The 57671-nt window shown below is 56.1% G+C and carries 55 protein-coding genes, 1 tRNA gene and 1 pseudogene (1 of these 57 only partly in view); 41 read left to right on the forward strand and 16 right to left on the reverse strand.

Annotated elements, in window-relative coordinates; genetic code table 11:
- Window positions 1–444: 444 nt before the first annotated feature.
- Both KBX13_RS01670 and KBX13_RS01675 read left to right on the forward strand, forming a co-directional pair.
- Entirely contained in the window at window positions 445–1992 is a 1548-nt protein-coding gene (locus tag KBX13_RS01670) for an NlpC/P60 family protein (protein WP_070977206.1), read from the forward strand.
- Between the two features lie 19 nt (window positions 1993–2011).
- Window positions 2012–3064, forward strand: a complete 1053-nt coding sequence (locus KBX13_RS01675; protein ID WP_256020406.1) for a ferrochelatase — start codon at window positions 2012–2014, stop codon at window positions 3062–3064.
- Here KBX13_RS01675 and KBX13_RS01680 read toward each other — a convergent pair.
- A complete protein-coding gene (locus tag KBX13_RS01680) occupies window positions 3054–3803 on the reverse strand; it encodes a hypothetical protein (protein WP_070362450.1) in 750 nt (249 codons plus the stop codon). The genes KBX13_RS01675 and KBX13_RS01680 overlap by 11 nt on opposite strands.
- Window positions 3804–3836: 33 nt before the next feature.
- Between KBX13_RS01680 and KBX13_RS01685 the strand changes: the two genes are divergently transcribed.
- From KBX13_RS01685 to KBX13_RS01695, 3 genes are read left to right on the forward strand one after another with little or no spacing between them, the layout of a single operon-like run.
- Complete coding sequence (locus KBX13_RS01685; RefSeq protein WP_256020408.1) at window positions 3837–4682, forward strand: DUF3097 domain-containing protein; 846 nt, start codon at window positions 3837–3839, stop codon at window positions 4680–4682.
- 26 nt (window positions 4683–4708) lie between these two features.
- Window positions 4709–5140, forward strand: coding sequence for an NfeD family protein (locus KBX13_RS01690; protein ID WP_256020409.1), 432 nt, complete (start codon window positions 4709–4711; stop codon window positions 5138–5140).
- Window positions 5140–6345: an SPFH domain-containing protein gene (locus KBX13_RS01695; protein WP_205634850.1), complete on the forward strand. Its 1206-nt coding sequence runs from the start codon at window positions 5140–5142 to the stop codon at window positions 6343–6345. The genes KBX13_RS01690 and KBX13_RS01695 overlap by 1 nt, the downstream gene beginning before the upstream one ends.
- Here the strand turns inward: KBX13_RS01695 and KBX13_RS01700 are convergent.
- The 5 genes from KBX13_RS01700 to KBX13_RS01720 form a co-directional block, all read right to left on the reverse strand.
- A complete protein-coding gene (locus tag KBX13_RS01700; protein WP_252930876.1) occupies window positions 6323–6871 on the reverse strand; it encodes a MarR family transcriptional regulator in 549 nt (182 codons plus the stop codon). The genes KBX13_RS01695 and KBX13_RS01700 overlap by 23 nt on opposite strands.
- A 43-nt stretch (window positions 6872–6914) precedes the next feature.
- Window positions 6915–7571, reverse strand: a complete 657-nt coding sequence (locus KBX13_RS01705; RefSeq protein ID WP_070363517.1) for a TVP38/TMEM64 family protein — start codon at window positions 7569–7571, stop codon at window positions 6915–6917.
- A 68-nt stretch (window positions 7572–7639) separates the two neighbouring features.
- Window positions 7640–7725, reverse strand: a tRNA-Leu gene (locus tag KBX13_RS01710).
- 107 nt (window positions 7726–7832) lie between these two features.
- Window positions 7833–8942: a quinone-dependent dihydroorotate dehydrogenase gene (locus KBX13_RS01715; RefSeq protein ID WP_070362454.1), complete on the reverse strand. Its 1110-nt coding sequence runs from the start codon at window positions 8940–8942 to the stop codon at window positions 7833–7835.
- Between the two features lie 2 nt (window positions 8943–8944).
- Window positions 8945–9931, reverse strand: coding sequence for a WD40 repeat domain-containing protein (locus tag KBX13_RS01720; protein WP_070362455.1), 987 nt, complete (start codon window positions 9929–9931; stop codon window positions 8945–8947).
- A 94-nt stretch (window positions 9932–10025) separates the two neighbouring features.
- On the opposite strand from KBX13_RS01720, the gene KBX13_RS01725 reads away from it, so the two are divergent.
- From KBX13_RS01725 to KBX13_RS01765, 9 genes are all read left to right on the forward strand, one after another.
- On the forward strand, window positions 10026–10883 hold the full coding sequence (locus tag KBX13_RS01725) for an undecaprenyl-diphosphate phosphatase (protein ID WP_071572676.1): 858 nt from the start codon (window positions 10026–10028) through the stop codon (window positions 10881–10883).
- Between the two features lie 64 nt (window positions 10884–10947).
- Window positions 10948–12177, forward strand: a complete 1230-nt coding sequence (gene mshC / locus KBX13_RS01730; protein ID WP_256020411.1) for a cysteine--1-D-myo-inosityl 2-amino-2-deoxy-alpha-D-glucopyranoside ligase — start codon at window positions 10948–10950, stop codon at window positions 12175–12177.
- Window positions 12170–12553, forward strand: a complete 384-nt coding sequence (locus KBX13_RS01735) for a hypothetical protein (RefSeq protein ID WP_070477117.1) — start codon at window positions 12170–12172, stop codon at window positions 12551–12553. Before mshC ends, KBX13_RS01735 begins: the two co-directional genes overlap by 8 nt.
- Complete coding sequence (locus KBX13_RS01740; RefSeq protein ID WP_246814877.1) at window positions 12546–13214, forward strand: HAD family phosphatase; 669 nt, start codon at window positions 12546–12548, stop codon at window positions 13212–13214. The genes KBX13_RS01735 and KBX13_RS01740 overlap by 8 nt, the downstream gene beginning before the upstream one ends.
- A gap of 41 nt (window positions 13215–13255) precedes the next feature.
- Window positions 13256–13519: a phosphoribosyl-ATP diphosphatase gene (locus KBX13_RS01745; RefSeq protein WP_252930882.1), complete on the forward strand. Its 264-nt coding sequence runs from the start codon at window positions 13256–13258 to the stop codon at window positions 13517–13519.
- 12 nt (window positions 13520–13531) lie between these two features.
- Window positions 13532–14380 (forward strand): ATP phosphoribosyltransferase, encoded by an 849-nt coding sequence (gene hisG / locus KBX13_RS01750; protein WP_070362458.1) that lies wholly within the window; start codon window positions 13532–13534, stop codon window positions 14378–14380.
- A gap of 101 nt (window positions 14381–14481) precedes the next feature.
- Complete coding sequence (gene aspA, locus KBX13_RS01755; RefSeq protein ID WP_070362459.1) at window positions 14482–15903, forward strand: aspartate ammonia-lyase; 1422 nt, start codon at window positions 14482–14484, stop codon at window positions 15901–15903.
- A gap of 104 nt (window positions 15904–16007) precedes the next feature.
- On the forward strand, window positions 16008–17321 hold the full coding sequence (locus KBX13_RS01760; protein ID WP_256020413.1) for an anaerobic C4-dicarboxylate transporter: 1314 nt from the start codon (window positions 16008–16010) through the stop codon (window positions 17319–17321).
- Between the two features lie 15 nt (window positions 17322–17336).
- Window positions 17337–19028, forward strand: a complete 1692-nt coding sequence (locus KBX13_RS01765; protein ID WP_070976923.1) for a formate--tetrahydrofolate ligase — start codon at window positions 17337–17339, stop codon at window positions 19026–19028.
- Window positions 19029–19057: 29 nt separating this feature from the next.
- On the opposite strand, the gene KBX13_RS01770 is transcribed toward KBX13_RS01765, so the two are convergent.
- A complete protein-coding gene (locus KBX13_RS01770) occupies window positions 19058–19867 on the reverse strand; it encodes a RecB family exonuclease (RefSeq protein WP_070976926.1) in 810 nt (269 codons plus the stop codon).
- A gap of 44 nt (window positions 19868–19911) precedes the next feature.
- Between KBX13_RS01770 and KBX13_RS01775 the strand changes: the two genes are divergently transcribed.
- The 3 genes from KBX13_RS01775 to arc are packed head-to-tail and all read left to right on the forward strand — an operon-like array spanning window position 19912 to window position 23533.
- Entirely contained in the window at window positions 19912–21156 is a 1245-nt protein-coding gene (locus tag KBX13_RS01775) for a M18 family aminopeptidase (RefSeq protein ID WP_256020415.1), read from the forward strand.
- 15 nt (window positions 21157–21171) lie between these two features.
- Complete coding sequence (locus KBX13_RS01780; protein ID WP_256020416.1) at window positions 21172–22005, forward strand: tRNA (adenine-N1)-methyltransferase; 834 nt, start codon at window positions 21172–21174, stop codon at window positions 22003–22005.
- 10 nt (window positions 22006–22015) lie between these two features.
- A complete protein-coding gene (gene arc, locus KBX13_RS01785; RefSeq protein ID WP_256020417.1) occupies window positions 22016–23533 on the forward strand; it encodes a proteasome ATPase in 1518 nt (505 codons plus the stop codon).
- Here the strand turns inward: arc and KBX13_RS01790 are convergent.
- Window positions 23522–24955, reverse strand: coding sequence for a PLP-dependent aminotransferase family protein (locus KBX13_RS01790; RefSeq protein WP_256020419.1), 1434 nt, complete (start codon window positions 24953–24955; stop codon window positions 23522–23524). The genes arc and KBX13_RS01790 overlap by 12 nt on opposite strands.
- Before the next feature lie 10 nt (window positions 24956–24965).
- Between KBX13_RS01790 and pdxS the strand changes: the two genes are divergently transcribed.
- The 14 genes from pdxS to KBX13_RS01860 all read left to right on the forward strand — a co-directional run bounded on the left by pdxS (window position 24966) and on the right by KBX13_RS01860 (window position 40431).
- A complete protein-coding gene (pdxS, locus tag KBX13_RS01795; protein WP_369822092.1) occupies window positions 24966–25850 on the forward strand; it encodes a pyridoxal 5'-phosphate synthase lyase subunit PdxS in 885 nt (294 codons plus the stop codon).
- Window positions 25851–25891: 41 nt separating this feature from the next.
- On the forward strand, window positions 25892–27403 hold the full coding sequence (gene dop, locus KBX13_RS01800) for a depupylase/deamidase Dop (RefSeq protein WP_256020421.1): 1512 nt from the start codon (window positions 25892–25894) through the stop codon (window positions 27401–27403).
- Window positions 27396–27581: a ubiquitin-like protein Pup gene (locus KBX13_RS01805; protein ID WP_252930888.1), complete on the forward strand. Its 186-nt coding sequence runs from the start codon at window positions 27396–27398 to the stop codon at window positions 27579–27581. The genes dop and KBX13_RS01805 overlap by 8 nt, the downstream gene beginning before the upstream one ends.
- Window positions 27578–28993 carry a Pup--protein ligase gene (pafA, locus tag KBX13_RS01810; RefSeq protein WP_256000185.1) on the forward strand — a complete coding sequence of 472 codons (1416 nt, stop codon included), beginning with the start codon at window positions 27578–27580 and terminating at the stop codon, window positions 28991–28993. The genes KBX13_RS01805 and pafA overlap by 4 nt, the downstream gene beginning before the upstream one ends.
- The gene (locus KBX13_RS01815) at window positions 28983–29939 is read left to right on the forward strand and encodes a YafY family protein (protein ID WP_256000184.1); all 957 of its coding nucleotides are present in this window, start codon (window positions 28983–28985) and stop codon (window positions 29937–29939) included. The genes pafA and KBX13_RS01815 overlap by 11 nt, the downstream gene beginning before the upstream one ends.
- Window positions 29936–30877 carry a YafY family protein gene (locus tag KBX13_RS01820; protein ID WP_256020423.1) on the forward strand — a complete coding sequence of 314 codons (942 nt, stop codon included), beginning with the start codon at window positions 29936–29938 and terminating at the stop codon, window positions 30875–30877. The genes KBX13_RS01815 and KBX13_RS01820 overlap by 4 nt, the downstream gene beginning before the upstream one ends.
- Before the next feature lie 36 nt (window positions 30878–30913).
- Entirely contained in the window at window positions 30914–31204 is a 291-nt protein-coding gene (gene tatA / locus KBX13_RS01825; RefSeq protein WP_070477134.1) for a Sec-independent protein translocase subunit TatA, read from the forward strand.
- Window positions 31205–31319: 115 nt separating this feature from the next.
- Window positions 31320–32237 (forward strand): twin-arginine translocase subunit TatC, encoded by a 918-nt coding sequence (tatC, locus tag KBX13_RS01830; protein WP_070362473.1) that lies wholly within the window; start codon window positions 31320–31322, stop codon window positions 32235–32237.
- 4 nt (window positions 32238–32241) lie between these two features.
- A complete protein-coding gene (locus KBX13_RS01835) occupies window positions 32242–35016 on the forward strand; it encodes an RNA helicase (RefSeq protein WP_256000182.1) in 2775 nt (924 codons plus the stop codon).
- 30 nt (window positions 35017–35046) lie between these two features.
- Entirely contained in the window at window positions 35047–36186 is a 1140-nt protein-coding gene (locus KBX13_RS01840) for a Xaa-Pro peptidase family protein (RefSeq protein ID WP_256000181.1), read from the forward strand.
- A 12-nt stretch (window positions 36187–36198) separates the two neighbouring features.
- Window positions 36199–37413 carry a lipase family protein gene (locus KBX13_RS01845; RefSeq protein WP_256000180.1) on the forward strand — a complete coding sequence of 405 codons (1215 nt, stop codon included), beginning with the start codon at window positions 36199–36201 and terminating at the stop codon, window positions 37411–37413.
- A gap of 27 nt (window positions 37414–37440) precedes the next feature.
- On the forward strand, window positions 37441–37980 hold the full coding sequence (locus KBX13_RS01850) for an FxsA family protein (RefSeq protein ID WP_070363522.1): 540 nt from the start codon (window positions 37441–37443) through the stop codon (window positions 37978–37980).
- Window positions 37977–39605: an apolipoprotein N-acyltransferase gene (lnt, locus tag KBX13_RS01855; RefSeq protein ID WP_256000179.1), complete on the forward strand. Its 1629-nt coding sequence runs from the start codon at window positions 37977–37979 to the stop codon at window positions 39603–39605. Before KBX13_RS01850 ends, lnt begins: the two co-directional genes overlap by 4 nt.
- On the forward strand, window positions 39559–40431 hold the full coding sequence (locus tag KBX13_RS01860) for a polyprenol monophosphomannose synthase (protein WP_256000178.1): 873 nt from the start codon (window positions 39559–39561) through the stop codon (window positions 40429–40431). Before lnt ends, KBX13_RS01860 begins: the two co-directional genes overlap by 47 nt.
- Before the next feature lie 76 nt (window positions 40432–40507).
- Here KBX13_RS01860 and KBX13_RS01865 read toward each other — a convergent pair whose 3' ends face one another.
- Window positions 40508–40885 (reverse strand): RNA polymerase-binding protein RbpA, encoded by a 378-nt coding sequence (locus KBX13_RS01865; protein WP_070477143.1) that lies wholly within the window; start codon window positions 40883–40885, stop codon window positions 40508–40510.
- A 128-nt stretch (window positions 40886–41013) separates the two neighbouring features.
- Here KBX13_RS01865 and KBX13_RS01870 point away from each other — a divergent pair, with 128 nt between their 5' ends.
- Together KBX13_RS01870 and KBX13_RS01875 are read left to right on the forward strand one after the other, a co-directional pair.
- On the forward strand, window positions 41014–41361 hold the full coding sequence (locus KBX13_RS01870; protein WP_256000177.1) for a hypothetical protein: 348 nt from the start codon (window positions 41014–41016) through the stop codon (window positions 41359–41361).
- 6 nt (window positions 41362–41367) lie between these two features.
- A complete protein-coding gene (locus tag KBX13_RS01875; RefSeq protein ID WP_070362479.1) occupies window positions 41368–42078 on the forward strand; it encodes a YceI family protein in 711 nt (236 codons plus the stop codon).
- Between the two features lie 127 nt (window positions 42079–42205).
- On the opposite strand, the gene KBX13_RS01880 is transcribed toward KBX13_RS01875, so the two are convergent.
- A complete protein-coding gene (locus tag KBX13_RS01880; protein ID WP_256020425.1) occupies window positions 42206–43534 on the reverse strand; it encodes a class I SAM-dependent methyltransferase in 1329 nt (442 codons plus the stop codon).
- Between the two features lie 135 nt (window positions 43535–43669).
- On the opposite strand from KBX13_RS01880, the gene KBX13_RS01885 reads away from it, so the two are divergent.
- Both KBX13_RS01885 and KBX13_RS01890 read left to right on the forward strand, forming a co-directional pair.
- Window positions 43670–45007: an NAD(P)/FAD-dependent oxidoreductase gene (locus tag KBX13_RS01885; protein WP_256000175.1), complete on the forward strand. Its 1338-nt coding sequence runs from the start codon at window positions 43670–43672 to the stop codon at window positions 45005–45007.
- Between the two features lie 142 nt (window positions 45008–45149).
- Window positions 45150–46222 (forward strand): annotated as a pseudogene (locus tag KBX13_RS01890) (magnesium and cobalt transport protein CorA).
- Here the strand turns inward: KBX13_RS01890 and KBX13_RS01895 are convergent.
- Complete coding sequence (locus KBX13_RS01895; RefSeq protein WP_070362482.1) at window positions 46219–46641, reverse strand: PaaI family thioesterase; 423 nt, start codon at window positions 46639–46641, stop codon at window positions 46219–46221. The pseudogene KBX13_RS01890 and the gene KBX13_RS01895 sit on opposite strands and share 4 nt — an antisense overlap.
- A gap of 36 nt (window positions 46642–46677) precedes the next feature.
- On the opposite strand from KBX13_RS01895, the gene gndA reads away from it, so the two are divergent.
- Genes gndA through KBX13_RS01925 form a run of 6 tightly spaced genes read left to right on the forward strand, consistent with a single transcriptional unit; the run spans window position 46678 to window position 54269 of the window.
- Window positions 46678–48162: an NADP-dependent phosphogluconate dehydrogenase gene (gndA, locus tag KBX13_RS01900; protein ID WP_256000174.1), complete on the forward strand. Its 1485-nt coding sequence runs from the start codon at window positions 46678–46680 to the stop codon at window positions 48160–48162.
- 46 nt (window positions 48163–48208) lie between these two features.
- The gene (locus KBX13_RS01905; protein WP_070477214.1) at window positions 48209–49516 is read left to right on the forward strand and encodes a DEAD/DEAH box helicase; all 1308 of its coding nucleotides are present in this window, start codon (window positions 48209–48211) and stop codon (window positions 49514–49516) included.
- Window positions 49517–49519: 3 nt separating this feature from the next.
- Window positions 49520–50914, forward strand: a complete 1395-nt coding sequence (locus KBX13_RS01910) for a hemolysin family protein (protein WP_256008184.1) — start codon at window positions 49520–49522, stop codon at window positions 50912–50914.
- Window positions 50911–51963, forward strand: coding sequence for a hemolysin family protein (locus KBX13_RS01915; protein WP_070477152.1), 1053 nt, complete (start codon window positions 50911–50913; stop codon window positions 51961–51963). The genes KBX13_RS01910 and KBX13_RS01915 overlap by 4 nt, the downstream gene beginning before the upstream one ends.
- The gene (locus KBX13_RS01920; RefSeq protein WP_071572637.1) at window positions 51960–52826 is read left to right on the forward strand and encodes a 3-methyladenine DNA glycosylase; all 867 of its coding nucleotides are present in this window, start codon (window positions 51960–51962) and stop codon (window positions 52824–52826) included. The genes KBX13_RS01915 and KBX13_RS01920 overlap by 4 nt, the downstream gene beginning before the upstream one ends.
- 51 nt (window positions 52827–52877) lie before the next feature.
- Window positions 52878–54269, forward strand: coding sequence for a hypothetical protein (locus KBX13_RS01925; protein WP_256000172.1), 1392 nt, complete (start codon window positions 52878–52880; stop codon window positions 54267–54269).
- An 84-nt stretch (window positions 54270–54353) separates the two neighbouring features.
- On the opposite strand, the gene KBX13_RS01930 is transcribed toward KBX13_RS01925, so the two are convergent.
- The 5 genes from KBX13_RS01930 to secA2 form a co-directional block, all read right to left on the reverse strand.
- The gene (locus tag KBX13_RS01930) at window positions 54354–54929 is read right to left on the reverse strand and encodes a MerR family transcriptional regulator (protein ID WP_070362489.1); all 576 of its coding nucleotides are present in this window, start codon (window positions 54927–54929) and stop codon (window positions 54354–54356) included.
- A 124-nt stretch (window positions 54930–55053) separates the two neighbouring features.
- The gene (locus KBX13_RS01935) at window positions 55054–55629 is read right to left on the reverse strand and encodes a bifunctional nuclease domain-containing protein (RefSeq protein WP_256000171.1); all 576 of its coding nucleotides are present in this window, start codon (window positions 55627–55629) and stop codon (window positions 55054–55056) included.
- Between the two features lies 1 nt (window position 55630).
- The gene (locus KBX13_RS01940) at window positions 55631–56374 is read right to left on the reverse strand and encodes a MerR family transcriptional regulator (RefSeq protein ID WP_083290782.1); all 744 of its coding nucleotides are present in this window, start codon (window positions 56372–56374) and stop codon (window positions 55631–55633) included.
- A gap of 49 nt (window positions 56375–56423) precedes the next feature.
- Entirely contained in the window at window positions 56424–56855 is a 432-nt protein-coding gene (odhI, locus tag KBX13_RS01945) for an oxoglutarate dehydrogenase inhibitor Odhl (protein ID WP_256020427.1), read from the reverse strand.
- A gap of 117 nt (window positions 56856–56972) precedes the next feature.
- On the reverse strand, window positions 56973–57671 hold the 3' end of the coding sequence (gene secA2 / locus KBX13_RS01950) for an accessory Sec system translocase SecA2 (protein ID WP_256000170.1). It continues 1593 nt past the right edge of the window; only the last 699 of its 2292 coding nucleotides appear in the window; its start codon lies beyond the right edge, outside the window; its stop codon occupies window positions 56973–56975.

A 57671-nucleotide genomic window follows, 5' to 3' on the forward strand; every position in this document is an offset into this window, starting at 1 on the left:
CTTAACTTCTGTTACTGAAGATAAAGTTTGTGTAACAAATCAGTTAAGTGTCGTATGGTTTGTTTGTTGCCTCATGAGCTGAGGTGTGTTGCAAACGTGCCAGAGCTTTCCTCTAGTCAAGGAAGTTGCACTGACTTTTGACACGTGTGGTCCAGTCAAACCACGTCTATGTTTGCGTCGTACACAACCGTGAGGCTGTTTTCAGTAGTCGATTTAACAGAGCCGTACTCGTCTCAGCACGCGGAGTCTTCACAGGTCGGGTTTGCCTGACAGCGAGCTAGTCACTCGCTTGCTTGCCCGGCGTGAGACTTTGCATGAGTTGATGTTGGGTGCGGCGTGAGGAGCACCTTCGTGGTTACCCCGTCGAAGAGCACGCGAACGCGTGCTCGCCAGGTTTGGTCCAGCACCCTTGCTTGTTCAACCAGTTTCGCGTTGGCTTTTTCATTGAGCTCTCCTGTGGGCCCTGCTGTTGCTGCTCCCGCAGCGCAGTCAACTGCGTCTGCTCTAGTAGCCAAGCTTTCAGCATCGCAAGCTGAGATCGCCGAACTAGACCTGAAAATTGGTCAACTACGGGAAGCGGCAAATCGTGCTTTTGTAGACCTCCATGATGCTCAGTCTCGTTCTGAGCAGGCACGCCGCGGTGCTGAGGAGGCGAAGCGTCGTCTGGAGGAATCGCAGGCGGCAGTTGAGAAAGCTCGTGCTGAGCTATCCGCAGTGACTCGGTCGCAGTATCGCAACTCCGCTGGTGGAAGCCCGATTCAGGCACTCGGTGGAGAGCAATCGCAAAAGGATGTACTTGACCGTTCACTCTTTCTCCGTCAACGAAGCGAGGAAAAACAGCAAAAGCTCGCCGAAGTTGAGCAAGCACGCCTCGAGGCTGCGAACGATGAATCTCTGCAGCGCCAGGCCAGTGAAGTTGCGCAGCAGGCTGCGGACGAAGCTGCGGCCGCAGAATCCGCTACGCGTGATGAGCTTGCCTCTCTGTCTTCACAACTAGACGATGTCATTGAGCAGCGCGAGGCTGCATCTGCGGAGTTGAACAGCATCGAGAGCGACGTCGCGCAGGAACGTGGCATCTCAAATAGCCCTGCGCCGCAGTCAGCTGAGGTTCAGGAGACTCCAGCTGAAACGTATGAGGTTTCGCCTGAGCTTCTTGACGCCGTCGAAGAACGAATGAACGAAATTGCCCCCGGAGCTGAGGTTCCAAATGAACAAGCACTAGTACAAGCCGTGAATACGGCGCAGCGTACAGGTGGATATGTGGAGGTCTCCAACCAGGCAGATACGCCGCGGCTCGAGTACTCCGAGGGGAGCGATGTCACTGACTTGCTGACCCAAGCGGCAACCATCGTCGCTTCTGAAGCCCTCGTTGGTTCCTCTCAGCCTGATCACAGCGAAACAGCGAACCCCTATGGAGGCTCGAGCACAAGTGACGTCATTGCTGCTTTCGCACAGGGACTCAATAGTGTTCTGGCTGCTGATTCCTCCGCTGGTCAGCCTGACTCTGCTACTTCCGATCTGTCGCAGGTCGTTCCTGCAGTTGGCACTTTCGAGTCGATTACGAATGAAGTTCGGTCTGCCTTAGCACCGTCGGCAAATTCCTCGTCTGTAGAGACAGTAATCGCACGTGCCGAAGCGATGATCGGTACGCCGTATGTTTGGGGCGGTGGTGACGCGAATGGTCCAACCGTGGGTGTGAATGGCGGGAGCATGTCTGGATTCGATTGCTCTGGGCTTGTACTCTACGCCTTTGCTGGCGTAGGAATTTCGCTGCCGCACTACACGGGCTACCAGTACCAGCGAGGAACTCCAGTTGCGCCGAGTGAAGCACAACGTGGCGATCTCTTGTTCTGGGGCCCTGGCGGCAGTCAGCACGTGGCAATTTACCTCGGCGACGGCATGATGATCGAGGCTCCCCAAGCTGGCCAGAATGTTCAGATTGCTCCAGTTCGTTGGTCTGGTATGTCAGCGAATGCAGTCCGTCTGCTTTAGTTCATTAGAATCATTCCCCATGGCATTCAAAAATTTCGATGCGTTGCTCGTGCTCTCTTTCGGTGGACCAGAAGGGGAGGACGAAGTAATTCCATTCCTCGAAAATGTCACACGCGGCAGGGGCATCCCGAAAGAGCGGTTGAAAGTAGTTGGTGAGCACTATTTCCACTTCGGTGGAGTGAGCCCAATTAATGGCCAAAATCTAGAAATCATCGAGCAGCTTCGTGCCGAGCTGAGTAGGCGGGGGCATAATCTTCCGGTCTATTTCGGAAATCGGAATTGGCATCCTTTCGCAGAAGATACCGCACGCGAAATCTCAGAAGCTGGGCATCGGAACATCCTCGTTTTCGCTACGAGCGCTTGGGGCGGTTACTCCGCTTGCCGTCAGTATGATGAGGATATTGCTCGGTTGCACCAGGCACACCCTGAGCTGCATTTCACAAAACTGTGGCAGTTCTACGGGCACCCAACGTTTGTCCGGCTCATGGGTGATTCGTTGAAGCAAGCAATGGAGTCACTTGATGACAAGGCTTTGCGAACGACCCGGATCCTCTTCTCGGCGCACTCAATTCCCACAGCTGCAGATGCCGCCGCTGGCGGCCACGAGGACGCACATCTTTACTCGCGACAGGTCCTTGAGGCTTCGCGCCTCGTCGCAGAGCATGCAGGAGTAGAGACTTACGAAAACGTTTGGCAATCGCGTTCCGGCAACCCGCAGACTCCGTGGCTAGAGCCCGATATTATCGACCGCGTCAAGGAGCTCCATCAACAGGGAGTCACTCACATCGTTTGCGTGCCGATCGGGTTCTTGACTGACCATATGGAGGTTGTGTGGGATCTCGATACCGAATTGAAGGCTGAGTGCGACAAGCTCGGCGTTGAATTCACCAGGGTCCCGACTATCGGTCTCGAGCCGCGGTTCGCATCGATGATCGTTGACATTGCAGAATGCATTAGCCGCGGCACGACGCCTCCTACGCTGTCCACGATTTCGGTGCAGGGCTGCACCGAAAATGGTGTTCCTTGCCACACTGATTGCTGCGCTCCGATTCGTCCGCACGTTACCGAGTAGCCCGAAAATCGCGAACGGCTTCCGCAACGCCTGCTGTTCGCGCTCTTCGGATGCTCCTTCCCAATACGAGCAAGTGCTGATCAAAAGAGTGATCTCCCAGCCGGTCTGTCACCGTCTCGACGATCGCCGAGACTCTATCCGCGCGCGCAAAAATCTGCGCTGCCCTTGGCGTGGTGGCAATTGGCAATCCTGGGGTGTCATAGAAATCGGTGATATGGCCGACCGTCAGTCGGGGTGAGGACAGCGTTTCGTTGGGCTGGGCGACGGCCTCAATCATCATCGCAGCTTGATCTGTTGCGCTTCTCAGCATTTGGTCGGCCTCACCAGGAGATAGCCAGTCTGGTTCGGGTGGGCGTCGATAATCCTCGAACCAACGCCAGTGCACGCCGTCTGTTTCGAAGCTCGGAATGAGAATGTGATAGAGCCCTTCTGCCCCGATGATGATCAAGGCTCCTGCATCCGTCATTGCTTCCGCCGCTGCTGTATGAGCCCACAGAGCAGGAGTGTCGCCCGCTCCACCTAGGACTAGCCGCACGACCGGCTCGCGGGACTCAAGATTAGCTACCCTGCGAATTTCGGTGAGCAATTCTACGCCCCCACCGGTGCCATAATGGTGGCCTCCACCGAGCTCGTCAAGTGCTGCGAGCGTTTCGTCTGTCGACGTCACGTGATACAACCACGCTGCGATCCACACCGCAGTGTTTTGCAGTGGCGAGTAAACATGCGCGCGAAGATTCATTCGTCTGATGGTAACCGATAGACTAGTGCCACTATGACACCGGATAATCGTTACAGCGGAGATATTTTCCAAGGGCATTCGCGCAACAAGAAGCCCAAGTATCCCAGCATCCCCGCAGAGCCAGGCATCATCGTCGAGATTGTGGGCGACGAATTCGTGGGAGCCGTAGTTGGTTTTGAGCGTACGTACGACGGTGATTTCGTTCGTCTCGAGGACAGGCACGGACAACAACGCCTTTTTAAGATGCTTCCCGGAGCCTTCGAAGTAGAGGGACAGCGAGTCTCCTTACACCGCTATGTCGCTCCGCAGCAGGAATCGAGCACCCGCTCAAACTCCGGTTCACGAAAAGTAGTTAACGCGAAAGCGAAAGTTGCGCAGCCTAGCCGTATTTGGGTGGAAGGTATTCACGACGCCGCTATCGTACAGAAGGTATGGGGGCACGACCTCAAAGTCGAAGGTGTCGTCGTTGAGTATCTTGAGGGGCTTGACAACTTGAGCGACAGGCTGGAGGAGTTCCACCCGGGACCGGGGCGACGCATCGGTGTGCTTGCTGACCACCTCATCGACGGCACAAAAGAGTCCCGCCTCGTCGAGGGGGTAGGCCCACACGTACTTGTCACAGGCCACCCATACATCGACATTTGGGAAGCCGTAAAGCCGGAACGAGTTGGGTTGAAGAACTGGCCAAAGGTGCCTTACGGAGAGGATTGGAAGACAGGGGTTTGCCAACGTGCCGGGTGGGGCAGCCCGAAGGATGGCTGGCGGCGTGTCGACGATGCTGTCGAGACATACCGAGATCTTGATTCCACCCTTATCGGCGCAGTTGAGCGACTCGTGGATTTTGTCACCAATCCGCAGCTTAAGAAATCCGACTGCTGACCGAATCGTTTTTGTATAGTGAAGCCGTGGGTAGTCTTATTTGGCTAGGCATTGCCGTAGCATTCGCAGTTGCTGAACTCGCCGTAGGGGAGTTCACGTTCCTCATGATTGCAGCAGGGGCGCTTACTACGTCTGCTATTGCGCTTGCCGAGGTGCCTTTGGGGGTTGAAATCGGGGCGTTTGTAGTTGCTTCGGCCGGTTTCTGGTTCCTCCTCCGGCCTTACTTGCACAGGCGCTTGCGCCGCCCATCTGCGGTGGGGGAGCTTGGCCAATCACTCATTGGCGCGAGTGCACAAGTGGTTGAGGAGATCACGCCGAGCAGCGGTCAGATTCAACTGGACGGATCGCTTTGGTCCGCGAGAGCAATTGATCCAAGCCACACCATTAAGTCTGGTTCCACAGTCATCGTTTCAGATATTGACGGCCCAATCGCCGTCGTATGGAAGGAGTCGCCATAATGGCCTTGGTAATACTGGGGCTGCTGCTCATCTTGGTAATCGCGGTGCTGCTCGCATCTGTGAAGCTAATCCCGCAAGGTGAGTCAGCAGTTATTGAACGTCTGGGGTCCTATACACGGACCGTTTCCGGTGGGCTAACACTACTGGTGCCGTTTATTGATCGTGTTAGAGCGCGCGTTGATACGCGCGAGAGGGTCGTTTCGTTTCCTCCGCAAGCAGTAATTACGCAGGACAACCTCACCGTCGCAATTGATATTGTGGTGACGTTTCAGATTAACGATCCGGCAAAGGCTATTTACGGCGTCGATAATTACTTGGTAGGTGTTGAGCAAATATCCGTCGCGACGTTGCGTGATGTCGTCGGCGGGATGACACTTGAGGAAACGCTAACCTCGAGAGAAACTATTAACAGGCGTCTGAGGGGTGAGCTTGACGCTGCTACCGCCAAGTGGGGACTGCGTATTAGCCGCGTTGAGCTGAAAGCGATTGATCCGCCACCATCTATTCAGCAATCGATGGAAATGCAGATGAAAGCCGACCGCGAAAAGCGCGCCATGATCCTTACCGCCGAAGGTAAGCGCGAGTCGGACATCAAGACTGCCGAAGGTGAAAAGCAGGCACGAATCCTCTCTGCTGAAGGCGAGAAGCACGCTGCTATTCTCGCGGCTGAAGCTGAGCGCCAGGCGATGATTCTACGCGCGGAAGGCGAGCGTGCGGCGAAATATCTTGAGTCGCAAGGTGAAGCGCGAGCCATTCAGAAAGTCAACGCGGCGATCAAGTCCTCAGAGGTGACGCCGGAGATGCTTGCGTACCAGTACCTGGAGAAGCTGCCTAAGATCGCGGCCAATGAAGCATCAACGATGTGGATGATTCCGAACAGCTTTGGCGATTCTTTGGAGCAGTTCGCCAAGGCGTTCGCTGGCAAGGACAGCGACGGAGTGTTCCGCTACGAACCCCAGCGTGCAGATTCACAAACGCGCGCTATGGCCGGCGAAGACGACAGCACGGACCAGTGGTTTGATACCTCCACTGATCCCGAACTTGCTCGGGCACTTGCAGAGGCGCGTGCCGTCGCGAACAAGCACGTCGACGACCCGGATCCGACAAGCGCATTCGACGAAGTCTCTACCCCGACCGAAACGCCGCAAGTTGCCCAAAAGGGCGAACACCGGGCAATTGAATCTAATGACTCGCCCGACGCATAAGGTGTAGCGCGAGTTTCCAGCCAGCCTGCTCGGCCTGCCACCCGGCGGCCTGCAGGCGCTGGCTCATTGCCTGTTTAGAAATGCCTAGTTGCGCTGCGGCTTCATTTTGGTTGAGCCCAGAGCGCACGAGCGATGTGGCTTCGCGGCCTTCAAACGTTCGCTTATGCAGAATGTGCGCCAGCAGGGCAAACGTCGCTGAGATATCTTCTGCCTCGGTATCAGGCGCATGAGCATCCGTGATAACTTTCACTTGCGCTGCACGTGTGCCGACAGCCTCAGTGGCGGCAAACTCTGCTCGTCGCCTGCGCGTGATTCCCAGGCCGACAGCCCAATTACCATCTGACAGCAGCGCCATAATGAGGTTAAGTGCTGTCTCCGGCCCATCCACTGTTGCGCGGATATCCTCAACGCCAATGACTTCGAACGGCGAAACACCCGGAAGCGTCGAGAGCGCGTGAGCCGAGGACTCGACGAACGCGGCGCGACCTTTTTCGCGACCACGGTAACGTGCATGCACAGCAATCATGCGTACATACTAGCGTGCTTCAAGAAAGTACACGCTCGAGCCTTTACTCTTCTATTCGACGCGGCTTCGCCGGGTGGCGCGCGTCGATAATCAGTCCTGTCACGCCAAGAACAGACAGTGCAAACACTGCGCCGAGAAGTACTGGGTTTGCATCTCCGCTCAACGTGTCTCCGAACAATGCAACGAGAATCGTGTTAGGCGCCGAGCCGATGAGCGTTGCCCCCATGAACGGCAAAAGCCGGACTCGACTTAGCGCTGAAGCGTAGTTCATGACCGAGAAAGGGATACCGGGGATGAGTCGCAGGCTCATTACCGCCAGCCAACCGCGCTGTTCCAACCGTTCATTAATCATGTGAAGCTTGGGGTGAGAAATTTTGCTCTCAACCCAGTCACGTAAAAGAAACCGCACAACAGTTAGCGAAAGACCTGCTGAGGCCGTCGTTGCGGTGATAGCGAGCAGAATCCCAAACCAACCACCGAACAGAACACCGGAGGAAATGGTGAGCAACGTACGGGGGATCGGGAACTGTGTGATGAGTACGTAGAGCAACCAGAAAACGACTGGGAACCAGGCTCCCGTACTATCAGCCCACTCGCGAAACGTCGACAGCGAAGGTATTTCAAAGAAGCGCCACACCCACAGTGCAATTGCGAGAAGTACCAAAATGACCATCACGCGTAGTGGTGACTGTTGGCGCATCCGTTTGCCCTTCGTCTTTAAGTGCGGCCTAAACAAAAAACCGGCTTCCTGGAGGAAGCCGGTCATTGTGCCCGGAGGGGGACTTGAACCCCCACGTCCGTTAATAGGACACTAGCACCTCAAGCTAGCGCGTCTGCCATTCCGCCACCCGGGCTGGGTGTTTTGCTTTCAACCTCTCGGCTGGGCACTTGCACTACTATAGAGTGACGTTGATTCAAGATGCAAATCGCCAGTACAAGTGCCCAAACGTAGGCCACCAAGCTAGTCGGAGTTCAAGGCGATCCAGGGGAGTTCGGAGCCAACAGCATCTGTAATATTGGAAAGTCCATGGGCTTTAAGTTGCTTCTGTAAGTCCTTGTGAATTCGGTAGATCCACCCCGGACCACCGTAAATAAACGGCGTATACCCCTGGAGAAGGCTTGCGCCGGATGTAATACGCTCCCATGCCTGCTCTGGTGTCGAAATGCCACCGGAACTGACCAGTACGAGTTGGTCGCCGACTCGCGCATGGAGACGCCGCAAAACCTCCAGCGCGCGGCTGTTGAGCGGCGCGCCGGAAATACCACCCGCCCCCATGGCTTCCACTTCGGCAGCATCGGTTCGAAGGCCTTCGCGGGAGATGGTCGTATTGGTCGCCACGATGCCGGCAAGGTTCATTTCGACGGCCAGATCTGCAACTGCATCGATATCCTCGTCGCTGAGATCAGGAGCAATTTTTACCAGCACAGGCGTCGTAGTTGCCGTAGTAACCACGTCAAGGATTGGCCTCAACGATTCAACTGACTGAAGGTTGCGAAGCCCAGGGGTGTTTGGGGAAGAAACATTGACCACGAGGTAGTCCGCCAGAGGGCCGAGCACAGTCGCGGTAGCTCGGTAGTCGCCAACCGCGTCCTCGGAGAGCTTATTTTTCCCGATGTTGATTCCAACGATCTCAGGAGTCTTCCGGGCTCGGAGACGCTCTGCAATGCTCAGCGCGCCATCGTTGTTGAAGCCCATTCGGTTGAGGATCGCTTTGTCCTTCGGCAAGCGATAGAGCCGTGGACGTTCGTTTCCGGGCTGCGCCTTCGGGGTCACAGTTCCTAATTCCGCATAACCGAAACCGATCGCCGACCACGTGTCCGGAGCTTCCGCGTTCTTATCGAATCCTGCAGCGAGACCCACCGGGGCGGGGAAACGCACGCCGAACAACGTCTGCTCGAGAAGCGGGCCGTCGACACGTACGACACGAGTCATAGCTCGGGTGAGGGGAGTTAGGCGTTGTAGGGTTTTCAGCCCGCCCATGATGATGTCGTGGATGCGCTCAGGCGGAATTGTAAACATTCCCCGAAGTGCGAGCCCATATACCGTGTCGTATAAATTGCGTTGATTCATTTCTATTTGGCCTCAATGCTTTCAGTGGAAACTATTTGCAGGCCACTACCTGACGCAGATCCGATAATGAGTGTTCCGTCAGAGAGCGCTGCAATACTTTGTGCATCTGGAACTGTACTGACCTGAGCACGTTCAACGGGGACGCCGTGGGAAATGTCATAGGCAGTCGCCAGGTTCCTTTCGGTTGAAGTCACCCACGCGAGCTTATTAGCGCTATCCCACGCGACGTCCCACGCTCCGGAGGGCACCGGCACACTCTGCTGGAGACGGATGACTTCATTGGTGGTGTACACGAGTAGCTGGTTACCCGTCGCGTCCGCAGCGAGCACCATACCGTGCTCTCCAGCAGCAACCTTGCCGACGCCAAGCCCAGCACGCAACGTTGCCCCCTGACGTCCTGTGCCCCAATCAAGGTCCTGAATGGTGGTGTCAAATGTGTTCACGCGCACAACGGAATCGGCACCACCATCTACCGGAACAGCCTGCAGCTGGTCAGTTTCGCGCGCGACAGAAAACTCCTTTTTGAGCTCACCGTTGCTATACAACCACACTGACTTCGCACTGTCGCTTCCGGCTAAAACACTGCCGTCCGAGGCGACTGTTGCCACAGTCACCGGGTGGTCGGTAGCAACTTTTTGAAGCCCCTCTTTGTTAATGATGGCAATGAAATCTCCGCACCCTACCGCAAACTGACCAGCGTTTGCCGAGACTTCACCGCAAGCATCCTCCAACTTGAACTCTTCTACTCGGTTTTCTTCGAATTGTGCGCTGGTCCCAACGTAAAGCGCATCCGGGGTGCGCACACCAATCAAGTCGTTCGTTTGATCCACATCGACGATGGTGCCAAATTGAAGCAACTGGCCGTCAGGATGTGCCGAAGGGGGTGACGCAACTGGTTCAGCGCTACCCATACTTATGGCGTCATTTGGGTCAACGACATCAGGAGTACACGCCGCAACAGCCAAAGCTACGGCCATAATGGGCAGCATTAAGGCGACTTTTCGTTTTGTTCTCACGGAGGTCAACCTTATCAATGCTGTACGCATGTGGGGATTTTTCTCCGCACGGGTAAGGTTTTCCAACATGATTGCCGCCTCTCAGTTAGCAGAGTCAATGACATGGGCTCAAGTGATTGTCCTCTCGGTCGTCCAAGGCTTAACCGAGTTCCTTCCAGTCTCATCGTCAGGACACCTCCGCATTGTGTCCGAGCTTTTGTGGGGCGAGGACGCTGGCGCGAGTTTTACCGCTGTCATTCAGCTCGGCACCGAACTCGCTGTGCTGGTCTTCTTTGCGAAGGACATTTGGAGGTTCCTCTCTGGATGGTGTGTCGGACTGTTTGATAAGACGAAGCGCGGGTTCGATTACCGGATGGGGTGGATGGTCATCGCTGGCACTATTCCAGTCGGGGTGCTTGGCTTTGCTCTGAAAGACTTGATCCGTGAGAACTTCCGTAACCTTTGGATTACTGCAACGGTTCTCATTTTGTTTTCGTTCGTGTTCATCTTGGCGGAAAAGCGCGGGACGAAAAAGCGTAGCTTCGAGCAGCTGACAGTCAAAGATGCCATCGTGATGGGCCTGTGGCAGTGTCTAGCTCTCATTCCGGGTGTTTCGCGTTCGGGCGGCACTATTTCGGGCGGTCTCTTTTTGAACCTTGAGCGGGAAGTGGCAACTCGTTTTTCGTTCCTCTTAGCTATCCCGGCTGTGCTCGCATCAGGCCTCTTCTCACTACCGGATGCGTTTGATCCGCAAGCAGGGCAAGCAGCAACAGGTCTGCAGTTGCTCGTCGGAAGCGCTATCGCATTTGTTTTGGGATATATTTCCATTGCTTGGCTGCTGAAGTTTGTTTCGCACCACTCATTTTCCTGGTTTGCTGCGTACCGCATACCTCTTGGCATCATCGTGATGGTGCTGCTGGCTACCGGAGTTATGCAACCGGTGTAGGCAACGCTTGCCTTTGAACGCCGGTAACCGCGCATGATGAGCGTGCCGCGGTATGGTGGTCACTATGCATTCTTGGCCACAACCTGTAGTCCCTGCTGTCTCTGGTACTCCGGTGCCGCTGTCTCTGTATGACACCGCAGATAGGGTGGTAAAGCCCGTTAACACAGCTGCCCATCACTCGGGGAAGGTGGGGATGTACGTCTGCGGGATCACCCCATACGACTCCACTCACCTTGGACACGCAGCTACGTACCTCTCCTTTGATCTCGTCTATCGTCAGCTCCTTGCTAACGGCCACGACGTTCATTACGTGCAGAACATCACCGATGTCGACGATCCATTGTTCGAGCGCGCGGAGCGAGACGGCGTCGATTGGCGCGAGCTGGGAACGGAACAGATCAACCTTTTCCGCAGCGACATGGAAGTGCTCTCCGTCATCCCGCCTCAGGACTATGTTGGCGCGATGGAGACCGTCGATGAGGTCATTGAGATGGTGCAGCGCTTGCTCGACGTCGGCGCAGCGTACCGCCTAGACCACGGTGATATTTACGCTGATATCACCGCAACCAAACAGTTTGGATACGAGTCAAACATGACGCGCGAGCAGATGGAGCATTTCTTTGCCGAGCGCGGGGGAGACCCTGACCGTGAGGGGAAACGAGACTCACTCGATGCGCTGGTGTGGCGTGGACACAGGGAAGGGGAGCCCGCGTGGGATTCTCCCTTCGGCCCCGGCCGCCCAGGTTGGCACGTCGAGTGCTCTGCCATCGCTGCGAACCGTCTCGGCGTACCGTTTGCAATCCAAGGCGGAGGCTCGGACCTAGCGTTTCCACATCACGAGTTTTCTGCCGCGCATGCTGAGGCTGCGACTGGAGAACAACGGATGGCACACCACTACGTGCACGCGGGAATGATCGCGCTTGAGGGAGTGAAGATGTCGAAATCTCTCGGCAATCTCGTCTTTGTGCACAAGCTAACAGAAGAGGGACACTCAGCGTCTGCGATTCGCCTTGCCGTCTTCTCCGGCCACTATCGCCAAGACCGCGATTTCTCCTACGAGGCACTCGATCAAGCAGAGCATCGACTCAAGTCGTGGCACACAATTCTTTCTCAGACAGATCAGCAGTCTCGCGTGGAGCAAACAATTCAAGATTTGCGCCAGGCCCTTGCTGACGACCTCGACACACCAACTGCGATTCAAATTATCGACGCCGCCAAAGGCGATTACAACGGGTTACTTCGACAAGCTATCGAAGGCTTACTCGGTGTAAAGGTAGGCAGCAACGATGAGTAGTCTCCGATCCACATTCCAATCCGATGTCGACGAGTTCATCGAGGATTTGAGGGTGTTTGCATCCGGTGAATATTTGCAAGAGCAGGACCTCGAACTCTGGGAAGCCCCATTTGACCCTGCCGTATTACCTGAGCTCCGTGAAATCCTCGAGATTTTTCTCGACACTGCGTCGCTCGTCGCGCAGCCGGTTGACGACGCCACCATCAGCGACCTCTACACGGGCCTCATTGCTAATCTTGAAGAGTTCAACGCTAAGCATCAATATGCCGTGCTCGAGCCAGAGGAGATGTCGGACATCGAGGGAATTTTCGCGAAGGTCTCGGCACAGATTGGCGCGGATCCATCCGTCGTCCAGGAGCTGTTCAATCGTGAGTAGGGTTCGCGCTCCCCAAGCTGTGCTGTGGGATATGGATGGGACGCTCATCAATACCGAGCCGCTTTGGGCGCAAGCAACCTTTGAGCTGTCTGAGTTTTTGGGCAAGAGGCTTTCTGCGGAGGAGCGTCGAAAAGCGGAGGGCGTCAGTTTCCCCACAGCGTTGAGCATCATCACTACTTGGACCGGGTATTCCTTGCAGCCCGGAGATACAGAGCGGCTGAAGCGGTGGATGCAAGAACGGATGCAGCAACTCCTAGGGCAAGGTATTGAGCTGAACCCGGGAATACGCCACGTCCTTGACATACTGCGGGACCATGGCATTCCGATGGCCATTGCGACGAACACGGAACGCGCGCTCGCTCAAACCTGCATTGACTTCATCGGAAACGATTACTTTCAAGCAACCGTGACTGGAGATGAGGTATCCAACCCAAAACCAGCTCCGGATATGTATCTGAAAGCAGCGCAATTGGTTGGTGCTGAGCCGTCGCGCTGTATCGCAGTTGAAGACTCTCAGGCGGGAATGCAAGCAGCGATTAGGGCAGGTGCACGGGTGCTCGGCTTGGCCGACTATGTCCCGAAGCCGGCCACAAGAATCACCTTCAGCGATTTACAGTCTGCGACACTTCATGATGTTGCAAGGTGGTATTCCGCGCCATAAACCGCGCTCAAAGCTCTTCTGTTTCCGCTAAGGTGTTGTGCGTGAAGGACTTCGATCAACTTTTTGCTCAGCTCACTGAAACTGCCGACTCCAAGCGCTCTGACTCAAGCACGGTGCAAGCGTTAGAGAAGGGCGCCCATTTCATCGGCAAGAAAATCATCGAAGAAGCTGGTGAAGTGTGGATCGCTGCCGAGTATCAGTCTGACGAGGAGCTGGCGGAGGAAATGAGCCAGCTGATGTACTGGACCCAGGTAATGATGCTGCAACGAGGTCTTACCCCTGATGACATCTATAAATACCTCTAAGGATTTCGCCTGATGATTAAGTTTGCGGTTCCAAATAAAGGCTCTTTGTCAGAGAAGGCGCTCCAGATTCTCAAAGAGGCCGGTTACAAGGGGAGGGGCACGTCAAAAGCCCTGAATATCTGGGATGAAGAAAACGGTATTGAGTTCTTCTTCCTGCGCCCAAACGACATCGCTATTTACGTTGCTCAAGGCCACCTTGACCTGGGTATCACTGGGCGAGATTTGGCACTCAATTCCCATGCCGAAGTAGAAGAAGTACTTCCGTTGAGCTTTGGTGCATCGACATTCCGGTTTGCTGCCCCGCAGTCTGAAACGTGGGCGGTGCCTGATTTGGAAGGTAAGCGGATAGCAACTTCATACCCGCACCTCGTGATTGACTATCTTGACGGGCTCGGCATCACTCCGAAGGAAGTCATTGAGCTTGACGGCGCTGTTGAGATTTCGATCAAGTTGGGCGTCGCGGACGTTATTGCTGACGTCGTATCCACTGGTACGACGCTACGACAACATGGGCTGGCACCATTTGGGGAGCCCATTCTTGCCAGCGAAGCCGTCGTCATCAAGCGTAAGGGCGTAACGCTAGCAAACGAACATGAGGTAGTGCTTCAGCGTATCCGCGGCATCTTGAACGCAGAGAACTTCCTGATGCTCGATTACAACATTTGCAGAGATGACCTCGACAAAGCCAGCGAACTTACACCAGGCATGACGGGGCCGACTGTCTCGCCGCTGTCGCGCGACAACTGGGTCGCGGTGCGCGCTATGGTTCCGCGAACCCAAGCGAATGCGGTTATGGACGCTCTCTCTGAAATTGGCGCGGAAGCCATTTTGGCCACTCAGCTGCGCATTGCACGCCTATAGGATTTTCAATTAATCACCGATAAGTCACCCCTATCCCTATTATTGGGGTGACTAGGTGGCCCAAAAGTTGTATAGCGTCGAATTTGCGTACAATCAGTGGCATGAGTAATCGAATTGAAGAAGATCTGCTTGGCACACTCGAAGTGCCCTCCGACGTCTACTACGGCATCCACACCCTGCGTGCCGTCCACAACTTCCCGATCTCCGGCCAGACCATCAATGACCTGCCAGAGTTCATTCGTGGCATGGTGGAAGTAAAGAAAGCCACCGCACTGGCCAACAACCGCCTCCACGTTCTGCCAAAGAAGAAGGCGGACGCCATCGTCAAGGCCTGCGACGAGATCCTCGACAACGGTCGCTGCATGGACCAGTTCCCAATCGACCAGTTCCAAGGTGGCGCTGGCACGTCCCTGAACATGAACACCAACGAGGTTGTCGCAAACCTCGCTCTTGAGATCCTCGGTGAAGAAAAGGGTAGCTACGACATCATCAACCCGAATGATGACGTCAACATGTCCCAGTCCACCAACGACGCATACCCGACCGGCCTTCGCCTCGGTGTGTACTACGCCGTCCAGGGCCTGCTGACCGAGCTTGAGGAGCTCACCAAGGCGCTCAACGCTAAGGGTGAAGAGTTCGACGACATCATCAAGATGGGGCGCACCCAGCTCCAGGACGCAGTCCCGATGACGCTCGGCCAGGAATTCACTGGCTTCGGCGCACTGCTTGAGGAGGAACTGGACGTCATCAAGTCCGCAGCACAAGCACTGCTGACCGTCAACCTCGGTGCAACCGCAATTGGTACCGAGCTCAACACTCCAGACGGCTACCGTCAGAAGATCGTTGAGGCTCTCGCGGAAGTCACCAAGCTGGATATCAAGGGCGCACCGAACCTGATTGAGGCAACGTCCGATACCGGCGACTACGTATGGATGCACTCCGCACTGAAGCGCGCCGCGATGAAGATCTCTAAGGTATGTAACGACCTGCGCCTGCTGTCCTCCGGCCCACGTGCTGGCCTGAACGAGATCAACCTGCCGGAAATGCAGGCTGGCTCTTCGATCATGCCTGCGAAGGTGAACCCTGTCATCCCTGAGGTTGTAAACCAGGTGTGCTTCAAGGTCTTCGGCAACGACGTTGCCGTCCTGACCGCATCTGAGGCTGGCCAGCTCCAGCTCAATGTCATGGAGCCGGTAGTTGCCGAGGCCCTGTTCAATTCCATCCGTCTCCTCACCAACGCAGTCCGTACGCTGCGTGAGAAGTGCATCGTTGGCATCACCGCTAACAAGGATGTGTGTGAGGCCTTTGTGAACAACTCCATCGGCATCATCACATACCTGAACCCAGTGATCGGCCACCACAATGGTGACGTCATCGGTAAGGAAGCTGCTGCTACGGGTAAGAGCGTTCGTGATCTTGTTCTCGAGCGTGGCCTGCTCACGGAGGAGGAGCTGAAGGTTGTGCTGGGCAAGGACAACTTGATGCACCCAGAGTACCGCGGCGAATTTTTCGACGAGGACTAATCAACCAAAAGTAGTAAATCTCACACTCCCCTGATTCGGTAGTTATCGCCTCTTAGTGCGATAATGGAAGCGAATACTAATTCGACCGAATCAGGGGAGTTCCTGTGTTACTTGTGATACAACTCATCATCCTGTTCGGCGCCATTGTTCTCGGCGCCCGGATGGGTTCCATTGCTATCGGTTTTGCCGGTGGCCTTGGCGTTTTGCTTCTCGGACTCACTGGTATGTCCGTAACCGCCGATGACATCCCCTTTGATGTCATCGGCATCATCATGTGTGTGATCGCTGCTATTTCTGCAATGCAGCTGGCGGGGGGCATGGACTATCTCGTGTACCTCGCTGAGAAGTTCCTACGCCGCAATCCAAAGCGCGTCACGGTGTACGCGCCAATCGTTACTTGGTTGATGACCGTGCTGGCAGGCACTGGCCACACCGCTTTTTCCACTCTTCCAGTTATCGTTGAGGTTGCTAAGGAGGGCGAAGTTCGCCCATCCCGCCCGCTTTCGGTCGCAGTCATCGCATCGCAGATGGCAATCGTGGCTTCCCCGATTTCGGCAGCAGTCGTCTTTATGGCCTCCGTGCTTGAGCCTCTGGGCGTCGGCTACCTGCAGTTGCTCGGCGTCATGATTCCTGCGACCTTCCTCGCGATTTTCCCAACCGCTTGGGTTTCGAACAAGCTTGGTAAAGACCTCGTTGACGACGAGGTGTACCAGCGTCGCCTCGCAGACGGTCTCGTAGCAAAGTCGAGCACCACCGAAGGCAGCTACAAGCCGAAGGATGGCGCAAAGGCCTCCGTGTGGATCTTCCTTGTCGCGATTGTCATCGTTATGTTCTACGCGACGATCATCTCCGATCAGATCGGTCTCATCGAGAACCCAACCGTCCCTCGTAACGAGGCAATCATGGCGATCATGCTTTCCGCTGCCGCTGCGATCCTGCTTATTACGAAGTCTCGCGCAGCTGAGGTCTTGAACACCCAGGTGTTCCGTTCCGGCATGTCTGCTTCTGTGTGTGTGCTTGGTGTTGCATGGCTGGGTACGACCTTTATTAACCACTACATTGAGGACATTCAAAACATTGCTGGTGACGTCCTGACGGCACAGCCATGGCTGCTCGCAGTCGTTCTGTTCTTCGCCGCATCTCTGCTCTACTCGCAGGCTGCCACCGCGAAGGCACTTATCCCAGCTGCTCTCGCAATTGGCGTCAGCCCGCTCACCGCTGTTGCAGCATTCCCAGCAGTGTCCGCACTGTTCGTGCTTCCGACGTACCCAACCCTGCTTGCAGCAGTGGAGATGGACGATACAGGCTCGACCCGAATCGGCAAGTACGTCTTCGACCACCCATTCATTCTGCCGGGTATCGTCTGCATCGCAGTCTCGGTAATTCTCGGCTACCTCATTGGGGCGGTGCTGATTTAAAGCTAAACTAGGGGCATGTCTACACAACATCACGACAGCCCCAAGTCCGAAGTTCTAACTGATGTGGAGATCGCTCAAGCGCATACGCTTGAACCGATCTCCACTATTGCGTTCAAGGCCGGTATTTCCGAAGATGCGCTGATTCCATATGGCAAGTACATGGCCAAGGTCGACCCCTCGCTTGTCAAGGACGATAAGCAAGGCAAGATCATTCTTGTCACAGGTGTTTCCCCAACCCCAGCGGGGGAGGGGAAATCCACCACACTGATTGGCTTAACTGATGCGTTTACAAACCTCGGCAAGAACGCCATTGTTGCTTTGCGGGAACCTTCTCTCGGCCCTGTGATGGGTTTGAAGGGCGGCGCGGCAGGTGGTGGCTACTCGCAGGTGGTTCCGATGGAGAACATTAACCTCCACTTCACTGGGGACTTCCACGCGATTACCAGTGCGAACAATACGTTGGCTGCGATGATCGACAACCACATTCACCAGGGCAACGAGTTGAATATCGACCCGCGGCGTATTACGTGGCAGCGGTGCTTGGACGTCAACGATCGTTCCCTGCGAAACGTAGTAACTGGTCTGGGGGGACCAGCCCACGGAGTACCGACGGAGACTGGATTTACGATTACTGCGGCTTCGGAAATTATGGCAATCCTCGGTCTTGCGAACGACCTTGACGACCTCCACGAACGCCTGGCACAAATCACTGTCGGTTTTACCTACGATCGCAAGCCGGTGACTGCGGGTGAGCTTAATGCAGCCGGGGCTATGACAGCGCTGCTAAAAGACGCATTGAAGCCGAACCTTGTGCAGACCATGGGTGGCACTCCTGCATTTATCCATGGCGGTCCGTTTGCAAACATTGCCCATGGTTGCAACACCTTGATTGCCACGAAGACAGCACAGAAGTGTGCTGACTACGTCTTTACGGAAGCGGGATTCGGGGCTGATCTCGGCGCGGAAAAGTTCTTCGATATCAAGTCACATTACGGTGACCTCGACGTGGCTGGCGCGGTAGTGGTCGCCACTATCCGTTCTATCAAGTACAACGGTGGTGTTGACCGCTCCGATCTCAAGGCTGAAAATATTGATGCGCTGGCGAAGGGCATTGTGAACCTTGAGCGGCACGTCGAAAACCTTCGTAAATTTGGTGTCCGCCCTGTCGTGGCGCTCAACCTGTTCACTTCTGACACGGATCGCGAACGCGCTTGGATGGCAAAGTGGGCAAAGGATTTCGGTGTTGCACTGGAAGAGGCCGAGGTATGGGCGCATGGCGGTAAAGGCGCCGAGAAGCTGGCAAAGACGGTCCTTGACAACCTGGTCGACGGTGCTTCTTCGTCGCTGTACAACCCGGAGGAAGGCGTCGAGCAGTCAATCGAGACGATTGCCCGCGAGGTATACCGCGCGGCAGATGTTCAATACTCGGATGCGGCGCGGAAAGACCTCGAGAACTTGCGTGCGAGTGGCGCAGATGCCCTACCGGTATGTATCTCGAAAACGCAGTACTCGTTTAGCGACGACCCCTCTCGCCTCGGAGCGCCCGAGGGCCACACGTTGCATGTGCGTCAGCTCATTCCGCGTACGGGTGCCGGATTCGTACTAGCACTCACTGGTGCTGTGATGACAATGCCTGGCCTGCCGAAAAAACCAGCAGCCAACAACATTGATGTCGATTCGAGTGGCAACATCAAGGGGCTATTCTAGTTTTAGCCTGCAGTGGTCCGTCGCGGTGTTTACTCCACATCCGCCGCGGACCCCGGCCACCCAGGGTACTGCGGTGGCGTCCCTCCGAACTCCGGGCAGTACGCCTGAAACGCACACCAATCACAGAGCCTGGAACGTTTTGGTCGGAACTGTCCGGATTCACCGTCACGGGTAATTTTGGCCCAAAGTTCACCGAGGTCGCGCTCGAAGTACTCGAGTTCTTCACTTGAAGGGGTAAGGAAGAGTGAATCTGCCACCTTGAGGTACATGAGCCGCAGTTGATCAGGTATTTCGTTGAAAAGCCGCCAGTACACCAGTGCGTAGAAGCGCATCTGGAACTTCGCGTCGTGTGAGAACCTTGGCTGTGGTTTCTTGCCGGTCTTGTAGTCAACGACCCTGATTTCACCAGTTGGCGCGACGTCAACGCGGTCGATGAAGCCTCGCACGGGCACACCGTTGGGCAGCACAGTATTGACATACATTTCTTGCTTGTGTGAGTCAAAGCCAAGTGGGTTTTCCATCTGGAAATATCCGCGTAGGAGCGTGCGGGCGTCGATAAAAAGCAGTTGTTCGTCCTCGATGGGGTCTGCAACGCTGGGGTCCTGTTCGCACATCTTCTGCCATGCGGGGACGATGAGTTTCACCGCCGCAGGGTAGGTGCGTTGTTCGCGTTCCATCCCAAACAGTTCCTCGAGGACGGCATGCACGAGGGTGCCTTTGACCTGGGGTTCAGTTTTGGGTTCTTCGATTTTGTCGATCGCTCGCAGCCTGTAGAGCAGTGGGCACTGCTGGTAGTCGGACGCGCGCGAGGGGGACAGGGCTAACGGTTTCGCTTTCATATTCGTCCTATCCTAGTGGTTTCTCTCGAGCTAGACTCGCACGTATGACTACATCGATTGATTCGTTTCTTCGATTTCTTAGTGCGAGCCCGAGCGCGTTCCACGCAGCTAACCAAGTTCGCTCGTTGCTCGTAGGCAAAGGATTTCTTGACGACGCCAGCTCCACTGCATCTCCCACAACTCCGGGTGGCCATGTGGCCGTCGAAGGAGGGGCAGTCATAGCGTGGTGGATACCCGAAGAGTTTGACTCCGAGACCAGCCGATTTCGGATTGTTGGGTCACATACGGATTCCCCGGGGCTTATGGTGAAGCCGAGGCCTGACGTTGAGGGAGAGGGGATACATCAGGTGGCAGTTGAGGTCTACGGCGGGCCGATTTTGCAGAGTTGGTTCGACCGTGACCTTGCCTTTGCGGGGCGTGTGGTGGACGCGAGTGGGAAGACCCACTTGGTAAATTCTGGTCCGATTGCTCGGGTCCCGAACCTCGCAATTCACTTGTACCGAGCGGATACGCCTCCGGTTGAGCGCCAACAACACACGCAGCCGGTGCTCGGCGTGGATCGTCCGCTCTTGGAAGTCATCAGTGAGCAAATTGGGTTGGGTGGCGAGTCAATTGCTGCGCACGAGCTGATTACGGTAGATACGCAGCCTGGTGCAGTGATTGGTAACATGCTGATGGCTGGTCGGCTTGACAACCTTACCAGTGTGTGGGCGAGCCTAGAAGCGCTGATTGAAGCCCAACGTGAGGCAACACATTCCGATGTATTGGTTCTCGTCGCGTTCAACCACGAAGAGGTCGGTTCAAACTCACCGACGGGCGCAGCAGGCCCACTACTCGAGCGATTCCTACGACGAATCGCGTCCGGGCTGGGGGTCAATGACTTCCTGAGCCTCTGCGCTAGGTCTTCGATGATCTCAGCCGACGCGGCTCACGCGGTGCACCCGAACTATGCAACAAAGCACGATCCTTCGCACCGCCCCTTGCTGAACGCCGGGCCTGTCCTGAAGGTGAACGCAAATCAGCGTTACGCCTCCGACGCGGAAACTGAGGCAACGTGGCTTCGCGCTTGCGAGGCGGCGTGTGTGCCGAACCAGGTGTTCGTCGGAAACAACGACGTCCCTTGCGGTTCGACGATCGGACCTATCGCCGCGACGCGCCTTGGCATCCCTACCGTGGATGTTGGTGTTCCGTTGCTCTCGATGCACTCCGCCCGTGAAATGTGTGGGGTAGAGGATATGAAGTGGTTTGTACAGGCGCTCCACGCCTTTTACACGGACGCACGAGTGTAAGGCATACTGAACAACATGTATTCAGGTCCATTTCGCGTTGGCGATAAAGTCCAACTCACGGACGCAAAGCGTCGCCACTTCACCATCCAACTCGTTGAAGGAGGGCTGTTTCACTCACATAAGGGGATTGTCAGCCACGACGACATCATCGGCGCGCACGAAGGCTCGGTGGTGAAGTCCACCTTGGGTGCGGACTATCTCTGTTTCAGGCACCTGCTTGTTGATCACGTGTTATCCATGCCACGTGGCGCCGCGGTCATTTATCCAAAGGATGCCGCTCAGATTCTTGTCGAGGGTGACATTTTTATGGGTGCGCGCGTGTTGGAGGCCGGCGCAGGTTCCGGTGCTCTCACGATGTCGCTCTTGCGTGCTGTCGGCCCCGATGGTCATGTGTTTTCCTACGAGATCCGCGATGATCATCTGAAGTTCGCGAAAGACAACGTAGAGGACTACTTCAACGGTCGCCCTGATTGGTGGACACCACGTCTGGGAGATTTCGGTGAGGTCACTCAAGAGGACCTTGGTGGACCAGTTGACCGCGTGATCTTGGACATGGTTGAGCCGTGGCACTTCATCGACACCGTCAAGAATGTGTTGATCCCCGGTGGCGTTTTCATGACCTACGTGGCAACCGTCCCGCAGCTGATGAACATTATGGAGGGCATCCGCGAGGCAAAGTGCTTTACGGAACCTCGCGCATGGGAAACCCTGCTGCGTGAATGGAAGGTCGAAGGTCTGGCAACTCGGCCAGAACACCGTATGAACGCGCACACTGCATTTCTCGTGTGGACGCGCCGACTCGCGGACGGAGTGACACCACCTCGTCCGCAACGGCGCGCGCGTCGCTAAGATTCCTTGTATGACTGAACGCTTGCCCGAAGTCCAGGTACTCACACGCGACAACCAGCAGCTCCGCGCGCGCAATGCACAGCTTGCGGACATGCTCAAAACCAGTCGGGACAAGCTGCAAGAGCTCTACGAACAGGTCGAGTCCCTCGGCGACCCAGCTTCGACGTACGGCCTGTTCCTTGCGTCCACTGGCAATGGAACAGACGCTGAAGTCTTTACAAGCGGTCGGCACATGCGTGTCAAGGTCGCGCCAACGATCGCGATCGACCGAGTGAAGCCGGGGTCGCTGGTGAGGCTTGGCGATGGCAGCGTGGTACTCGAGGTCTGCCAATATCCTGCTGTGGGCCAGCTAGCTACGCTCGTTGAAAAGCTGGACGCCGGTCGCGCTATTGTGCAAGACATCCAGGGAACGGAGCACGTCGTACGGCTTACAGACGAGCTACAACGTGAAAGCCGTGCCGGTGACACGTTGCTTACTGATGTGCGCGCACAGTTCGCGTTTGAGCGCATTGCAAAGACCGAGGTGAACCAGCTTTCACTCGAAGAAGTACCCGATGTGACGTATGAGGACATCGGCGGGCTCCAAGAACAGATTGAGCTCATCCACGATGCGGTTGAGCTGCCGTTCGCCCACCCTCACCTTTACCAGCAGTATGACTTGAAGCCCCCGAAGGGCCTGCTACTGTACGGCCCGCCCGGGTGCGGTAAGACGCTGATTGCGAAAGCGGTCGCGAATTCGTTGGCGCACCGGCTTGGTCATAGTGCGTCGGCGCACTTCATCAACGTGAAGGGCCCCGAGCTGCTGAATAAGTTCGTGGGAGAGACCGAGCGTAGAATCCGGCTGATTTTCGAGCGTGCGAGGGAGCTCGCCTCGGAAGGTCGCCCCGTGATCATTTTCTTCGATGAGATGGAGTCGATCTTCCGTACCCGCGGTTCGGGGGTGTCCTCCGATATGGAAACGACAGTTGTGCCGCAGCTGCTCACAGAGATTGACGGCGTAGAAGATATTTCGAACGTCATCGTCATCGGCGCGACGAATAGGGAAGAGCTCATTGACCCTGCGATTCTCCGACCTGGACGCCTCGATATCAAGGTGCGGATTTCACGCCCGACTAAAGCTGAGGCCCTCGATATCTTCGGCCGCTACTTACGCCCTGACGTCCCTCACGCAGTTCCTATCGAGGAGCTTTCACAGATTGCCGTCGAGGAGTTGTTTGCGCCGCGGCCTTTCGTCCGTCTCCGGTTGATTGATGGCTCTGAGGAGACGTTGCATTACTCTGACTTTGTGTCTGGTGCGATGATCGCGAACATTGTCAGCCGCGCCAAAAAGCTTGCTATCAAGGACGCTATTTCCGGCGAGTCAGATACCGGCGTTACTGCGGAGCACCTGCGTGCGGCGGTTCGCGCGGAGCAGCAGGAAAATGAGGACCTGCCAAATACTGCCGACCCAGATACTTGGTCGCGCCTAGCCGGTCGACATGGCAAGCAAGTGGTCGCTGTGGAGGTCGTCGCTAGGTCAGCATCCTAGAAACTCAGCGAGGGAGCGCGTTGCGGCATCAAAGTCTTGGTCGCTCAGCGTTGAGAAACTGAGCAGTGCAAAACAGTCTTCGCCAGCGCCAGTTGAATCACCGGTCGCGCAAACGCAGCCAGCGCGTTTCAGCTGCTCCCTGAAGCGCTGCAGATCGCGTTGATGAGAAAACTCAACGATAATGTCAGCGCTACTCGTGTTGCTCATAGCAGCGTTGCTCGCACCACTGACTTCGGCAATACGCTCGAGGAGTGGGGTTACTTGTCGACGCCGCTTCGCAAGCCTAGTGTGAAACGCCTTGGTGCTTTTCCGGACGGTGCCATCAGTCAGTAGGTGCGCGATCGCGTGTTGGGTAACTGTCGACACCGGCATTCCTAGCACTTCCCGGGTCTCTTGCACCGAGGAAAACGTATCCGGTGTGGTGACGATGTAGCCGGCGGAAAGCTGCTTGTGCAGCAGCGTTGTGAAAGTACCGAGCGTGAGCACATTGCCTGAGTTCGGTAGAGCACTCAGTGTCGGTTGGGGAGCGGTTCGGTAGCGCAGTTCTGTGTTGAAGTCATCCTCGATGAGCAACGTACCCGTTGCCGATGCCCATTCGAGTAACTCAACGCGTCGGCGTACTGTCATGACACCGCCAAACGGCGGCACGTGTGCTGGCGTGATGAGCAGTGCGTCGATGTCGCATGGAAGCTGCGAGACCAACACGCCTTCGTCGTCACATTGGCAGGGCACCGTCGCATGGCCTGCGAGAGCGATCACGGAACGAAGCCCGCTAGACTCCGAAGTTTCAACACCAACTCGGACGCTGTTGCCAATAGACATCAGCGTGAGCAGTAGTCCTTCGCGGGTCCCACCGGTGACGATGACCTCCTCCGGAGCAACGTGAAGCCCACGAGCTACTCGCAGGTGCTCGGCGATTGCAGTCCGTAGTTTCGGCTCGCCTTGTGGGTCGGCCTGTTTCGGCACGCAATATGAGGCTTCGCGCCATGCACGGTGCCAGGCTGCCGGGCGGATCATGCCGTCGATACCTGATGTTGGGACCAGCGAAAGTACTGCAGGTGTTGACGCCTCGTTGGATGCTCTTTGCCTCCGTTGTATCGACTGCTTCGGTACTCGGAGCTCAGGATGAATCCTTGTTGGTGCTCCCTGCGTGGTATCCAGATAGCCTTCGCTGATGAGCTGATCGAACGCGCTGACCACGGTCCCACGCGATACGCCGAGTTGGTCAGCAAGCTCGCGGGTAGATACGATGGTGTCTCCGGGTCGCAGTGTGCCTTCGGCAACCGCGGTTCGGATTTGCGCTGCGATTTGGGCAGGAAGTGAAAGTGATGCGTTACGCGAGACTGGAAAGAACATACTCACCAACTGGTACAAAATATTGCTGTAAAACTGGACCTCGTAATCGTCCAGATCGTACCGCATGATGGAACCCATGACTGATTTTTCGAAACATGCAGAGTTGACCAACAGCTTGCGCGGCGGCGTCATTATGGACGTCGTGACCGCAGAGCAGGCGAAGATTGCGGAGAATGCCGGCGCCGTTGCCGTCATGGCACTTGAGCGAGTCCCGGCAGACATCCGTGCCCAGGGAGGGGTGGCGCGTATGTCCGACCCCGACCTCATCGAAGAGATCCTCGACGCGGTGGAAATTCCAGTCATGGCAAAGGCGCGCATCGGACACACGGTCGAGGCCGCGATCTTGGAGCATCTCAAAATCGATTACATCGATGAGTCCGAGGTGCTCAGCCCAGCTGACTATGTCAACCACATCGATAAGAACGCATTCGACACCCCCTTCGTGTGCGGTGCGACAAACTTGGGTGAAGCACTTCGCCGCATCAATGAAGGCGCGTCCATGATTCGTTCCAAAGGCGAGGCTGGTACTGGTGATGTCTCCGAGGCCACGAAACATATCCGCACTATCAAAGCCCAAATCGCACAGCTGCAGGCTACGGTAGCGTCTAACCCAGATGAGCTCTACGTCGCGGCGAAAGAGCTGCAAGCCCCATATGATCTGGTGAAGTACGTTGCTGAACACGGCGAGCTTCCCGTTGCCCTGTTCACCGCTGGTGGCGTTGCAACACCAGCTGACGCAGCTCTGATGATGCAGCTTGGCGCTGACGGCGTCTTCGTTGGCTCGGGTATCTTTAAGTCCGAGCATCCAGAGAAGCGCGCGGAAGCTGTCGTTCGTGCAACCCGCAACTGGCAAGACATCGCCGAAGTCACAGCAGCTTCACGCGGCCTTGGCGAGGCAATGGTTGGCATTAACGTAAGCGATCTGCCTGCGCCGCATCGCTTGGCTGAGCGCGGCTGGTAAATGCCAGCACGGGAGGTAGCGTCGCGGTACAGTCGTGAGCCATGGGACGTTTCATGGGAACAGAAACTGAGTATGGCATCACGACTCCGAGCGACCCGACGCTCAGCCCGCTCATAACCTCGACGCATGCTGTCGTGGCATACGCTGCGATGCATACGAGTGCTCGAAGCCGATGGGACTACGCGGAGGAACACCCGCTGAAGGATGCTCGCGGATACGACCTCCAACGCTATCGGACGGTTCCTGTTGTCGACCCAAACGCGATTGGCGTGGCTAATGTGGTGACTACTAACGGTGCTCGGTATTACGTCGACCACGGCCATCCTGAATACTCCTCCCCGGAAGTTGATAACGCCTGGGACGCCATGCTGTACGACGCCGCTGGTGATCTCTACCTGCGGCAGTCCATGGACGACATCCGCGATCTCTGGGACGAAGGTATTTCGGTGCTTGACGGCGCTGCACCATGCCCACCCATTAAGTTCTACAAGAACAACGTCGATGGCAAGGGCCAGTCGTACGGTAGTCACGAAAACTACCAGTACTCACGCCACACTGACTTCGCAGCGGTGGTAGAGGGGCTCATTCCGTTCTTCGTCACTCGGCAGGTCATCGTTGGCGCCGGACGAGTCGGCATCGGGCGCGAAAGTGAACATGCCGGTTTCCAGATTTCACAGCGCGCAGACTACTTCGAGCAGGAAATCTCACTCGAAACGACACTGAACCGAGGCATCATCAACACGCGCGACGAACCACACGCTGACGCTACACAGTTTCGACGCCTCCACGTCATCATCGGTGACGCCAACATGAGCCAGTACTCCAACTTCTTGAAGATGGGCATGACCAAACTCATGCTCGACGCAATCGAAGTTGGAGTGGACTTCTCGGACCTCACCATCCAGGACCCGGTTGCTGAGCTGCAACGCATCTCCCACGACCCAACGTGCACACACAAACTACTTCTTGCCAACGGTAGGCGCTGCACAGCAATCGAGGTGCTCCGGGAAATCCGAGATCGGGTGCAGGGGCTGCCAAACGAAGGGGACGTCGATAAGCGAGTGCTCGCTCTTTGGGCTGAAGTGCTCGATGATCTCGCAGTCGACCCACTGCGCACCGCGGATCGCCTTGATTGGACGGCCAAGTGGGCGCTTGTGCGCTCGTTCATGGACCGAGGAGTAGCCGCGGACGACCCAAAGTTGAAAATGATCGACATCCAGTACGCTGACATAGATCCTGCGAAATCGCTGTATCACGCACTCGTCCGAAAAGGATCGATACGGACGCTAGTAGGCGATGAGGAGATTGCTCACGCAGCAAAGAACCCGCTGAGAAACTCCCGCGCATACTTCCGTGGCAAGGTAACCGAAAAGTTTGGGGAAGAGATCGCGGCATCGAGTTGGCAGTCCATCGTTTTCAGGATTGAGGATCGAATGGTCCGCGTGCCGCTCGACGATGTCAATGGCTGGACGTATGAGCAAACTGCCCAAATCATCAACCGCGCTACAACGGCATCGGAGCTGCTAAACGCGCTAGGGTATAAGCATGTCTAAGCAGCAACAAATGTTCGGTGGAGGAGACACCCCGGAACCGCAGAATGAAGAAGGCAGCAACGCCCAAGCCCAGGTCGAGGTGACAGGCACTGACGATTTACTCGATGAGATTGATGCCTTGCTTGACACGAACGCTGAGGAGTTTGTGCGCTCATTCGTTCAAAAAGGTGGCCAATGAGTTCCGAACACCCTGCGCTGTATGCGCGCCGAATCATGGGGGTAGAGACGGAGTTTGGGCTCGCCGCCTACGCACATGGGCAATCCATCCTTGGCCCGGAAGAGCTTTCGCGCTACTTGTTCCGGCCGGTAGTTTCGCGCTATCGGTCGTCGAATATCTTCACCCAGAATGGCTCTCGGCTCTATCTCGACGTAGGTGCGCACCCTGAAATCGCGACGCCAGAGTGCGACTCACTGATGCAGCTCTTGCAATACGACAAGGCTGGCGAGATGCTCTACCACCAGCTTGCGCTGCATGCAGAGGAAGCCCTTGCACAGGAGGGGACTCCGGCCCAGGTGTACCTGTTTAAGAACAACGTCGACTCACAGGGCAACTCTTACGGTGCACACGAGAATTATCTAGTGAGTCGAGAAATCGTCCTGAAGTCATTCAGCAAGCAGCTCCTGCCTTTTTTGATTACGAGACAGCTAATATGCGGCGCAGGAATGATCAATAAGGGCAAGTTTGTGCTGTCCCAGCGCGCCGACCAGGTGTGGGAAGGGGTTTCATCTGCCACCACGCGCACGCGTCCCATCATTAACACTCGAGATGAGCCACACGGAGATTCTCATCGATTCCGCCGAATGCACGTCATCGTCGGTGACTCCAACATGTCGGAAACTACGTTCGCACTCAAGGTAGGCGCGACGCAGCTGGTCATTGAGATGCTTGAGGCTGGCTTCCCGATGCCGAACGTGGAGCTCGAAGATCCGATCAAGCATATTCGAGCGATTGCGCTCGACCCGACTGGCCAAACGCTCCTTACTTGTAAAGACGGCTCAATTGTTACAGCACTCGCGGTGCAGCAACAGATTCTTGACGCCGCCACAAAATGGCTGACACAACGGCCAGACGAGGGAACCTCAAACGAGGAACTCGGTCGGGTAGTGGAGCTATGGCAAAGAGTGCTGACTGCAATCGAGACGCAGGATTTCTCTGCGGTTGACACAGAGATCGACTGGGTGATCAAACACAAGCTCTTAGAGCAAGTTCGTGAAAAACTAGACACGGACTGGTCACATCCGAAATTGGCACAGATTGATTTGACCTATCACGACATCAACCCGGAGCGTGGTCTGTTCTACCTGCTGCAACGCAAAGGCCTCGCGGCGCGTTGGACTACCGACGCGGACATTCGAATGGCTGCTGAGCAGCCTCCTGCCACGACTCGCGCCGCGCTGCGGGGCAGGTTCCTCTCAGCTGCTCGGGACTACAACGCGGAGCACAACGTCGACTGGGTGCACCTGAAAGTAAACCGTCCAGAGCCTCGAACGCTCAAGCTTCTCGATCCCTTCGAAACCGAGAACGCTGACGTCGACGCTTTGATCCAATACATCGTGGACAACCATCAGCAGGAGCATCATGACACGTAGTGATGTAATGACTTCCCGGCAGCTGAACTTGGCGTTCGCGTTACTGGGGTCACCGCGTCCGAGGACACAGCAGTGGATTGCCAAGCACGTCGACGGATACGCTGATCGAACTCCAGAGGCCCTGGAGAAACTGATTAAGCGCGATGTCGACGACCTTCGCCGTGTTGGCGTGCCCGCAGAAACTCGAGCAGGCGAGGCATGGATCGAACACGATAAATATGAACTCGAGCCGCTCAACCTCACTGTTGAGGAGGCAACGGCGCTCGGCCTAGTAGTTGATCTCAGCCAGGCGGGACGCCTAGGCGCGTTTGCGCGATCCGGTTGGACAAAGATCGCGGCATCTGGCGTTACCAGGATGTTTGATAGTCCAACCATTGCGTTCGTCGACAACGACATCATCAACCTCGACCCTGATGTACTCAAGGCGGCCTTGGCTTGCGCACGCACCAAGACCCGCATGACGTTCGATTTTCAGCCAGCTCCAGGTGCGTCGATCCAGCGCCGAACGTTCGACCCTTGGAGCTTCGTACCTCTCAATAACAAGACTTACCTTGTTGGTTGGGACTGCGATCGCGGCCAGGAGCGCGTCTTCAGACTGATGAAGGTGAGCAACATCAGGAAGTCGAAGAATCAGACATCGTTTCACGACGCCACCAAGGACCCGCGTGACGTACTTCAGAACGTACTTCGTGGCCCGCTTGTCGATGCCGTGGTGGAAATTTCAGCTGGTGTAGGCGAGGAGCTATCACTGCAAGGAGAGCGCTCAGAAGGCTCTGCAGCGGGTCTGGACCGGATAGCTGTCAGTGGGGTCGAACGCGACTGGCTCGTGCGCACTCTCGCGAGCCTTGCTCCGCATGTGCGCTCAATTACGCCGCCCGATATCCACGAAGAGGTATCTGCGCTCTTGCGCAAACAGCTTCGAGGACAGGAACGAGTTGAAGCATGAAGCAAAACACTGCAGTCGAACGCCAGGTGCGTCTGGCACGGCTTTTAAACCTGTTGTCATACCTGTCGCAGCACCCAGATCGTTCACCAATGGAAATAGCGCGGGGCATCGGAACTGACGCGGAACAGGTGAAAAGCGACTTGGCGATGCTCCATTTGTCGGGAGTTGGCAATGGCCCCGGGGAGATGATTGATCTCAAACATTCGTGGACCGAGGTGACCGTCATTGACGACCAAGGTTTGAGTCGGCCCTTGCGTCTCACACCAACCGAGGCAAACACATTGTTACTACTGCTCGACTCATTCGAGACCATGCCAGGCCTGCTCGACCAAGCGGCGCTGAGTTCTGCAGCAGAGAAGTTGCGAGCTGTAGTTGGCAGTACCTCCGTGCTTGACGCGGATGGGGAACAAAGCGATCAAGAATCCATCCTGGGGATACTTCAAAGTGGTTTGCAGCAGGGCGTCCAAGTGCAGGTGACATACTTTTCGCCTTCCTCCGATACGCTTCGTGAGCGCCAGTTGACCGGTATTCGGTTCTTTCACCAAGGTGGTCACACCTATTTCACGGCGCTGGATGAAGGAGAGGAGAAGAGCTTCCGAACTGACCGTATTCGTGAAGCTCAGTTGACCGAAGTTCCAGCCGACCGTTCTGCGGTAGGCAAAACGTTCGACGGCTCCGACCCATTTGGCTTCGACTCTGAAAACATCGCTAACCTACTCGTATCTTCCGATGCGACATGGCTTGCGGACTACTGGGAAATCGAAATCGGTGATGCCTATGATGACGGACGGATTGAGGCAACCATGGTCTACGGGTCCGCGGACTGGCTTATCCGTTTCTGCCTTAGCCAAGGAGACCGCATCGAACTCATCGGTCCGCCAGAGCTGGCTGATGAGGCACGCCGTCGTGCGTTTTCCGGCTTAGAGGCATTAGAATAGCGGAGGACTCTACCCAAGCAGTGTGAAAGGAATCCAATGCCGAATTTAGGTTGGATGGAAATCCTCATTATTTTGGCCATCGTGCTGTTATTGTTCGGGGCAAACAAGCTTCCCGACTTGGCACGTTCGATGGGTCGCTCCGCCCGTATCTTCAAGTCTGAAGTCAAGGAGCTGCGCAACGACGACGAGACGCAAGCTGCTCCGCAGCAGCCTGCGCAGAGCCAGGAACCTAAAGAAATCGCTCCTCCATCGAATCCACAGCAGCAAACAGGCCCTAACGCTCAGCAAAGCTTTTGGGACGCGCCTGAGAACCAGCACCGCCAGTAGCGTTTGTTGTTAAGGAATTCTTGGAGGTCGTAGTTCAGTGGGGCAACAGCAAGTTCCGCCTGCACAAAAGGCAGGTCGTCGATTTCGTCGGAAGCCAAAGAATGCTACCGGCGAGATGACGCTCGTTGAACACCTGAAAGAGCTACGACGCCGCGTCATCGTCTCGCTCGTCGCAGTGTGCGTCGGCACCGTTGTGGGATTCATTTGGTATCAGTCTGCGCCTTTTCACTGGTACCCACTCGGCGAAATCATTCGAGGTCCGTACTGCAACCTCCCGACTGAGCTTCGAGCAGACTTCACAGGTGATGGCAATTGTCGTCTCTTAGCGACGGGCCCCTTCGAAATGTTCATGCTGCGGCTGAAGGTAGGCGCGCTCGCTGGGCTCGTCATGGCATCACCAGTGTGGCTGACCCAAATTTGGCGATTCATCACGCCGGGGCTCCACAAGAATGAAAAACAGTACACATTCACGTTTGTGACGCTTGCGGTACTGCTCTTCGTGGCCGGGGCGATGCTTGCGTACTTTGTTTTGGACAAAGGACTGTACTTCCTGATGACGATGGGCAGCGAGGTGCAGATTGGCGCACTGTCTGGTGGAAGCTACTATAACTTTTTGCTCGGGCTCATCGTCGTCTTTGGTGTGAGCTTCGAAGTCCCCCTCATCATCGTGATGCTCAACGTCGCGGGCATCATTCGTTATGAACAGGTAAAGGATAAGCGCCGGATCATCATCGTTGGGATCTTTATCTTTGCGGCGTTTATGACACCCGGCCAGGACCCGTTCTCGATGGTCGCGCTGGCGCTCTCCATCACACTCCTCGTCGAGTGCGCATTCCAGTTCTGCAGGATCAATGACAAGCGCCACGCCAGGAACAGACCGGACTGGCTCGACCTCGACGACGACGAGTCCTCAGGACCTATCGACGCAGCTTCGCCCATCGAAAAGGCAGCACCGATTGGTAACGTAGCGGCCGTAGAGAAGCCAAAGCCCGTGCACACGTTTACCGAGGATCCCTTCAACGACGTACTGTAGGGGCATGTCCGCTTCCTCTGACTCGTTTCTCGCACAGTTTCAAGCCTCGAAGGATTTTCCGCTCGACCCATTCCAAATTGAAGCTTGCCAGGCACTCGAAGACGATCGGGGCGTGCTCGTCTGCGCCCCAACGGGATCCGGGAAAACCGTAGTCGGTGAGTTCGCCGTTGCGCTGGCGCTCTCGCGAGGCACAAAGTGCTTTTACACCACACCAATTAAGGCGCTGAGCAATCAGAAGTACCACGACTTCGTCGCGGCATACGGCGAAGAATCCGTTGGACTGCTGACAGGCGACGTGAGCATCAACGGTTCGGCGGACATCGTCGTGATGACGACAGAGGTGCTCCGAAACATGGTGTACGCGGAAGCACCTCGCCTGGACCGACTAACCCACGTGGTAATGGATGAAATCCACTTCCTCGCAGATCCGGAACGTGGACCTGTTTGGGAGGAGATCATTCTCAACTTGGACGACTCCGTCCAGATCGTTGGGCTTTCGGCGACTGTGTCGAACTCGGAAGAGTTCGGTGAATGGCTCAACACTGTTCGTGGCGATACGACCGTGATTGTTTCCGAAGACCGTCCGGTTCCGTTGAGTCAGTACATGATGGTTGGCAAGAAGGTCCTTCCATTGTTCGAGCCTGCCAACCCATCCTCCGAGCCCGAACTTAACAGGGCTTTGGCACATCAGATCGCTCGTATCGAGTCTCGAACGATGGAAGAAGGCGCGGATGACTTTCATGAAGGTCGCGGGTTCCGTGCCCGCTCGAGTGGACGTCGCCATGGGAGGACACGCCAACAAGACCGCTACCGTCCGGTTGGGCGGCCGGAAGTTGTCGAGGTGCTCGATGGGCTAGAGATGCTTCCGGCAATTGTGTTCATCTTCTCTCGAGCGGGATGCGATGGCGCTCTCTACCAATGCCTCCGTTCGCGGAAGGAACTCACGACAGAAGAGGAACGTGCACGTGCCGCCGAGATCATCGACGCGGGTGTTGAAGGCATCCCGGAAGAGGATCTCAAAGTACTGAACTACCGGCAGCTTCGCAGCGCGTGGCTGAGGGGGTTCGCATCGCACCACGCAGGGCTATTACCCGCGTTCAAGCACATCGTCGAGCAGTTATTTGTGGAAGGGCTCGTCCGGGTGGTCTTTGCGACCGAAACGCTGGCCCTGGGCATCAACATGCCGGCCCGAACCGTCGTGCTGGAGAAGTTAGTCAAGTTCAACGGCGAGGGCCACGTAGACCTCACGCCAGGGCAGTACACCCAGCTCACGGGGCGCGCCGGTCGGCGAGGGATCGATGTGCTCGGCAACGCTGTTGTGCAGTGGGCGCCAGCGATGGACCCGCAGTATGTAGCTGGATTGGCGTCGACAAGAACGTATCCACTCATTTCACCGTTTGCTCCCGGCTACAACATGGCTATCAACATGCTTGCCATGAATGGTTTCGACGACTCCATTCGACTTATCGAGCAGTCATTTGCTCAGTTCCAAACCGACCGATCCGTGGTTGGCGAGGTGAGGGACCTAGAGCGGTTGGAAGGCAAAGTTGCTCGACTTCGCGCCCAATTATCCCGCGATATCTCTTCGTACGCGCCACCATCAGATCACGCGATTGAGGACCTGTTGGAGTACTTGGACATCCGACATGCTCTCAGCGTGGAGGAGAAGAAAGCACGGAGAGACGCGCTCGACAACCGGCACACCGAGGTCGCCCGCGTGCTGGCCCGACTGGAAGTCGGCGAGATCATCGCGCTTCCTGGTAAACGTCAACCGGAGCTCGCGGTGGTGGTTCAGCCCGCCGGCAGACACGACGATCCGCGCCCCTGGGTCACCACCGAGCGTGGCTGGTCGAGCCGCATCAACGCTGATTTTTTCAAGAACACTCCACTCGTCGTAGGGCGAATGAAAGTTCCACGGCATACGCGGGACCAACCACGCAAATTTGCGAAAAAGATCGCAAGCCAGCTCCGCCACGCTCCGGTGCATGCACCAAAGCGACTGCGTGAGAAGGCCCGGTATCGAACTCCAAAATCCGTCACCAAACTTCGCGAGCAACTTCATGCGCACCCCGTCCACTCATGGCCGGCCACGGACCGCGAAATGCTGGCCCGAGTAGGCGAGAAGCTTGCCCGTGAGCAGCGCGCACTTGACCGGCTGAGCAGGCAAGTAGACAACGCCACCGACACACTTGGCAGAACATTCGAGCGCCTGATCGGGCTACTGCAAGAACTCGACTACGTGGAGCTCGTGGAAGGCGAATTCCAAGTAACTGATGAGGGCGAGCGTTTAGCAAAGCTGCACAATGTTTCGGACCTCCTCGTTGCGCAGTGCCTAAAACGCGGGATCTGGGACGAGTTGGACCCCGCAGAGCTCGCCGGTGTCGTCTCGATAGTCGTGTTTGAGAACCGCCGTACCACGGGAGGCTCCCCGGAGGCCGCTACAGAGCCAATGGCCCACGCAATGAATGAAACGATGCGTGTGTACGGCGAACTCGTTTCCGATGAACAGCGCCACAATCTTCCACTCACCAGAATGCCAGACCCACATTTCTCACTCGCGTTGCACCAATGGACCGCCGGCGCACCGCTTGGGTACGCGCTTGCAGCCGCGGCAGAATCTGGCGCGGAACTGACCGCGGGCGACTTTGTCCGATGGTGCCGGCAGGTGATCGACCTGCTAGAACAGGTGAAGAAGGTCGGCTACAGCGATGAGATTCGCAACAATGCGAACCGCGCGATAGAAACTATTCGACGCGGTGTAGTGGCAATCGGGAGCTAGTGTGAGTACTGGTACGCCTACGATGGGCATATGACTTTCTTCGGTAGCGACACATTTGAACGTCGACGCGCAGCAGCCTGCAAATTTCTTGCGGCAAATCACCTGCGCGCCGTGATCATCGGCCCTGGCCCGGAATTTGAATACCTGACCGGTACACAAATCGATACGCACGAGAGGCTCTCCGCTATCGTGCTCACCGATGAAGGAAACGCTACCGTTGTCCTCCCCAGCACCGACGCTGGCTCCTTCCCCTCAGACGACCCGGCGCTCATCCCCATTGGGTGGCGCGATGGCGAAGACCCCTATGAAATTGTTTATAAACTCATCGCATCGCCTGCCGACAGCGCAACGCCTCCGATCATTGGCCTGGGCAGCACGCTCACCGCGGATCACGTGCTGGCTTTGCAGCGATACCCATTCAAGACCTGTCTTGCGCAGGACGCATTGTCTAGTCTGTTTATGGTCAAGGATGATGACGAGATTGCGCAATTGGCTCAGGCCGCCGAAGCAATCGACCGCGTTCATGCCCTCGTTCCCTCGCTACTTACCCCAGGTATTACCGAGCGCGCTGTGGCCGACGCACTGCACACGGCGATCCTGGAGGAGCACACCGCAGTAGACTTCATCATCGTCGGTTCTGGCCCCAACGGCGCAAACCCTCATCACGACTTCTCCGATCGAATCATTGAAGCAGGGGACATCGTCGTCGTCGATATCGGAGGGACGATCGCGAGCGGCTACCACTCCGACTGCACGCGAACGTATCTTGTCGAAGGAGCACCGGGTAGCCAAGAGCAGCTCGATGCCTACGAAGTGCTTTTGCAAGCGCAACAGGCAGCTTGCGACGCCGCTCGGCCTGGAATGCGAGCAGAAGAGCTCGACGCGGTTGCGAGGAACATTATCTCCGAGCACGGGTACGGCGAGTGGTTTACGCACCGAATCGGGCACGGCATTGGGTTGGCTGGCCACGAACCGCCGTTCCTGGTCACCGGCAATGATCTCGTCCTAGATGAAGGAATGGTCTTTTCCATCGAACCAGGAATTTACAAACCAGGCAGCTGGGGAATGCGTATCGAGGACATAGTGCATCTCCAGGCAGACGGTGCACACGCGCTGAACACCAGGCCAAAGACCTTGCAGCCCCACCCGCGAGACACTCCGAGGATCTAGGAAAGCACGTACATGGAGTTCGGCTTAACTCTTCGCACACTGCTGCCGCTTAGCGTTGACCTCACGCATTCACATCCGCTCACAGATGCGGAGTACGGCAAAGCAACTTGGGCAGTCGGCGCTCGTCCTGGCACACTGCTGCAAGCAACGCCGATTCGTCCTATAGGGCTGCAGTACAGGCTCAATCGTGCCAACGCATTCAGAATTGAATACACCACGACCGACGAGCGGGAACGCGTGATGTCTGCTACCGGCGCGGTGTTCCTCAGCAAGCGTCCCTGGCACGGCAATGGACAGCGTCCAACCGTCGCGTTCGCCCCGTCCACCCAAGGCGTTGCCCCGGCATGTGACCCTTCTTACTCCTGCACTGTGGGACTTCGACTTCGACGTAAACCACTGGACCTTATCGCTGCCTACGAGCAGCCTGCGATCAACATGTTGCTCGCCGCGGGAGCGAATGTCGTGTTGACGGACTACCCACGAGATCCCGAAGACAATGTGCAGCTCTATTGCTTCCACCGCGCAGCAGCCCACGCACTCGCCGATGCAGTTCGCGCCAGCGTAGGCCTAGGCTGCAGCGTCGAAAAGCTTGGTCTCTGGGGTTTTTCTCAGGGCGGGGGAGCCGCAGCTTCATGGTTAGAGCAACCCGAGTACGCGCCGGAACTACATCTGCGCGCCGCAGTCGTCGGAGCACCACCTGCAGATCTGCTTGCGATGCTCGACCGCATCGATGGGACGCTTCCGTCCATCATGATTCTTTACGCAGTCGCCGCCCTTCTAGCATCCGACCCAGAGATCACGGAAGAGCTGATGCCCCACCTCAGCCCCGTTGGTATGTCCGCTGTCATCCTTGATGCGAACATCTGTGCAGTGGGCGCGGTCCTCCGACATGCTTGGGCAAGCACCGTACACTGGACGGCAGCAGGTATCCCAATGTCTACGCTCCTCGAGGATCTTCCGAAAACAGCCGCAGCGCTCGACGATCAAGCATTAGGTACTCGTACACCACTCGATATCCCACTCAGACTGTGGGGCAGTAAGTACGACGACATCGTCCCGTGGCAAGTGGTCGCCGAACTAGGGGAGAAGTGGGATAGACCCGTTCAAATGCGAAAACTTCCCAAGCTTCCGGGAAGAACTGGCATCAACCACTTCGCCCCATACTTCCAGCACCTCCGAAAGGACGTCCTGTGGCTATTAAGCCAGCTAGAATCCTCAGGCAAGTAACCGTGTAGTCCGGCTAAGATGGTCGGCATGCCAATCTACATTTTGACGTATTTCCTCGTAGAAGCGCTGGCGTTTTTCCTTGTCGCGAAGTCAATCGGCGTTGGCTGGGCTTTGCTGGCAATCTTCGCGCTGATGGTGCTAGGCGGTGCACTGGCGACGCTCACGCTCCGCGGCGAACTCGCAAAGGCGGCACGTGGCAAAACATCTGTAGGGAAGCTAGCAGGCGACTCTGCGCTTCTCATGGTTGGCTGGGCTTTTTGCATTATCCCGGGCTTCGTTTCTTCAATCCTGGGGTTCTTCTTGGTCTTCAGCCCTACTCGCTCGATACTCCGAAACCACCTTTCACGCTCTCTGCGGCAACGCGTGGAAAATGTTGGAATCAGGATGTACGAATCGACGCCGATGTCCCGAAACTCTGCTTCCTACGGCTCGTTCACGCGGCCAACTCCTGAGCGTGGGGCCAGCGACGATGAGCACCCCGTCATTGACACGGATGAAATTGAAGACTGGCTCTACGAAGAGCACAAACGCCGATCAGAAGGTGGGGAAGAGGGACCACGGTCGTGAATGCGTCACTCCGACTTGTCCTCGCGGTACTTTCCGGCGTTGCGGTTGCGTTCTCCTATGAGCCGTTCGGGTACTGGTTCCTCGCAGTACTCGGCGTTGGTGCGTTCTACCTCGCTCTGATGCCGTGGCAACGTTTTGCTACAGCAGCGAAGCCATCGCCAAGTGCAACATTTGGCTGCTTGCTCGGGTTTGCCCATGCCGCCACGTGCTACTTGATCCTCCTGCCCTGGATCGGAGCATTCGTCGGCGCGATGCCCTACGTGGCGCTCGCTATCACGCTGGCGCTCTCAGCGCTTATCACTGGCGCGGCTGGCGTCCGCATTGCCCGTTGCCAGTATGGGTTCCTTGCTTTTCCATTTGTGTATATCGCGGTGGAGTTCCTCCGCTCGTCGCTTCCATTCGGCGGATTTTCCTGGGTCCGGCTGGCATGGGGGCAGGTCAATGGGCCTCTGGTGTGGCTATCTTCAATTGGTGGTCCAGCGCTAGTTTCTCTCGCCGCCTGTCTCGCTGGTGTAAGCCTCGTGACGTTTCTCATCACGCGTGGGAGAACCCGCAGGGTAGCTGCGTTAGGTTTCGCGCTCCCGATCGGGCTCGGAGGACTTATCAGCCCGAGTTTCGATGGCGAGGGGACAGAGGCTCAGACGGCACAGGGCAACTCCGTACTGGTCGCAGCGATTCAAGGCAATGTGCCGCGCCTCGGGCTTGACTTCAACGCTCAGCGCAGAGCCGTGTTACAAAATCACGTCGATGAAACTGTTCGCGCAGCGAATGATGCCCAAAAACAAGGTGAAAAGCTTGACCTCGTTATTTGGCCGGAGAACTCGTCGGACGTGAACCCGTTTCAAGATCCTTTGGCGGCGTCGTCAATCGAACGCGCTGTGAGCGCAGTAGGGGCACCGGTGCTGGTGGGGACGCTGACGCGCGACGAGGTCGGTGCGCGCAACACGATGGTCGTGTTTGACCCGGAAACAGGGCCAGGCGAGACTCATCATAAACGCTTTTTGCAGCCGTTTGGCGAGTACATGCCAATGCGCGACTTCTTCCGGAAAATCACGGACCTCGTGGACCTCGCCAGCGATTTCAAGCCCGGCAATGGCCCAGGTGTCGTCCACATGGGAGGCATCCCTGTTGGGGTTGCCACATGCTATGAAGTGGCAGAAGACCCGGCGTACCGGATGGCAATTAATAATGGTGCGCAAATTCTCGCTACCCCGACGAACAACGCGACTTTCGGGTTTAGCGATATGACCTATCAGCAGCTGGCGATGAGCAGGCTGCGTGCCATTGAAACGGATAGGGCAGTGGTTGTTGCAGCTACTTCAGGGGTGTCAGCAATCGTGCACCCTGATGGAACGGTGAGCCAAGAAACTTCTATATTTGAAGCTAACCACCTGATTGAACGCCTGCCACTACATACAACGCGGACATTTGCTGTGCGTTTTGGGGACTACCTCGAGGCTGCGTTCGTTTGGCTTGGGTTCATGCTCATACTCGGTGCAGCAGTCCGCCGACCCAGGGAGTATGCTAGACAACATTTGAACAACGGCGAGAAACGTTGCTGGAAAAGGAGCAGCCACCGTGGCGAATTCGACATTAGTGATCATCCCGACGTACAACGAGATTGAGAATCTTCCCCTCATTGTTGGCCGGGTTTTCGATGCAAACGATGATGTAGACATCCTTATTGTCGACGACAATTCTCCTGACGGAACGGGGCAGAAGGCCGACGAACTGGCAGAAGCGAATGATCGCCTGCACGTCTTGCACCGTGCTGGCAAGGAAGGGCTACTCGCCGCGTACCGCGACGGTTTCAACTGGGGACTCGAGCGTGACTATGAGGTTATCTGCCAGATGGACGCCGATGGCTCGCATGCACCTGAGGAGCTTCACTGCTTGTTGGAGGAGATCGAAAGCGGCGCAGACGTCGTAATCGGTTCGCGGTATGTGGACGGCGGGGAAGTTAAAAATTGGCCCAAGCAGCGCTACTTGCTTTCCAAGCTGGGAAACGCCTATGTTTCCCTTGCGCTGGGTGGCGATGTTCGCGACATGACCGCAGGTTACCGCGCTTTTCGACGCGAAGTCCTCGAGACCATCGATCTCCAGGAGTTGTCCAACAAGGGCTATATTTTCCAGGTCGATATGGCGCACAAGGCCGAGCTTGCCGGTTTCGACGTTCGCGAAGTACCGATTACATTCGAGGACCGCACGTTGGGCGAATCTAAGCTAGACGCAAGCTTCGCGACAACTTCTCTCTGGGAAGTCACCAAGTGGGGTGCCACCGAAAAGTTTGGCACCGCACGGGAGATGGCGAAAGAGGGATTCCGAATGCTCAGCTACGAGGCCAAGCGCTCTAAAGCAAACGAGCTGCTGAGCAAGGCGAACGACCTGCCTCAGCTCGCGGGCAACGTCGTAGAGGTTGCCAAGGAATTCATCGCTTCGAAGCGTAAGTAACTTCGCGTTGACAGTTAGACGAAAGGCGAGAAGCTACAGAATATGTGGCCTCTCGCCTTCGGGCTATAACTAGCTCTTACTTCTTGTTTTCTGCTGCTTGTTCTTTCGCCAAGCGCGCAGCAGCGCGACGACGTTTCCGCAGCTGTTCAAGGCGCTCTTCAAGCAGCACGTCGAGCTCTTCGATAGTACGGCGTTCGCGAAGCATATCCCAGTGAGTACGGGGTGGCTTCGTCGGCTTCGACTCGACGCCTTCGCCTTCCATAAGGGTGCCGAGCTGGCCGTTCTTGCACATCCATTCCTCTGGAATCTCTGCATCATCTGCGAACGGCACTTCGAAAATCTCGCCGTTCGGAGTGCGGTATCGCGCTTGCTGCCGAGGCGCGAGATCATGGTCTCGGTCCGTCTCGTAGCTCACAGCGCCCATTCGACTTCCGCGAAGAACACGATCAGCCATACTCAATTGTCCCTTCTAAACACATTTAAATGCAGTCGCCCTATTATAACGTTCACCTTTTAGATTTTGTTCCCGTAGTATCGAACCGGACATGCATTCCGTTCAAGGTGTGTATTAGGCTGACCCGTATGCCAGAAAATGATGTGTACGCGAAGAGCGAATCGCCTACGTGTCAGTGGTGTGGCAAAGAAATGGCGCGGCAGCAGGGAAGAGGACGCCGCCGAAAATATTGCAGCCAGTCATGCAAGCAGCGCGCGTATGAACAGCGTAACTTTGTAGCCGGCACTGCGATTGATGAAGGGGCAGCCATCCTTAAACCGGAAACTGTGTCTATGCTCCGCGACAACCTTTTCGTCTTGCGTTGCACAGCGGAAGATATCCGGACAGCTGTGGATGAAGGTGCAAACCCGGATGAATTACGTAACATGTGTGACGAATTAATTGAATTAGCGCGAACAGTTGAGAAGTTGAGGTAAGTACCCATGAAGGAAGTGCAAGCTCCCAGCGACCGCAAGAAGAAGCTCTTGATGGTCATTGTTGCGGGAATTGCGGTGCTCGCGGTCCTAATCGCGATAATCCCATTGCTGCTCAACATGTTTGGTGGCGGTGGAGTCAAGACAGAAGGAATTGATACAGACCGACTTAAACCGGCGGACACTGACATCAACGGCGTTTGGAAGATCCAAAAGCGTCCTGGCGTCAACTCGACGTCCGTTGGGTTCACGTTCGATGAAGTTCTTCCTGGTGAAGCAAAGACGACCTCAGGATCGACGACAGGTGTTGAAGGCGAGGTACATATTGAGTCGGGTGTACTGCAGTCTGGCGAAATCGTAGTCGACATGACGAATTTGACTACAGACAGCGATGTTCGAGACAACAACGTACGCCGGAAGATTCTTCACACGGATCAATACCCGACGTCAAGCTTCACGATCACCGAGCCGATTGATCTATCCAAGGTTCCATCAGACGGTTCCGCTGGAACCGTGAACGTGGTCGGAGACTTGACCATCCATGGCGAGACGAATCGCGTCACAGCACCTTTTGACGTAGCCCTGTCTGGCAGCCATCTCATCGTCGCGGGCGATGTACCGTTTGATAGAGCTGACTACGGCGTTGAGACGCCTGAATTTGTCGCAGCGAAGATTGCCGAGAGCGGGCTACTCAATATTCGCCTCAATATGACCAAGTAGACTGTCAGAATTACCCGCCCAATTACGTCACGTTACGTTATTGGGCGGGCTTCGCTATCTATATGCAAAGTTGTATAAATGTCCGATAATGTACATTATGTCAACTAAGGAACTTGACCCTTGCTTCTTATCGGCGCCCACCCCGGTGCTTCCGTACCAATACCGCCTGTGCCAGATCCAAGCCCCCTACTGATGCAACTGCTTCGCGAACCGCAAACTGCCAGAGCCATAGTCGGCGAAATACTTCGTCATAGCCATCGGCCGCAGCTTCACGGAGCCGCCCTTCAAACATTTGACGCTGCAAACGAATCGACAACCGAAGATGTTCCGGCGCACGGCTAATACTGATCGCTTGGAGATGCGTTTGCTGTTCAACTAGCTTCAGAAAATCGACTTCATATTGATACTCCATACCTGGCCATACATACGCACCAAGCACCTGAAGCGCACTCCGACACGCTCGGTTCACGGATTTTGATTGCACGCGACGTGCCATCACCGATTGCACACCGATACGCCCGCCTGGAAGTAGCATGCGATCCATCGCGCGAAGGTACTGCACTTTATCGCGTTTCGGACATGATTCAAGCTGACTAAATGAAACGATTGCATCATACGGCCCATGCTGCTGGGCCCATTGAGCGTCACCAAGTTTGCCCACGGCAACGCGCACATCGTTCGCAGCGCCATTAAGAATGAGGTATTCCCGAAGATGAGCGGCACTGTCATGGCTAATTGCGAGAGTATCAACCACCACTCCGCGCCCTATCGCGGCCAGAGCCACAGCACCTCCCGAGTTCGGATACTCGAGCATTCTCGTACCGCGCCCTGCACCGACTAGGTCCAGCAACTGCTGAGCGCTCCGCGCCTGTATATCGCCCAAGTCGGCTCGATCCGCATCGAGCGGTGCTTCGTAGGTGGTCACATCGATATAGCGGCGCTTCGCGCCACGCTGTTTGGCACGCTGCTCCGGGTAGGACTTGGTCAGTTTGCGCTCGGTAGTTGCGACACCTGTAGCGAAATGACCCTGGAAAGCACTCACACGATCGCCCGAAAAGTGCTGTACGAGAGAACTCGGCAGCATCGCTCCAACAGTTTCCGGCCGTGGCTTCCACGATGTACGGCGGGGTACGTAGCCCTGCCCCAGCAGCTTCGCAATGACTTCAACAAGTACATCCGATGAGGTCACTGACCACTCGCCTGCCATGTACCCCTCTGCCAGGCCTGTCCAGCCAGCAGCCGCGATTCGTTCAAAAAGCCGCTCATGGTTCACGAGAATGTCGGCGTCGTCACCAGAAAGCGTTACACCCGTGGCGTCACAGGCTCGAGCAAACTCGGCCTCTGCAAGCCTGGCGCGAGTTTTCAGAGCAAACCCATCCAACGGCTGCACTAGCCGTGGCCACTTTGTGGCGTCAACAGTGTGTAAATGCGTTGGTACTGGTTCAGGAATCGGCACGCTTCCCCACCTTACTTGGTCAAACTTTCAGCGGAGTTTTCGACGCTTCATCTCCAAAACCATACCGTTCTAACATTATGGGCGTACTATAAAGGGAAGAAAATTCAAACAGCTTTCCCAAGGAGCGACACTTTTATGACTCAGACACCATACCGCCCCGCTGGAAACCGCCATCACGTCGTGATCGTAGGTGCGGGGTTTGGTGGCATTAACGCTGCTCATGCACTCGCGGATGCAGACGTAGACATTACGATTATTAACCGCACAAACCACTTCATCTTCGCCCCTCTGCTCTATCAGGTAGCGACCGGTCTTCTGTCTGTCGGCGAAATTGCCTCTTCGGTTCGCCAGATTTTGGCAAGCCAGGACAACGTTCGCGTTGTGCGCGGCAATGTTGACGAGATCGATACCGCGAATCAGATCGTCACTGCTTCCGATGATGGTGCGTCGTCACAGTATGCCTACGACTCATTGATCCTCGCAGCGGGTGCAGGCCAGTCCTACTTCGGCAACGATCACTTTGCGGAGTTCGCACCTGGTTTGAAAACAGCCGATGACGCGCTCGAGGTGCGCGCGCGCATTCTTGATGCCTTCGAGAAAGCTGAGCTAGCTACTTCCGCTGAAGAACGCGAACGGCTGCTCACTTTTGTGCTCGTCGGCGCCGGTCCAACTGGTGTTGAGCTCGCTGGACAGATCGCCGAGTTGGCGCACCGCGCATTTGCTGGAGGCCAGTACTCGTTCTCACCAGATCAGACCAAGATCCTTCTTATCGACGGCATGCCACAGGTTCTGCCACCATTTGGAAAGCGTCTTGGCCGGAAGGCGCAGCGCGAGTTGGAGAAGGCAGGCGTTACTGTCATCTTAAATGCCATTGTGACTAACGTCGACGCTGAGAGCGTCACGTACAAGAACACCAAGACCGACGAAGAGACCACTGTCTACACTCCAACGAAGATTTGGTCTGCTGGTGTCCAGGCTTCCCCGCTGGGCAAGCAGGTCGCCGAGCAAGCTGGTGTAGAGGCTGAACGTAACGGCAAGGTGCCGGTGAACGCCGACCTGTCCGTTGGCGAACTGTCGAATGTATTCATCGTGGGCGACATGATGAGCCGCGACCGCTTGCCAGGCGTCGCCCAGGTTGCAATCCAGTCCGGTGAATATGTCGGAAAGATCTTGAAGGCACAGGTTGAAGACGAGATTACGCCGGAACAGCGCGAGCCATTCTCCTACTTTGACAAGGGATCGATGGCTATCGTCACTCGCTTTAACGCTGTCGTGAAGATGGGCAAGGTCGAAATCGCTGGATTCTTGGGTTGGTTGATGTGGCTCTACGTCCACGTCTCATTCCTCACTGGACTGCGCAACCGCACTGTCACAGCGTTGACGTGGGTTTACAACGCTTTGAGCTCGAAGCGATACAACCTTCCGACGACACCCGGCCAACGCCACGCGAGCTCCGAAAACGCAGAGAACTAAATGACTCTGCTGACGCGCCTCTCCCCTTTGTATACGGTTGGAGAGGCGCGTTCGTGTTCCGTTCTCGAAGGGCGTAGTATCTCGAGCGTTGTTATATCCCTCGCCCTTGATTGGCGCGACGCAGGTAGTAAAGGGGGCCACTATGCCACCAAGGATCCCGTTGTCGAGGAAGTCGTCGAAAAGCACGCTTCAACCATCGCGCATACCGGTGAAGGTCCCTCTGGAACGCTCGATCGACTTTTGCAAAGTATTTGTCGACGGCAAGCGCGTCCCTGGCAACTATCGGATTCCACAGGCACTGCAGGTCGCACGGGAGCACGATAACGCGTTTGTGTGGGTCTCGTTGAAAGGTCCGACAGATGAGCAGATGACCAAGATCTCGTCGTTTTTCGACATTGACGATCTGATCGTTGACGACGTAGTCGATGCCCACCAGAGGCCAAAGGTTGAGCGCTACGATGAGCAGCTGTTCATGGTCGTGCGCTCGGTGTATTACCGCGACGATGAGGAGGTTGCGGATGCCCGTGAAATCATTTCCACTGGTGAAGTCCAAATTGTGACCGGTCCGAACTTTGCGATCACAATCCGGCACGGCGCACCACTGCCTGATTTGACTGGCAAACTAGAGAGCGAGGAGGAGCTTGCGGTGCTTGGCCCAAGTGCCGTCGCATGGGTGGTGTCCGACTACATCGTCGATAACTATTTGAAGGTCGCAGACAACCTGAGCCGCGACGTCGATGAGCTGGAAAACGAAGTGTTTACGCCTCGGCGAGACATTAACATTGACAAGATTTACAACTACAAACGTGAGATCTTGGAGATGCGCCACGCGATCGATCCACTTGCACCGGCGTTAAAGATGGGTTGACCAACAACCGTGATCTGATGCGGAAAGCGCTCAGATCTTACTTCCGTGACGTGCAGGACAACGCGACGATCGTGAGTGACCACCTCTCAGGCTTCGATGAACGCCTTTCCTCCCTGCTTGACGCCTCGGTTGCGAAGGTTTCGATGCAACAGAACTCCGATATGCGTACGATATCTGCAGTAGTTGGTATGGCTGCGGCCCCGACCATGATTGCCGGTGTTTATGGCATGAATTTCGAGAATATGCCGGAATTGGCTTGGAAGTACTCCTACCCGGTGGTGCTCGGCGTAATGATCCTGACCATGGCACTGATGTATTGGTGGTTCAGGAAGAACCGCTGGCTTTAGGGTACGAGGAGCTTCAGATTCGTCAGGGCCACTAACTTGCCTTCGTGATGCATTTCGATGCGCCAGAGGTGGGTTCGCCGCCCGACATGAACTGGGCGCGCGGATGCTTCGATTCGCCCGTCACGGACGCTTCGTAGGAGGTCGGTGTTGTTGTTCATGCCGACAGCAGGTCTGCCAGCTGTCGCCATCGCTGCAACGGAACCTACCGTCTCTGCGAGACCGGCATAGACTCCCCCGTTGACGATCCCGGCAGGCTGAAGATGCTGGGGTCCGACGTCTATATGTGCAGTTACGCACTCTGGGCTACACGCCGTGATCACCATTCCGATCGTGTTGGCGTAACCGTTGTTGTATTCGTTGAGAGTCCGCAATTCTTCCTCGTTGAGCTCGCGATCAACTTTTTCGAATAGAAAACTCATTCCGTTCTTTCCTCTCAGCAGCGTAGTATTGTCTGCATGACTACCACCGAGCATGATACGAATCAGTCCCAGACTCATCTCGCCCAGATCGGCGTTGTCGGTATGGCGGTGATGGGTTCGAACCTAGCACGTAATTTCGCCCGCAACGGACATACGGTTGCTATCTACAACCGGTCCCCTGAGAAGACTCGCGCCGTAATGGCCGAGCACGGGGATGAGGGCTCGTTTATCCCATCTGAAACGATTGAGGACTTTGTTGCCTCGCTGGAGCGTCCACGCCGTGCTGTCATCATGGTCCAGGCTGGCAAGGCTACGGATGCAGTGATCAATCAGCTCGTCGAAGCGATGGATGAGGGCGATATCATCATCGATGGCGGTAACTCGTTGTTCACCGATACGATCCGCCGTGAGAAAGAAGTCGCTGAAAAGGGGCGCCACTTCGTCGGCGCAGGTATCTCTGGCGGCGAGGAAGGTGCACTGCTTGGTCCTTCGATCATGCCTGGTGGTCCTGTCGAGTCATGGGAGGCGCTTGGCCCACTCCTTGAGGATATTGCCGCGAAAGTCGATGGCGTTCCGTGCGTGACCCACATTGGCCCAAATGGTGCCGGACACTTCGTCAAGATGGTGCATAACGGCATCGAGTACGCCGATATGCAGGTCATCGGCGAGGCATACCATTTGCTTCGCTACGCAGCTGGGTTGGAGCCGGCGGAGATCGCTGAAATCTTCTCCGAGTGGAATGAGGGTGACCTGGATTCCTACCTGATCGAGATCACCGCTGAGGTACTGAAGCAAGTCGATGAGCAAACAGGCAAACCGTTTGTCGACGTCGTTGTGGACGCGGCTGGCCAGAAGGGCACGGGTCGCTGGACTGTGAAGGAGGCCCTAGACTTGGGCGTCCCAGTCACTGGCATCGGCGAAGCAGTGTTTGCTCGTGCGCTTTCTTCTTCTACTGCGCAACGCACCGCGGCCTTGGAGGCCAACCTCCCTAGTGGCGTAGAAGCTTCGTTCGCTGACCTTGGTCTGGACAAGGCGCAGTTCGTCGAGGATGTCCGGCGTGCTCTGTACGCCTCAAAGCTCGTTGCGTACGCGCAAGGCTTTGATGAAATTGCTACGGGTTCCGAGGAGTACGACTGGGGTCTGAAGCCTGGTGAGCTGGCGAAGATTTGGCGTGGTGGCTGCATTATCCGCGCGAAGTTCCTCGACCGCATCACCGAGGCGTATGAGAAAAACCCTGAGCTGCCATCACTGTTGCTCGACCCTTACTTCCGCAATGAGCTGGAGGGCGGCGTCATTGATGCGTGGCGTCGCGTCGTCATAACGGCTACGCAGCTCGGGCTTCCGGTTCCGGTATTCGCGTCCTCGCTCTCCTACTACGATTCCTTGCGTGCAGACCGCTTGCCTGCGGCGCTGATTCAGGGACAACGTGATTTCTTCGGTGCGCACACCTACAAGCGCGTCGATATGGACGGCACGTTCCATATCGCGTGGTCTGGCGACCGCAAGGAGCTTCGTTACTAAGCGTGGCGATAGCACCTGACCGCAAAAAGGCACTAGGGTGTTTGCAATGAAAAGTTTTGCCGATCTCGGCCTTCCCCACCCCCTGGTGCGCGCGCTCAACGCAGAAGGAATTACTCGGCCGTTTCCAATTCAGGAAGCGGCTATTCCTGATGCCCTAGCAGGCAGAGACGTGCTTGGGCGTGGTCCGACCGGCTCCGGCAAGACTTTTACGTTTGGTTTGCCGATGTTGGCGCGTCTTAGTGGTGCGCCAAGTCAGCCTGGACGGCCCCGTGGACTTGTGCTCGCACCGACGCGTGAATTGGCAAGCCAGATTCAACAGCGATTGAACAGCCCCGCGAGCGCACAAGGCCTTCGCGTGCTAGATGTAGTTGGTGGCGTCAATATCAATACGCAGATCCGCGCTTTGGCGGCACCAGTCGACCTCTTGGTGGCGACACCGGGCCGTGCAGAGGATCTATTGCAGCGTGGCGTCCTCGATTTTCGGGCTCTGGAGATCGTCACGCTTGATGAAGCCGACCAGATGGCCGACATGGGCTTCATGCCTCAGGTCATCAAGCTTGTCGACCGAGCGCCAAAGGATTCCCAGAAGTTACTGTTTTCTGCAACGCTCGATGGCGATGTACAGAGAATCGTTGACAGGTACATGCATAATCCGGTTACGCACTCCACAGCTCCAGCGAAGTCAGCTGTAAAGACCATGAAACACTTCGTCCTGTTGTGTGGCAGCCGCGAGTCGCGCAATGCTCGAGTGCTGGAAATCGCCGCACGCGAAGGCAAGACGATCATGTTTATGCGCACGAAGCATGGTGTGGACAGGCAGGTGAAGAAGCTTCGTCGCGCCGGTGTTCACGCGCAGGGAATTCACGGTGACAAAGGTCAAGGTGCTCGAACTCGCGCACTAGAGGGGTTCGCTGATGGTTCAACTCCAGTCTTAGTTGCGACGGACATCGCAGCACGCGGAATCGACGTTTCGGGAGTCTCACTCGTTGTCCACATCGACCCGCCTGCAGAACACAAGGCATACTTGCACCGCGCGGGGCGTACAGCGCGTGCGGGCACTGAGGGCAACGTTGTTACGTTGGTCATGGATGAACAGCGTAAGGAGGTTCGCTCGCTCCTCAACAAAGCTGGAGTGCGAGCGACCGAAGTCCGGGCGCAGGAGCTTACACCTGAGGTCGTTGAGATCACCGGAGCTCGGCAGCCGTCTGGGAAGCCCCTGCCACCGCCTGGTGGCCAGCCACCACATCAGCGAAAGAACCACAACGCAACCAGGCGTTCGAAACGCCCCAGTGCGAATGCTCAACGACGACGGTCGACGGGAAGGAGCGGTAGGCGTCGGACGCCTCGGTCATAGTCGATGGATATAGTCATTTCAATCTTTGCTCTTTTGGGCTTCATCTTGTTGACGGCCTCAACGGGCCTGTTCGTTGCAATCGAGTTTGCAATGACAGGACTCGAGCGCTCAACTATCGATGAGCACGTCCGGGAGGTCGGCGACCGCACGGCGAAAGCCGTCGCTCGAGACCACGCGAACCTTTCGTTCGTGTTGTCAGGCGCGCAACTCGGTATTACCGTGACGACGCTCGCAGCTGGCTTCCTCGCCGAGCCGGTGTTGGGCAAGTTCTTCACTCCCCTGCTTGAGCTCGTTGGTCTGAGTGAAGCGGCCTCAACGACAGTAGCGCTGATCCTTGCATTGGCGATTGCGACATTGCTCTCGATGGTTTTTGGCGAACTTGTTCCAAAGAACATGGCGATTACGGATCCGCTGAAGACTGCCCGGGTCGTGGTGCCTCCGGTTAATGCGTTCAACACCTCCGCCAGTTGGTTTATTAAGTGGCTCAATTCGTCGGCGAACTGGGTCGTGCGAAAGCTCGGCATTGAGCCAGCAGATGAGCTAGCCTCCGCTCGTTCTGGCCAAGAGCTGGGTGCGGTGGTCCGAAACTCGATGGAGGCTGGAGACCTTGACGCAGATACCGCAGCGGTGATCGACAGATCGCTGCAGTTCGGAGAGACCACCGCCGAAGCCGTGATGACGCCACGTTCAACCATTAATGCGCTTGACGCCGAGGACACCGTAGCGGATTTGATAGCGTTTGCCCGTGAGACAGGCCATTCGCGCTTCCCCGTCCGTCGCGGTGACTTGGACGACACAATAGGCGTGGTCCACATCAAAGACGCCTTTTCTGTAGATAAGAAGCAGCGTGCAACCACCAAGCTGTCAACGCTGGCCAAGCCAGTTCCGTTTATCCCCGGGACGCTTGACGGCGATGCGGTGCTCAACCGGGTTCGCTCCGCGGGCTCACAGGTAGTGTTGGTTGCGGATGAGTTCGGCGGAACGCAAGGTCTGGTCACGATTGAGGACGTAGTCGAGGAGATCCTCGGTGAGGTGTACGACGAGTACGACGACCGCGAATCCGAGCGGGACTTTTTGCACGTCGGAACGTCGTGGGAGATTTCTGGTTTGGTGCGGCTCGATGAACTGCAGGAGGAGCTCGGTTATGTTGCACCCGAGGGGCCTTACGAAACTCTTGGAGGACTGATTATGTCAGCACTTGGACATATCCCGACAGTTGGCGACAAAGTAGTGCTCCCCTCCGGTACAGCTGATTTCCAGGAACAGTTTGAAACAGGCAGCGCCGGCCACTGGCTCGCAAGGGTTTCCACAATGGATGATCGCAGGATCGACAGGGCAATTTTGAGTCCGATTTCTCCAGAGGAAGCAATCGAGTTTCAGAGGAGGTCAGCACAGTGAATATTTGGGTAGCATTCCTTCTCATTTTGGTCCTGCTGGCGCTCAACGCGTTCTTCGTTGCGTCCGAGTTCGCACTCGTGTCCTCCAGGCGCGATCGATTGGAGTCAATGCAGGCACAAGGCAAGACAAATGTTACTGGCGTGCTGTACGCGACGGAACACCTCTCGATTTACCTCGCAGGTGCCCAACTGGGCATCACCATCGCGTCGCTCGTGCTCGGTAAGGTCGCTGAGCCTGCGGTTGCACACTATGTTGAAGTTCCGTTTCTCGCGATGGGGTTGCCGGGTGAGTGGCTGCATCCTGTTTCCTTCGTGATTGCGCTGGCGTTCATCTCCTTCTTGCATATTTTGTTCGGCGAGATGGTGCCGAAGAACATTGCGATTGCCGGACCAGAGTCAACTGCTGTTTGGCTTACCCCCGCTATGACGCTTTGGATGAAGGCCACGGGGCCGTTTATTCGCTTCTTGAACTGGGTAGCGCGTAAGACGCTGGCTCTGTTTGGTATTGAACAGCGCGATGAGCTTTCATCCACTGTGGACCAGAAACAGCTGGCGAACATGATTCGTGAATCACGCGAAGAGGGTCTTCTTGACGCTGAGGAAACAGCTCGCCTTTCAAAGGCGCTGCGCTCTGAGTCGAGGAACCTCAAAGAGGTAATGATCCCGCTCGATCGTCTGACAACCATCCCCTTTTACCCTGAGGGCGTCGCGCTTTCGATAATCGAGCAAGCTGTACGTGAAACCGGATATTCGCGCTTCCCCGTTGCTAGGCCTTCCGGCATTCTCGTTGGATATATTCACGTGAAGGACATTTTGGACCTGATGGAGTCCGATGAGGATGATCCACTGGTACCGGTGAGCCGCATCCGCCCATTGATGGTGATTGATGGCTCTGAGTCGCTGGATAGTGCGCTGACGTCGCTGCACCGTCGCTCTGCACACATGGCTCAGGTCCGCGATCAAGGTCGCCTCGTTGGCGTACTTGCTCTTGAGGACGTCATTGAGGAGTACGTGGGCACGGTCGCAGACTGGACCCACGAGAATTCATGATTCGCACGTTCCTGGAGTCAGCCGAATACGAGGCTCGAATCGCGTCGCATGAGGAACGTGCGGCCGGATTCGTCGAGCCACACCTAGCTCGCCGTCGTCGCGCACAGAAGCACCCGGTGTGGGACTTCCTGTTCGACTACTACAGTTTCCGCCCCACACACCTTAAGAAGTGGCATCCTGGCGCAAATACAGTGCTTCTCGACGCCTCTACGCTTCCTCAAGCCTCATGGCGCAACTACCAAGTTGTAGACAGCAGACACGTGTGTGCAGACATCGCGTCGTTTCTTGCGCACCGTGAACAAGACGTTCGGGAAATTGACGAACTACTTCGCGCGACAGCCTCTCGTTCGGCGCACTTTGACTGCTTCGGTTTGCATGAATGGGCAATGTTGTATCGCGAGGAACACCCTCGCCATGATCTTCCGCTTCGTCTCGGAGCAGACGGCACGAACTCAGTGGTTGAATCTCATCAGCTTCGATGCAGCCACTTCGACGCGTTTCGTTTCTTTACTCCCCCAGCTCGCCCCCTCAACGTTGTGGCGTTGCGGAGGGAAGACCAGGTATCGAGGGAACAACCAGGCTGTGTGCACGCCACCATGGATCTGTTTAAGTGGGCTTTGAAACTTGGCCCATTGGTCCCTGGCGAGCTTCTCCTTGACTGTTTCGAATTGGCCAAGGACGCGCGTCGCCTCGATATGGAGGCATCCCCGTACGACTGCCGGGAACTCGGCTTCGACATCGTTCCTGTGGAGACTAACGAGGGAAAAGCCATGTATGTGCAGCGCCAACGAGCGCTCAGCGCACGTGGAGAAGAATTACGCTCCCGGCTCGTCGCTCTCCTCGACGTAGTTCTAGGGCGATAGACTGTGTGACAACGCTAGACGGGTTGTACACGAAGTAAGGACGGTATTGGCATGGGCCGACATTCTGATGGCAAGAGTAACTATCGCTTGTCCGGTGGAGCGATCCTGGTCATTCTGGTCGCGTTCGCTGTGATCTTGAGTGCCATTTTGATGATGAAGCTGAAGCCAGAACAGTCCGATGATGCTTCTGAAGCACAGTGCGTGTCTGGAGAACTCTCACTGCCAGTAGCGTCTACGGAACGATCGGTCGGTGAAGCGATCGTAGCTGCGTACAACGAGTCGCACCGTGTTGTGCGGGACTACTGTGTGCAGGCAGAGCTCGTCGATAAGGTCGAGGACGCAGCTATCCTTCTCGCTCCGGAAACCGCGAACCCAGACGCCGTACTTAGGAACGCAAAACGCTCGGCGGCGGTACCTGACCCACAGATTGTTTACGCGGCGCCTCTCGGCGTGGAGGGGCAAACTTCTACTGATCCAGCGACACTTAAGCTGGAGTCAGTGCGATTTGTGTTGCCTGAACGCTCGGATGCCTCTGTTGCTGTTGCGTCATTGCTTGCCAAAGATGAGGCAGGCGCCGTAGATGTCCTACAACAGCAGGCAGTGGAAGATATAGAGTCAATCCAAGATGAACAGAGTCTATACGCAGCAGCTATTGAACAAGCATCCGGTGACCGGGTTTTCACATCGCTAGATGCAGTTTTGAACTACGTCGGTATACCGCTGAACAGTACTGATAACGTCGATGAGAATAAGTCTCGCGCCGGGCAGGACCTCATGAAGTACGCGGCGTCAACGTTGAAAACTGATAGCAAATCACAGGTGGTTGATGTCCCTGATCAGGTTTGGTCCCAGGTGGCAGAAATTCCGGTCGATGAAACAGAAAAGGAACAGAAAGAAGTTGGTTCCGAGAACCAACAGCAAGCTCTGGACACGTTATTCCTGTACGATACGTCAGATGCGATGCAGCCTTTCAAGCCAGCAGTCGACACCGCGATACGCGATGCTGCATACCGTGTCACCGAATCTGGCCATCAAGTAGCGCTTTGGAACTACTCTTCCCCACTGAACCCTGGTGTAACGAAGGGTTGGCGCAGCAACATTGCTATGACCAGTGATGCCGAGGACGTCGCATACACCGCCAGCTTGCTTGGCACCGGCGGTGCTCCGCAGACTCGGGAAGCGCTCTTCGCTGCCGCCGATGCCATGCGTGAGCTCGATCGCGATATTCGCATCGTGTTGATTACCACCGGCACCGCCGATGATGATGGTTCACCACAGGCGGCAGCAGCACTGCAGGACCGGCTCGGTGAGCGAATCAAGCTTGACGTCGTTCGTGTAGGCGATAGCCCTGCAGATACGGCTGTGACAGATGTCGCATCCGTGGTGAAAGAGGCTCCATCCGCTGAGCAGGTCAGTGCCGCTCTGACCGCCGTTGTGGACTAACCACTTGCGCTAGACCCACAGCAGTACGAAAGGCTGCAGCCCCGCCGGGGAGTAAACGGCGGGGCTGCAGCCTTTCAGAACTCTCTAGGAAGACTTACGACGGCGACGATCTGCGAGTTCATCGAACCCGGCAGGCTGAGGATCATTGAGTTCGGGATTGATGGTTTCTGCTGGGAAGTCAGCAATTGTGCCAGTCAGATCCTTCATAATCTGCGGGACCGCGATACCAAAGACACCCTGGCCGCCGCCGAGAAGGTCAATGACCTCCTCGTTGCTGCGGCACTCGTACACCGTTGCGCCATCAGAGACCAACGTGATCTCGGCGATGTCATTCACACCCCGGTTACGGAGCTTATCCACGGCCAGGCGAATGTTTTGCAGTGAGATCCCGGTATCCAAGAGACCTTTCACGATCTTCAAAACCAGAATGTCCTTGAAGGAGTAGAGACGCTGGGAGCCGGAGCCCTTTGCGCCACGGATTGAAGGCTTCACCAAGTCAGTGCGCGCCCAGTAATCGAGCTGGCGGTACGTGATGCCTGCTACCTGGCATGCAATCGGAACTCGGTACCCCACTTCGTCAGAAGGCCCGATATCAAACAGCGTTTCCTGAACAGGCCCTTCCACTGCGGAAAGTTCAAGCTCTTGTTGCAGATCGCTCATTTTCCATACTCCCGTTTTCTATTGTCTCGGCTAACAGTATTTGTACCGATAGCTTAGGCATTTGACTCTATCAGCTCGGGCCGACACGCCGAAGTCTCAACCTTTACTTTACATTGAGGGAGGTTTAGTTGGCAGCCCCGTCTCCATCTTCATCATCGGAAGTAAAAAGATCATCCGCGCCAAGGCTCTTCATCAGCTGCTCAAAATTGCGGTCTGCTTCTGGGTCACCGCTTGCGGAAACACTTCCGTCTTCAGCGTCCCCTTCGACAACGGGAAGATCAAGGTCAAAGATACCTTTCGCATCTGCCGCGGAAATCCGTATGCCGGCTTGCCGCAAAACCTGAGGGTCAACCTCGAGAGCAATATCCCCTGTCCAAGCCAAAAGCAGCGCGTCGGACATGCTCGTGTCTACTTTGCTGCCAGTACTCAGCAACACCTCGGCATGAAACACGCCTTCGTAATAGCTCGCAATGCGCACGGCCTGCACTTGAGCGCCGAGATCCTTTAACGTTTCCAAATACGTTTCGTAAATACTCGGGTTCAGGGGGCCTACCTCATCAATGAGCGCGGCCAGTTTGCCTCCAGAAAATGGCGAAAGCCAAATTGGCAGGAATAGATTCTGCTCTGGTGTGTGCAGCAACGCGCACAGAAAGTGTTCCGGGCCGACCGGGTAGACCCCGAGCAAATTCAGCGACCGCATCTCAGCGCCCGGAATTTCGCAGCTCATTCTTGAGCAGCGAAGCATGCAGTGATACGACCAGGGCAGAAAGCTGCTGTCCAAGTTCTTCCGCCTGCTGTGCTGAATTTTCCTTACCGGACTTCGCAACGGGTTCCGTTACTTGAGAGATGAGATCAGCCTGGCGACGAGCCATAGTCCGCAGCGTCTTGAGGTGGCGAGAATCCAAACCGAATTCCGCTAGAGCCATGGCTGCAGTAACCACGCGGACGTCGTCGGCGGTGAAATGACCAGCCACATCAGGAACGATCAATCCATCACGCACAAACTCGTCGACAAGTTCTTGGTCTGCTTGAGCCTGCTCGGCAACGTCTCGGTCGCTCAAGTGCGTCGAAGTTGGTGCGCGGAAGCTATCTGGAGAAACTAGTGGATCAGCTTCGCTCGCGCTCATGATCGCGGTGACCTGACCGGAATCCATGGCCTCGAGCTGCTCGCGGATCACCTTTAATGGAAGGTAATTGTCTCGCTGGGTAACCAAGATGTAGCGAAGTCGCTCGACATCATCACTTGTAAAGCGCCGGTATCCGGACGCAGTGCGCTGTGGAGTGATCAGGCCTTCGGACTCAAGAAAGCGAATCTTCGACACAGTCACATCGGGGAACTCTTCCCGCAACTGTTTCAGGACAACACCAATAGACATGGTCTTTGTCCCTGACGGGGCGACGGTGGCTCCCATTTGCTCTGTAGCAGCTCGACGTATTGCACTCACGGTGATGATTAATCTCTTCTAATGGGCAGGGGCAGACAAACGGACAATACTATTTTTCGTCGGCGATAAAGACCAGGCGGAATTTACCAATCTGAATCTCATCCCCGGAGGAGAGCACCTGCGAGTCCTTTGGCTCTCGGTTCACATAAGTGCCGTTCAGTGATCCCACGTCAACGACTTCGAAAGAGTCATCATCGCGGCGGAACTCAGCGTGGCGGCGGGACACCGTGACGTCATCAAGGAAAATGTCGGCCTCAGGATGGCGACCTGCGGTGGTTGCGTCCTGGTCCAACAGGAACCTTGCACCAGCGTTCGGTCCGCGCTTCACCACGAGCAACGCAACACCATCCGGCAAATTCTCCGTGCTGGTGACGTTATCGTTGGCTGCAGCAGCGCCGTTCTCCATCTCCTTCAAAAGGTCAGCGCGAAAGACGGAGGTCGTTTCGACCTGGACGATGTCTGCATCTTTGTTTTCGGCCATTCCAAACTCCTGACGGTGTTTTTGAAAGTCAATAAATTCTAAATCGCAATATTACCCAATTGTGGGTCAACGTGCTGTTGCGGTTCTAGTGTAACGCTCTGAACCTCAACATGAGGATTAACGGAAAATATTTCCAATCCCGGAGATCACCGAGTTCCCCGAACCCGCCAACGGATTATCCGACACCATGTAGGTCCACGTCGCACTCGGACGCTTCCAACCAGCATCTTCGAGGTGTGCTCCATCGTTATCAATCACGACTTTCCTGAAAGTATCGACGGCCTGATCTACGGCACGATTCGCTAGTTCTTTAAATTCACGAATGGCGATTCGATGGTATTCGTCGATTGGCGTTTCACGGGCGATGGCGCGCAGGTGGATCGATTCGCGAACATCGTCCATGAGCGCGAGGTACTCAGACCACTCATGGTCCAGGTGGTAGAGCATTATCTCACGAGCTGCCTGCCGTAGTTTGTCAGCATCGATGGCATCCAGCTCGGTGGCGCGCTCCGGTGCTCGTTCGCTAAGCTCACGCCACGCCGCGTCGGTATCGAGCAATGACGCTCGCCGCTCATCAAGGATTGTACGGTGATCCGAGATGAGCTTGTTGTATTTCCACGTTTGCGAGTGAATTTCTAGCAGCTGGCCCTCTGTAACGCGCTGGCAGTGGTCAACAAACTGCTGTGCACGCGAGGATTCGATGCGTCCCGACGCGTCGGGATGTACGGTGATACGCTCATCCTCTCCCCCGGTAACAACAATGTCGTCTTCCAGGGAAACAAAGAACAGGCTCAGGCCAGGGTCGCCCTGACGCCC

The sequence above is a fragment of the Corynebacterium sp. CCUG 51687 genome (assembly GCF_024453995.1).
Lineage (GTDB): Bacteria > Actinomycetota > Actinomycetes > Mycobacteriales > Mycobacteriaceae > Corynebacterium > Corynebacterium pseudogenitalium.

Coding starts and splice junctions, on each gene's coding strand:
- KBX13_RS01675 (WP_256020406.1), top strand. CDS start 2,012: ATGGCATTCAAAAATTTCGATGCGTTGCTCGTGCTCTCTTTCGGTGGA.
- KBX13_RS01680 (WP_070362450.1), bottom strand. CDS start 3,803: ATGAATCTTCGCGCGCATGTTTACTCGCCACTGCAAAACACTGCGGTG.
- KBX13_RS01685 (WP_256020408.1), top strand. CDS start 3,837: ATGACACCGGATAATCGTTACAGCGGAGATATTTTCCAAGGGCATTCG.
- KBX13_RS01695 (WP_205634850.1), top strand. CDS start 5,140: ATGGCCTTGGTAATACTGGGGCTGCTGCTCATCTTGGTAATCGCGGTG.
- KBX13_RS01700 (WP_252930876.1), bottom strand. CDS start 6,871: ATGATTGCTGTGCATGCACGTTACCGTGGTCGCGAAAAAGGTCGCGCC.
- KBX13_RS01705 (WP_070363517.1), bottom strand. CDS start 7,571: ATGCGCCAACAGTCACCACTACGCGTGATGGTCATTTTGGTACTTCTC.
- KBX13_RS01715 (WP_070362454.1), bottom strand. CDS start 8,942: ATGAATCAACGCAATTTATACGACACGGTATATGGGCTCGCACTTCGG.
- KBX13_RS01720 (WP_070362455.1), bottom strand. CDS start 9,931: ATGCTGCCCATTATGGCCGTAGCTTTGGCTGTTGCGGCGTGTACTCCT.
- KBX13_RS01725 (WP_071572676.1), top strand. CDS start 10,026: ATGATTGCCGCCTCTCAGTTAGCAGAGTCAATGACATGGGCTCAAGTG.
- mshC (WP_256020411.1), top strand. CDS start 10,948: ATGCATTCTTGGCCACAACCTGTAGTCCCTGCTGTCTCTGGTACTCCG.
- KBX13_RS01735 (WP_070477117.1), top strand. CDS start 12,170: ATGAGTAGTCTCCGATCCACATTCCAATCCGATGTCGACGAGTTCATC.
- hisG (WP_070362458.1), top strand. CDS start 13,532: ATGATTAAGTTTGCGGTTCCAAATAAAGGCTCTTTGTCAGAGAAGGCG.
- aspA (WP_070362459.1), top strand. CDS start 14,482: ATGAGTAATCGAATTGAAGAAGATCTGCTTGGCACACTCGAAGTGCCC.
- KBX13_RS01765 (WP_070976923.1), top strand. CDS start 17,337: ATGTCTACACAACATCACGACAGCCCCAAGTCCGAAGTTCTAACTGAT.
- KBX13_RS01770 (WP_070976926.1), bottom strand. CDS start 19,867: ATGAAAGCGAAACCGTTAGCCCTGTCCCCCTCGCGCGCGTCCGACTAC.
- KBX13_RS01775 (WP_256020415.1), top strand. CDS start 19,912: ATGACTACATCGATTGATTCGTTTCTTCGATTTCTTAGTGCGAGCCCG.
- KBX13_RS01780 (WP_256020416.1), top strand. CDS start 21,172: ATGTATTCAGGTCCATTTCGCGTTGGCGATAAAGTCCAACTCACGGAC.
- arc (WP_256020417.1), top strand. CDS start 22,016: ATGACTGAACGCTTGCCCGAAGTCCAGGTACTCACACGCGACAACCAG.
- KBX13_RS01790 (WP_256020419.1), bottom strand. CDS start 24,955: ATGCGGTACGATCTGGACGATTACGAGGTCCAGTTTTACAGCAATATT.
- pdxS (WP_369822092.1), top strand. CDS start 24,966: ATGACTGATTTTTCGAAACATGCAGAGTTGACCAACAGCTTGCGCGGC.
- dop (WP_256020421.1), top strand. CDS start 25,892: ATGGGACGTTTCATGGGAACAGAAACTGAGTATGGCATCACGACTCCG.
- KBX13_RS01805 (WP_252930888.1), top strand. CDS start 27,396: ATGTCTAAGCAGCAACAAATGTTCGGTGGAGGAGACACCCCGGAACCG.
- pafA (WP_256000185.1), top strand. CDS start 27,578: ATGAGTTCCGAACACCCTGCGCTGTATGCGCGCCGAATCATGGGGGTA.
- KBX13_RS01815 (WP_256000184.1), top strand. CDS start 28,983: ATGACACGTAGTGATGTAATGACTTCCCGGCAGCTGAACTTGGCGTTC.
- KBX13_RS01820 (WP_256020423.1), top strand. CDS start 29,936: ATGAAGCAAAACACTGCAGTCGAACGCCAGGTGCGTCTGGCACGGCTT.
- tatA (WP_070477134.1), top strand. CDS start 30,914: ATGCCGAATTTAGGTTGGATGGAAATCCTCATTATTTTGGCCATCGTG.
- tatC (WP_070362473.1), top strand. CDS start 31,320: ATGACGCTCGTTGAACACCTGAAAGAGCTACGACGCCGCGTCATCGTC.
- KBX13_RS01835 (WP_256000182.1), top strand. CDS start 32,242: ATGTCCGCTTCCTCTGACTCGTTTCTCGCACAGTTTCAAGCCTCGAAG.
- KBX13_RS01840 (WP_256000181.1), top strand. CDS start 35,047: ATGACTTTCTTCGGTAGCGACACATTTGAACGTCGACGCGCAGCAGCC.
- KBX13_RS01845 (WP_256000180.1), top strand. CDS start 36,199: ATGGAGTTCGGCTTAACTCTTCGCACACTGCTGCCGCTTAGCGTTGAC.
- KBX13_RS01850 (WP_070363522.1), top strand. CDS start 37,441: ATGCCAATCTACATTTTGACGTATTTCCTCGTAGAAGCGCTGGCGTTT.
- KBX13_RS01865 (WP_070477143.1), bottom strand. CDS start 40,885: ATGGCTGATCGTGTTCTTCGCGGAAGTCGAATGGGCGCTGTGAGCTAC.
- KBX13_RS01870 (WP_256000177.1), top strand. CDS start 41,014: ATGCCAGAAAATGATGTGTACGCGAAGAGCGAATCGCCTACGTGTCAG.
- KBX13_RS01875 (WP_070362479.1), top strand. CDS start 41,368: ATGAAGGAAGTGCAAGCTCCCAGCGACCGCAAGAAGAAGCTCTTGATG.
- KBX13_RS01885 (WP_256000175.1), top strand. CDS start 43,670: ATGACTCAGACACCATACCGCCCCGCTGGAAACCGCCATCACGTCGTG.
- KBX13_RS01895 (WP_070362482.1), bottom strand. CDS start 46,641: ATGAGTTTTCTATTCGAAAAAGTTGATCGCGAGCTCAACGAGGAAGAA.
- gndA (WP_256000174.1), top strand. CDS start 46,678: ATGACTACCACCGAGCATGATACGAATCAGTCCCAGACTCATCTCGCC.
- KBX13_RS01905 (WP_070477214.1), top strand. CDS start 48,209: ATGAAAAGTTTTGCCGATCTCGGCCTTCCCCACCCCCTGGTGCGCGCG.
- KBX13_RS01910 (WP_256008184.1), top strand. CDS start 49,520: ATGGATATAGTCATTTCAATCTTTGCTCTTTTGGGCTTCATCTTGTTG.
- KBX13_RS01920 (WP_071572637.1), top strand. CDS start 51,960: ATGATTCGCACGTTCCTGGAGTCAGCCGAATACGAGGCTCGAATCGCG.
- KBX13_RS01925 (WP_256000172.1), top strand. CDS start 52,878: ATGGGCCGACATTCTGATGGCAAGAGTAACTATCGCTTGTCCGGTGGA.
- KBX13_RS01930 (WP_070362489.1), bottom strand. CDS start 54,929: ATGAGCGATCTGCAACAAGAGCTTGAACTTTCCGCAGTGGAAGGGCCT.
- KBX13_RS01935 (WP_256000171.1), bottom strand. CDS start 55,629: ATGCGGTCGCTGAATTTGCTCGGGGTCTACCCGGTCGGCCCGGAACAC.
- odhI (WP_256020427.1), bottom strand. CDS start 56,855: ATGGCCGAAAACAAAGATGCAGACATCGTCCAGGTCGAAACGACCTCC.